The organism is Brucella haematophila (assembly GCF_005938105.1).
Classification (GTDB): Bacteria; Pseudomonadota; Alphaproteobacteria; order Rhizobiales; family Rhizobiaceae; genus Brucella; species Brucella haematophila.
Genome location: NZ_VCPE01000007.1, coordinates 1 through 57671, shown reverse-complemented (window position 1 = coordinate 57671; position 57671 = coordinate 1). Strand labels below are relative to the sequence as shown.

Here is a 57671-nt window from a genome sequence, read left to right as displayed (position 1 = left end):
CAGCCGCCATGCTGGCACGCCGTTTTTCGATTGAGGCGGAAGGCGGCACCAAATGAGGGTTCTGTTTCGTCTCATCGTTTACGGCCTGCTTCTGACGACCCGATTTCTCGTCAGCAACGCCGCGGCGCAGGAACCCATTATACGCGCCAAGATTGAAGAAACCGGCACAATTGTGCCGGGCCAGCAAGTTCATCTCGTTCTAAATGTGCTTGCCCCGGGTTTCTTCATCTCGCCCCCACAATTTCCCCTGTTCGCGCTGCCGCACGCTCTGGTAACATTGCCTGACGAACGATCCCAGAACGTCACGGATACCATAAATGGCGTTCAGTTCAGCGGCATTCAAAAGCGCTATTCCATCATACCGCAAGTCAGCGGAAGCTATAGCATTCCCGCAATCGCGATTTCGTTCGACTATCTTGAGGATGGAAATCGCAAGCACGCAACCGCGACGAGCGCACCGCTGTCTTTTGGCGTCAGTGCCGCTCAACACGACGGACAACCTGAATTCGCTGCCGGGTCGCTGGAACTGACGCAAAGCTTCGACCGACCACCGGAGAAATTACAGACCGGAGACGCTCTGGTCAGAATGCTTACCATTACCGCAACAGATACGGTGGCGATCACCATACCGCCGGTCAATGTTGGAACATCACAAGGCCTGAACCAGTATGTAAAACCAGCAACTGTGGCCGACAATGTTCCGGTGGGGCGACAAACAGCAAGTCGACGCGTCGAAACCATCGTCTACACGGCTTCCAAGCCTGGCACGTTCACGCTACCTGCGGTTTCCTATCGCTGGTTTGATGTGCAATCACAGCAGGCTCAATTCGCAACTTTACCGGCGACAACCGTTACGGTCGCTCCAGGTACAGCGAAATCTGCGACATCCGTTGAACCCGCTCGCAAAAACATGCCAAGTCGGCAGGTGCTTTGGATATTGGCGTTAGCCTTGCTTCTGTTCGCAGTCGTTCTTGCCCTCGCTATGCGATATCGGGCGCGGCTTTCGAAACTTCTGCACGAATGGAACGAGCGGCAGCGAAGCTCGGCAGGCAGGCAAAAACGACAGACACTTCGTATTATCAGAACAGGCGACTACGCACAGATCAATGCCGCGCTGGAAGTCTGGTCCCGACGCAATGGATACTCGTCAGTTGAGGATTGGGCCGCAGTAGCAGGTGACGTTTCACTGACGGCGCAAGTCGAAATTCTGCAACGACAGCTTTATGGAAATAGCGCCCCGGAAGAGATTGATCGCCGTGTCTTCGCTCACGGCGTTGAGAACCGCATTTCGCGTCAAAGCGCCTTAAAGCCACCCGCGCTTGTATCGCTGAACCCCTGATACACTTGCCTGATTTACCGTAACGTACTTCCCGCCAGAGGGCCACAAAGGCAACCTTTGTACAATTTCGCGGAGGATGACGATGGGTATGAACGCTTCGAGCAAACGTTATTCCGAGCAGGCTTCAGACGAAATGGCCTGGATACCGGGGGGTACGTTTCAGATGGGGTCGGACAGCCACTATCCCGAAGAAGCACCGCGACATCCGGTTAAGGTTGACGGATTTTGGATCAGCACGACACCCGTCACCAACCGTCAGTTTTCCCGCTTCGTTGAAGAAACGGGTTATATGACGATGGCGGAGAAAGCACCCAATCCCGATGACTATCCCGGCGCCCTTCCCGAAATGCTGCGCGCAGGCTCGCTTGTGTTCACGCCACCAAAAAGGGTGGAGGGCCGCGATATCGGTCAATGGTGGAAATTCAAATTCGGAGCAAACTGGCGCAAGCCATTGGGTGGGCTCAGCGATTTACGCGGTAAGCTCGATCATCCCGTCGTTCACGTCGCCCATTGCGATGCGCTTGCCTATGCGCAGTGGGCGGGTCTCGATTTGCCAACCGAGGCAGAATTCGAGTTCGCAGCCAAAGGCGGACACGAGGACATGGAATATGCGTGGGGCAATGACCTGATGCCGGATGGCGTTGCCATGGCCAACACGTGGCAAGGCGTATTTCCCGTGAAGAGCACGAAACCCGCAGGGCGTGAGCGAACATCTCCAGTCCGGTCATTCCCCGCGAATGGTTATGGCGTCTACGACATGATCGGCAATGTCTGGGAATGGACCAATGATTACTGGACAACGCGACATGCGGAACCGGCTGCAAGTCCCTGCTGCATACCCAGTAACCCCCGTGGGGGCGAAGCATTGGCGAGTTTGGACCCACAGCAACCCGATATCCGCATCGCCAGACGTGTGCTGAAAGGCGGCTCTCACCTCTGCTCGCCGGATTATTGCCGTCGCTATCGTCCGGCTGCGCGCCATGCAGAACCCGAAGACACATCCACAAGCCATGTCGGATTTCGGTGCGTGAAAAGGCCAACAAACTAGGGGGAAGTTCATGCGTTCGCTTGCGCGGTTAGTGCTGATCGTCACGTTGCAGATTTCAACATCGGCATGGGCCGCAGAGCTTTCCAACTGGAATGACAGTAAATCCAGGCAGCAGATCGTCGACTTCGTCGAAAAGGTAACCAAGCAAGGCAGCAGAGATTATGTTGCGCCTGCCGACCGAATTGCCGTGTTCGACAATGACGGTACACTCTGGACGGAGCAACCCTATTACTTTCAATTGGCTTTCATGCTGGACCGGGTCAAGGCACTGGCTCCCGATCACCCTGAATGGAACACCACGGAACCGTTCAAATCCATCCTCAACGATGATCTGGCAGGTATTGCAAAAAGCGGCGAGAAGGGCGTGGTAGAGCTTGGCATGGCGACCCATGCCGGTATGACGACCGACGAGTTCAACAAGATCGTCACGGATTGGTACGCAACCGCGAAGCATCCAAAGACGGGTAAGCCCTTTACGGAAATGACATTCCTGCCCATGCGTGAGCTGCTTGATTATTTGCGCGCTCATGACTTCAAAACATTCATCGTGTCTGGCGGTGGCGTGGAGTTCATGCGCCCCATGACCGAAAAGGCCTATGGCATTCCCGCTGAGCAGGTGATCGGCAGCAGTATCAAAACCCAATATGCCGTAGAGAATGACCAACCCGTCCTGAAACGCTTGCCGGAGGTTGATTTCATCGATGATGGTCCCGGCAAACCCGTTGGCATCAATCGCGCTATTGGTAAGAAGCCGATTTTCATCGCGGGCAACTCGGATGGTGATTACGAAATGCTGCGCTGGGGCACCGCATCTCCCAACAGCCTCGGCATCATCATCCACCACACCGATGGAGACCGGGAATATGCCTATGACCGGCAGTCGTCATTCGGCAAGCTGGACAAAGCTCTGACCGAAGCACCGAAAAGAAACTGGGTCATCGTCGACATGAAGAATGATTGGAAGAAGGTCTATGCCTTCGAATGACCTTTCATTTCACATGCCATAATCCGCAGTCCATAAACACTCAAGGAGGACTCCAATGCCGATCAACAGGCGCATTCTCCGATGTACAGTCAGCGGGCTATTCTTGCTCGGCATGATTACAATATCTGCCGCTCAAGACAGCAAGGCCGCTTCCGACAGGATCGAACCCGCTTCGATCCAGGCCTTAGAGAATATGGGGAAGCATCTGCAATCCTTGCAGAAATTTACCCTGAATTCACAAACGAGCGTGGACGCTGTTCTGGATACCGACCAGAAACTGGAGATCGGCGGCGAGATAACTTATGAGGTCGAAAGACCGAACAAACTCCGTATCGATCTGAAAACGGATGTTGTGCAGGGTGAGTTCATTTATAACGGAACAACATTCACCTATGTCTCGCCAAACAACAATACCTATGCTCAGGCTCCAGCGCCTGCGACAATCAAGGAAACACTTGAGGAAGCCGCTCAGAAGTATCATCTGACTTTCCCTCTGGCGGATTTGTTCGCCTGGGGCACACCAGACGCGCCAATCAACGAAGTTGTTGAGGGATTCCATGCTGGTAATGCAACGGTGAACGGCAAAGCAACGGATCATTGGGCCTACCGAACCGGGGATCAGGATTTCGAAGTCTGGATTGCTTCGGATGGTCCACCCTTACCCCTCAAGGTTTCGCTTGTTGATCGCGACGATCAGACCCGCCCACGCATGACGGCCGTTCTCAATTGGAACGAAACGCCCGATATTCAGGCGAGCGCTTTTGAATTCACGCCGCCGCCCAATGCGCAAAAGCTCCGCTTCCTGGAAGAGGGGAATCCGCAATGAAACTCTTTCGCGTCACGATAGGAATTTTGTTCGCCACGGCCATGATTGCTCCACAGATCGCAGAGGCTCGCGGAGCCTTTGGCGGTCGCATGCCACGCATGAATTTGGGCGGCGGCGGAATGCACGGGTTTGGTGGTGGCGGTGGCTTTCATGGTCCCCGTATGGGCGGTTTTAACGGGCCAGCGCATTTCGAACCGCGGTTCAATCCATCTATGCCACGTCCTCGCGGCGGTAATGTTCCCCACGCTAGAACGGGGCCGAGCCTGCATCCCGCGCATCATCCGGAGCCGGGTCCGCACCCTACGCCTCATCCAGCTCCCCATCCGGCACCGAAGCCACATCCCGGGCCGGGTCCTGCTCCACATCCGGGGCCAGGGCCGGTTCCTCCAGGACCGGGACCGCATCCTTTGCCGCCACCTCCTCCGCCTCCGCCGGGGCCATACTGGCCGGGCTATTGGAATGGAGGTTGGGATCCGGCAGCCGCAGCCATAGTTGGCACCGCCGCAGCCGTTGCTATTGGTACGGTCATCGCCAACGTCCCACCAGACTGCACCAATGTTGCTGTCAACGGCATAAACTACAAGGACTGCAACGGAAATTGGTTCGAGCCGAAGTATAACGGACATTCCGTCGTCTATGTTGCGGTCGCTCCGCCAAAGTAGCGAGAACTGGTTACCCGCTTCGTCATTACAGACGAAGCGGGTAACCTGCCGATGCCATTAATCCTTTCGTCAGAGATGTGGAAAGACAACCTTACCGCAGAAAACTCCTCGTGGATTGCCTATGCATTTGTGGTAGAATGCTGGGAATTGAGGTCCGATGCAGATTTGTGACGGCTTGGCGTAAGGAGTTTCAGGCCGATGAGGCAGATCAATCGTTGTGTGTACAGAGGGGCAGCATTAGCCTGCCTGTTTGTGACCTCCAATGTCATGGCTGCCGATCAATCGACCACCTCCGCACCGCAGGAACCGCGCGGCTGGATCATTACGCTCGGGGCTGGCACCGAATATGGACCGTCTTATGAAGGCGCGCACGATAAATCGTTCAGCTTTGTGCCCTCTTTCGACATTCGACGCTTTGGTGAAGCAGCAGACCTCAGTGCTCCCGACGACAATATCGACTATTCGCTGTTTGAATTGGGTGGCGTCGAGATCGGACCGGTTGTCAGTCTTCGCGGCAACCGCAAGCCCTCTGACGACCCAAGCCTGCAAGGGCTGCACGAGATCCGCTGGAGCGTGGATGCCGGCGCGTTCGCACAATATTGGGCTATCCAGGACAAACTTCGCTTTCGCGTCGAAGCCCGGCAAGGTTTGCGGCATGATGACGGCTTTGTAGCCGATCTAGGCGCCGACTGGTTTCAAAGCGCAGGCAAGGATTTGATTTTCTCGGTTGGCCCTCGCCTCTCCTTCGCCAACGCAACCTATATGCAGAACAATTTCGGCGTCAGCGCCAATGAAGTGGCAAATGGGGCCGTTCTGCCCGCCTATGATGCACGCGGAGGTTTGAAATCGGTTGGCGTTGTGGCGAGCGTCACTTACCAGCTCACCGATACAATGAGCATTCAGGCTTATGACAAGTTTGAACGACTGGTGAGCGATGCCGCCGACAGTCCAATTGTCACGCAAGGCGGCTCACCCAATCAAAATTCCATCGGCATCATATTGAGCCGGTCATTTGAGCTCCGGTTCTGACAATTCTGCGTCAACCTGTTCGGCGGTGGATACCAGCCAGACACCTGACAGAATGAGAACGCTTCCAGTTATCTGCAAAAGATTGGTCGGTTCCTGAAACCAGAACCAGCTGGCGGCCAGAACCGCCACATAGCTGATGGCCGAAATCGGAAAAGCCTTGCTGAGATCGAAATCGGCGAGCACTTTCATCCAGAAGAAGAAGCAGGCAATCTCCACCGCCACGGCAGCCAGCATCCATGGTGAGGTCGCCGCTGCTATTGCCCAGCCGAGGCCTGTCGTTGTGATCTGATCCAGCTGTTCAGCCGCAAACTTCACAAAAATCTGCGCCAGTGTGTTGAAGACTGGAATGGCAATCCAGAGGGAAACGTGACTTTTCACAACTTCGTCTCCGGTGTTTCATCAACGGCGAACATGGGTGAAACCAGTTTCAAAGCAGCCTGAATGATGGGATTGCGATGGCGGAAAAACATCGTATTGCGCGTCAGGCGACTGCCGAGCCGTACCTTGTTTTCATAATAAGCTTGTCCGCTTTGATAGCGGCACATACCGTGATTGAGGCAGTATTCGAGATTGTTGAACCAACTCAGATAATAGAGATTGTATTTGCGCCCAGCTTCCGCATCCATGCAGAAGAATTTATCAATCAGCACCTGTTCATCGCAAACGAATATGTTTGCTGCAAGAATTTGATCGTCCGCCTTGTAGATTGTACAGAAAGCTCGCCCCCGCATCTGCCGTAATATGCCTGTGAAATAGGCGCTGGTGAGCGCTTCGAATTGCCATTCGCTTCGTTCACGCGTGTGATTATAAAGCTCCATGAAACGGGGCAAGAAATCGGCGATTTCCGAATGATATTCTAAAGTCACCGCGTTACGACTGCGCAATTTGCGGCGCATATCTTTGCGTGTTGCCGGTGAAAGCCGGGCGAGATAGTCGTCGATGGAAGCGAAGTCAATATCCAGCCACGCAGTTGCCAGACCGGGCATGGCGGCATAGCCACCGGCAGCAAAGACATCGCACAAGGCGGCTGGCAATGTCTCAGGCACATCCTTGATGCCGCGCAAAGAACATCCCTCCGCGTCCGCCATGCGGTTGAAGCCTTCGAGGAGTTGTTTTAACAAAACCGGCTGCATCTCCGGCGCAACGGACATATGAAATCCGGGTGTTCCATTCTCGGTACAGGGCGAGCCAAGACAGGCGAGACGCAACGTGAGAAAGCTCGACCAATATTGCCGGAAACCGCGTACCAGCCTGCGTACTCGCCCTTCTTCCAATGTCGTATCGAGTTGATACTCCGTCAGAAAAGCTGGCATTGCAGCAACGATACGCTCATTTTGAACAATCGTCACATAGCGCCAGTGGAAACCTTCAATCCCTGCTTGTTCGACCGCTAGCAGATAATCATAATTTTCGATTTCGTTGTGAAAACAATCGTTCCACGCTTCCCGACCGATATGGGTTATGGAGGCGACAACCCGCGTTTCAGCAAGTGCTGTCTTGCCGATGAGTACCGGGGTGCATGCAGGCAATCCGTCAAACAAGCTCGCAAGCATTATGCCCCTCGAAATAGCTGGCCGTGAAATCTGCGACTGAACGATGCTGCCGATCCACATGAATCATGTGATAGCTATCCTCAATCCAGTGCAGGCTGTTGGGTGCGCCCAGATTTCGGGCGATATATTCTGCCTGACGTGGATTGCTGAGATCGTCTTCACGCGCGTGCAGTATGAGCGTTGGCGTGCGAATGGCGGGCAGCTGCTTTCGAAACGCCCGCCCCAAACGGTACATTTCAATAATCCCGGTTCCGGGGAAATGTTCCAGCACGCCCTCCGCCGACATGCCGGTCATAAGCCGCCGCAACCGATCATCCTTGATGCCCATTGCTGGTGTTTCAGAAAAATTGAGCCGATCAAGAAATGGCACATGCGCGAACCAACCGATCTGCCGGGACAGGAAAGGATAAAAGAAAGGCACGCCCCAGCCATCATAATGAAAGCATGGAGAATAAAGTGCGACGGCCTTTATGGAACCGGGATTGCGATGCGCCGACAAAAGCGCCAGCTTTCCCCCCACGCAGATACCAGCTGCATAGGTCGTGTCCGCATAGGCCTTCAGCTTCTCTGTCGCTTCATCGACACTATCAAGCCAGTCGCGCCAATGGCTTTTGCGAAATGACGCTTCGCTTTCTCCGTGTCCAGCGAGAAGAGGCGCGTAGACCGTAAAGCCCCGTCGATTGAGAAGTCGCCCGACCAGGCGCATCTCCGCCGGGGCGCCGGTCATGCCATGAACCAGCAGAACAGCTTGTCCGTTTGTGCCTGGCATAAAGAATGAAAACGGATCGGAAAGGTTCATGAATTCTGCTTTCTTAAAGCCCAGTCAGGCCGACGCAAACGACGCCAATTGTGATCAGAGAGACCCCGAAGGCGTGACGCTGATTGATCTTCTCGGAAAAGAACAAGGCCCCGGCGGCAACCATCGCAGCGTAACTCAACGCCATCAAAGGAAAGGCTATGGACAACGGCACCTGCTCAAGCACCAGCATCCAGCAAAACAGTTCCACCGCCCAGAGCACGACACCCAGCCACGTGACCGGCAGCAATAGAGTGCGCCACATATTCGGCGCGCGATCCGCCGCAAATTTGAAGCAGACTTCCCGGCCCACTTCCGTAAGGATGCAGAAAATCACCAGTGCCAGCATCGACAAAGAGAGCGTTCCAGTCATTGCACCATCATCCCGCTCAGCATGTGCAAAAGCTGATGATTGACCGCACTGTTGACCGCTATTGTTCGTTCCGTGACCGCCGGCCCTGCTGGCTGATCGAGCAAGATCTCGATGCGTTTTGCCATCGTCCGCGCAAAAGTCCCTCGATAAACAGGGCGGGAGTAATCACCGATCACGTCGGCTCCCACGATCCGGTGACGTCCACTGATTGCGCGGAGCGCCTCCGTTAAAAATGGCATCCGCATCCGCCCTTGATCCCAGTTCGTGATGGCCTCATCACGGGCAAGAACATCCTTGTCTATGGTGATATAAACAGCTTCGGTACCGATACGGGAGGTCAGACGCGATAAGAAATCCGCCTCTCCACAATCGGCAATCGTTCGCCAATTGATGTAACCCCTTCTGTGAGAATGACTCGCTCCAACGCCGTAACTGTACCAGACACGGCTGGGTGCATGGTCATAGGGATAAAGTTCGAGCCGCTCGTCCCGCAAAAGTGAAAGATTGGCGCCTTTCCATTCCGGCAAGTTCAGGTCGCTACTGCACACACCGATGGTAATAATCTTCTTCACCAGGGGATTTGCCGCAGCGCGATTGATCCAGGACCCGCAATGCACACCATTTTTGAAATGGACCCAATCAGGGTGATTGTCGAAATGGATCAGCGTGATCGGTTGATGCGATTGTTCCAGTGCGAGTTCAAGCAACAGGGATGTGATGTGATGAAAATCCCCCGAGCCCATGAAGAACAGGGAAGCCTCTCCAACCCTCTTTGAAAAAGCAACCGATAGCTGTTTCTTCAACTTGGTCAATTCATCCGGGCGGGCCCAGAGGCGAAGCAAGTCACCTTCAGCCTTGGCCATGATTTCGGACGCGCCGGCATCGCGGCACGTCCTCATGAAGTCGGACTGCAGCTCCAGCGCATCATCAAGATGAAGAAGATGGAGCTGCATCACCTCACCGCTTTGCTGCGCGTATGAAGAGCTGATCGAGCAGCGTCAGAGCCAGATCAATCTCCTCATGGGAAATAAGCAGATTGGGGGCCAGCGTTATGACATTCTTGTGGTAGCCACCAACATCGAGCACCAAACCATAGTTCTTGCCATTGACAGCAAGGTCGCCCTTCATGCCTTCATCACACATCCAGTCAAGCGTAGCTTTATCCGGAGTGTAGCTGTCTTCCTGGCAGACCTCTAGCCGAAGCGCGAGGCCGAGACCATCGACTTCACCAATGGTCTTGTGCTTGGCCTGCAACTGTTTCAACCCATTGAGGAAGTAAGCGCCCTTCTCCATTATGGTCGCGCCGTAGTCTTTCTCTTCTTCCAGCATTCGCAGTGTCTCAAGAGCAACAGACGTACCCATAGGATTGCTGGCAAATGTTGAATGGGTTGAGCCTGGGGGGAAAACGCCCGGATGGATCATGTCTTCGCGCGCCCAGACACCCGACAACGGGTTGAGGCCGTTGGTGATTGCCTTGCCGAACACCAACACATCCGGGTTGACGCCGAAATGCTCAATCGACCAAAGCTTTCCGGTGCGATAGACCCCCATCTGAATCTCATCGACCACCAGCAAGATGCCGTGTTCATCGAGAACCTTCTTGAGCTCTTTGAAGAAATTCATCGGCGGAATAACATAACCGCCCGTGCCTTGAATTGGCTCTACATAGAAGGCAGCGAATTCAGACTTTCCAGCCTTTGGATCCCAGACGCCGTTATATTCGCTTTCGAACAAACGCGCGAATTTCTGAACGCAATAATGCCCGTATTCTTCCTTGCTCATGCCCTTGGGGCCGCGGAAATGATAAGGAAATTCAATGAACTGCGCACGATCGGAGAAATGGCCGTAGCGGCGGCGATAACGATAGCTCGATGTAATCGACGATGCACCCAACGTACGACCATGATAGCCACCTTCAAAGGCAAACATCAGGCTCTTGCCACTGCTGAAATTGCGCACCAACTTGAGTGAATCCTCGACAGCCTGCGATCCGCCGACATTGAAATGAACGCGGCCCTTTGTGCCGAACTTGCGTTGCGCGTCCTGCGCAATCAGGGCCGCGAGTTCCACCTTCTCGCGGTGCAGATACTGTGAGGCGACCTGCGGCAGCGTATCCAGCTGGCGATGAGCCGCTGCATTCAAGCGCGGATTGCGATAGCCGAAATTGACCGCCGAATACCACATCTGCAAATCGAGAAATGGCGTCTCCTGTTCGTTGAACAGAAAGGACCCTTCGCAACCGGTGAAAAACGCGGGATTTTCCGAGTAATGGACCGTGTCACCATGCGAGCAATAAAGCTCTTCAAGCAGACGCAGATCGCTTTCAGTTTCGGCGACAACCGAATAGGGTTGGGATGAATTGGAAGTCACAGTCTTGTTCATGGATGTGCTTTCTGGGAATGATTAAATCTTTACGACAGGCGCAATTCCAGCGCCCGCTTGCGACGTCTGGGTACCCAGCCGTGTTAGAGGTTAGGTATTCAGAGGTCTGGGAACTTAACGATACTGACGATTATTCAGGCAGCTACGAAGCGCTGCGGCAGTCCCTCTTCCCGCAACGCGGGTAGTAAGGCCCGCAGACTTCGCGTGACATCCCGAAATCCCTCATAGGCTATGAAAGGGATATTCTGGTTGCGGCAATGATCCGCCAAGGCATGCTTGGCGAAGATAAGTTCTGGCCGATCGGACACGCAGAAGTCCGACCGGCCATCGCCAACATAGACGCGAGGGACGGCAACATCGAGAACTCTGCATTTGCAGACGCCCGATGCAGCCCGACATCCACTGTCGGCGTAAGGAGACAGGAGCGCGTAAGTCACGCGTCCGGCATTTTCAGTTATGAGCAAGCGATTGGCGATGACTGGCAATGGGCCAAGATCAAATCGCGAGAGTATGCGCCTGATAAAATAGTCCACACCGTCGCTGACAATGGTGACAGGCAGCCTTTCCGACTGGCAGAAGGTCATGAATGAGACAAAGCCAGCGTCAATCTCGATTTCATCGAGCACCTTGTCGAGTTCGTCGCGACGCGCATCAATCAAGGCGACCTGCTGGCGCATGCAGGTGCCGGAGTCGATCTCGCCCGCAGCCCACTGCGCTTCGATTTCTTCCCACACTGGATCGGCAAGACGAGACAGAACATAATCCGTTGCATCATGCGTAGAGATCGTTCCGTCAAAGTCACAATATATATGCATCTTATCGGCCTCTGCTAATTGACAGGGCTTCTAGCAGCCGTAACTGAGGCGATGCTGATGGGAAAATGAAGCGAAACTGAAATTGGGCTTGTTATTGAAGGATTATATGTCTTTTAAGCAAAAATATCAGCGATGTGACAATGCGATTACGGCTTTGCTAGCCACCAGTACGGCGCACAAACCTGTGCCATTTGCGGGCGCATCCAGCGAAACATTCACGGCGAGGCGCGTCGCAATATCCGCGACGATGGCAAGCCCCAATCCCGTTCCTTCCTCTTGCGGCGAGCCAACACGATAAAACCGCTGGAACACGGCTTCTCGTTGTTCCGATGGAATACCGGGACCGCTATCGCAGATCGTCAGCCGCCATTCCGTTTCATTCGCCTCATGGAGCGAAACGTGAATATCACCCTCCTCCGGCGTATATTTGATGGCGTTTTCAATCAGGTTCTCAATAAGCAAACGCAATAAGGGCTCGTCGGTGTCGACCCATGCGTCTTCCACGCCATCCAGGGTTATATCCAAACGCTTCTGCCGGATGACAGGACCAAGTTCGGCCAGGACGGAGGCCGCCGTATCATAGAGATTGAAACGGCTATATTGGACCTGTTGGTAGCTGACCCGTCCGGCCTGCAAAAGCTGTTCGATCAGACGCATAGCTTTCTCGTTGCTTTGCACGAGACTGGCAACGATGGCTTTCCGCTCATCCTCATTGTCCGATTGTTCCAGCATCTGGAGCAACAGTTTCAAACCGGCATGGGGCGTACGCAACTGGTGTGCGGCGTGATCGGCAAAACGTCGTTCGGCGGTCAGCGAGCGATCCAGCTTGCTCATCAATTGATTGACGGAGCGCCCTAGCGGCGTGAGATCGCGCGGCAATCCATCCGTCGGAATGAACGAAAGGTCATCTGATGAACGACTGCGTATCTGATTGATGAGTCCATAAATCGTCCGCAAGCCGCGTCGGATACCGAACCACATCAGTAATCCGATCAAAGGAATGAGGATCAACAGCGGAATAACCAGATTAAGCAGAATGTTGGAGACCAGTGTATTGCGCAGTGCTGTTTTCTCACCGACCTCGACGACAAACTGGTCGCCCGGTATCTGGAGCGTGTAAATTCGCCAAAGCTCACCATCATAAACAACATCGGACAAACCGCCGCCTGACAAGGGCTGTTCCGGGCGAAAGGCAGTTGTGGAATAGACCGCAATCCCTCCGTTTTTCCAGACGCGAAACATGTGCGCATCGGCGTAGTCGTCAACGTCTTCGTTCAGCGCCAACTGATCGCCCATGGCAAAGTCGAGATCCTTGAACTGCCGCGCTTCGTTGAAGTTGTGCTTTTGCAGAGGCTTTTGCAGCAGGTTCCACAGCACATTGGCATCATTGATCAGCTGCGCATCATAGATATGATTGATTTCGCGCAGCGCGCTTTGGAAAGCGAACACACCGATAATCACCAATGCGATCAGAATTGTCGGGGCAACGCGGATGAAAAGGCTCCACGTCAAAGTGGGCTGTTTCATCTTTCAACCATATATCCGACACCGCGCATTGAGGTTATAAAATCTGAACCCAGTTTCTTGCGCAGATTGTAGATAATCACCTCGGTGGTGTTGCTTTCAATGGCGCTTTCCGTGCTGTAGAGCGCATATTCGATATCGCGCTTGGTCACATACTTGCCTGCACGCTCCATCAGCAGCTTCAAGAGCTGAAACTCTTTCGCCGTAACAGGAATTGGGCCGTCGCTTCCACGCACAACCATTGCCGCCGGATCAACTTCAATCGGGCCGCTTTTCAGGATACTGTCTGCCCGACCATCACGCCGCCGCAACACAGCACGCAAACGGGCGAGCAGTTCTTCCAGATCAAATGGTTTGGTGAGATAGTCATCGGCGCCGCCGTCCAGACCCTCGACCCGTTGCTGTGGCAGATCGCGCGCCGTCAGCAACAGGATAGGTATGCTGTTGCCGGTTTGCCGGACTTTGCGCAGGACATCGATGCCGCTCAGTTTCGGCAAGTTAACATCGAGCACCACGATGCTGTATTCGAGCGTCGTCAACGCCTCGACCGCCGCCTCGCCGTCCTGAACCCAATCGACGCCATAAGCATGTTTCTCAAGCGCCTGAGAGAGAGAACGCCCTAATATAATGTCATCTTCAACAAGTAAGACGCGCAATTGTTTAACCTTCAGCCATGAAGAATTTGAATTCTTAGCCCGGCCATTCCGGCAATTTTACGACAGTCTTTGGCGCTGCAGTATAAATCAGGGCGCAGTCTTTTTCTTATGCACTCTCCATAACGCGAATGTGCTGTCCACCGCCGATATCGATGAACTGCGTGGGTGGTGGTATCTGGTGCACGTCATGCGTGCCAAAACTCTGCGGATAGAAAGCATAGCCCTCCGGCGCTTCCGGCGCAGTTCTGTCGTCGAGAAGACGCCCACCGGCTAGCTCGGTCATGGGGTCGGGTATGGCCGCGATCAATCGCCTTGTATAAGGATGGGTTGGATTCGAGAAAATCCGGTCCCAAGGTCCGCTTTCGACAATCTGCCCGAAATACATGACAGCCACGCGGTCACTCATATGTTCCACGACACTCAGATCATGGCTGATCATGATATAGGACAGGCCTAGCCTTTCCTTCAGCTCCAGCAATAGATTGATGATCTGCGCACGAATGGAGACGTCGAGCGCCGAGACCGGCTCGTCGAGAACAATCACCTTCGGATTAAGCAACAGCGCCCGTGCAATCCCGATGCGTTGACGCTGACCGCCAGAAAATTCATGCGGAAAACGTTTCGCATGCTCGGGCTTTAGCCCGACGAGGCGCAAGATTTCCTCGATCCGCCCATCCACCTCGCTGCGCGATGCCACGCCATGAAGTCGCAACGGGGCGGCAAGCGACGTATAAACCGTCTGGCGCGGGTTGAGCGAGGCGAACGGATCCTGAAACACCATTTGCGCCATTTGCGCGCGTTCAAGCCGTGATGGTTCATTTCTGCCCGTGATCGGGCGGTCTTCAAAGTAAATCTCGCCACTTGTCGGTTTCTGTAATCCTACAATCGAAAGCGCGAGGGTGGATTTACCACAGCCGGATTCACCCACAATCGACAGGCATTCGCCCTTGTTGAGCGTCAGGCTGAGATTGTTGACAGCGCGCAGCAGCTGTCTGGAACGGCTGAATACACCGCCAGAAACAGGAAAATAAACGCATATATCGTCAATGGTGACGAGCGGTTCCGTTGTTCGCGTTGAATGCATATCATTCATGATGAAAACACCTCACCACACCCGCATCTTGCAGCGGCGTCCATCCTGGTTTTTCCGCGCGGCATATTTCGGTTGCGCGTGTGCAACGCGGTTCAAACCGGCATCCTTTTGGAAAAGCGGAAATAGATGGCACGACGCCTTCGATTTCCTGTAACTGGCGCTGTCCTTCCTTCTGACGTGAACCGAGCTGAGGCAGCGATGCCAGAAGACCATGCGCGTAAGGGTGCGACGGATGCTGGAACAAGCCAGCCGTTATGCGCTCCTCCACCAGATGTCCAGCATACATGACACCAACGCGGCGGCACATTTTGGCAATGACACCGAGGTCATGGCTGATCATCAGCACAGACGTGCCCCGCTGGGCGCAAAGCTCCTGCATCAGGCGCAAGATTTCCGCCTGCACGGTCACGTCAAGCGCAGTCGTCGGCTCGTCTGCAATCAAAAGATCAGGATTGCACGCCAGTGCAATCGCAATCATGACGCGCTGGCGCATGCCGCCCGACATTTGGTGCGGATAATTCTTCACTCGTTGATCGGGCGCCGGAACCTGCACATTTGCAAGCGCTTCAACCGCCTTGCGCTCGGCTTCATGCCAGGTCGCGCCCTGATGCAGCACAAACATTTCCGCAATCTGCCGCCCGACAGGCGACAGAGGATTGAGCGCGGTCATCGGCTCCTGGAAAATCATGGCAATACGACTGCCGCGCAGCTTGCGCATTTCACGCGATGACAGACTGTTCAAATCCTGTCCGTTGAAGCGGATGGCGCCGCCAGTGATCGACAAAGGTTTGCGCAGCAGACCGATCATCGACAACGCGGTGATGCTCTTACCGCAACCAGATTCACCCACGAGACCGAAAGTTTCTCCCGCGCCAATGGTGAAGGATACATCTTCAACCACGTTGTGCCTGGAAGAGCCGGACACGATATCGATGCGAAGGTTTTCCACCTCCAGAAGTGCTTTTTCGCTCATACCTTGCGTGTCCTCATATGCGGGTCGAGCCAGTCGCGCAGGCCATCACCGAACAGATTGAGGCCAAGCACGGTGAGGAAGATCGCCACGCCGGGAAAAATCGCTGCCCATGGCGCATTGACGATAAGTTCGCGCGCGTCGGTCAGCATATTACCCCAGCTTGGATCAGGCGGGCTGATACCAAGCCCGAGATAGGAAAGTGCGGCCTCAGCCAGAATGGCGTCACCCATGCCAAGCGTACCAATGACAAGGATCGGGCCGATCATATTGGGCACGATTTGCGTGATCATGATGCGAATATCGCTATAGCCCAGCATTTTCGCAGCCTGCACGTAACCCTGCTTCTTGAGTGAGAGCGTTGAGCTGCGAGCGATGCGACATGTCCAGGACCAGTTCGTCAGACCAAGCGCCAGCAAGAGGCTGGGCAGGCCGGGGCCGAGAACCGCCATGATGGCCAGCGCAAAGATCAGTGACGGGATTGCCAGCATCAGATTGGTCAACCCGTTGACGAAATCATCCCACCAGCCGCCGAAATAGCCCGCCGATATTCCAAAGCCAAGACCGATCACTGTGTTGATGCATTGTGAGACGATGCCGACCGTCAGCGACACCTGCGCACCGTAGAGGATACGCGAGTAGACGTCACGTCCTTGCGCGTCTGTCCCGAACCAGAACTGGGCATCGGGCGGCAATTCGGCATTCATGAGATCGGCATCAAGGACCGGATGATAATGGGCCAGCAGCGGCGCGAAGACTGCCGCTGTCAGGATGATGATGCAAACGAGCCCGCCGAATAGGAGATTAAAACGCAGCTTCATTGGCTTACTCGTGGCTGATGCGCGGGTCGATGACCGCGTAAAGAATGTCAACGATCGTGTTGATGACCAGGAACCATAAGACGATCACGAGAATTGCGCCTTGGACAACGGGAATATCGCGCAGCGAGACGCTATCGATCAGCAATGAGCCAAGACCGGGCCATGAGAAGAGCTTTTCGACGACGACGGCCTGCCCCATCATCGAGCCGAATTGCAGGCCGATTGTTGTTATGATCAGCACAAGCGCGTTGCGCATGACGTGCCATTTCACGAGCCTGAAGCTGTTCATGCCCTTTGAACGGGCCGTGCGGATAAAATCAGCGCCCATCACTTCCAGCACTGCGGCGCGTGTCGTTCGCGCCAGCAAGGCCAAAGGTGCTACACCCAAAGTCAGGGCGGGCAGAATGATATTGCGTATGCCGCCGTCGCCATAACCGAAACTGGGCAACCAGCCGAGTGTTAGTGCAAACAGGTACATTGCCAGCAGGCCAAGCCAGAATTGCGGCATTGAAAGCCCGGAAACCGCGCCGATCATCGTCGTGCTGTCAAGAATGCTCCCCGGCTTGAGCGCCGCCACAAACCCCAGCGGCACGCCGATCAAAATTGCAAATCCCATTGCTGCGAAAGCAAGCTTCAAGGTCGGCCACATGCGCTCCTGAATGAGCGTAACGACCGGCTGTCTTGAGCGATAGGACGTGCCGAGATCGAATTTAGCCAGCTGAACGAGATAGTTGCCAAACCGCACGTGAACGGGTTTGTCGAGGCCGAATTCCTGCGTGATTTTTTCGACCAGTTTCGGGTCGCTCATGCCTTTGCCACTGGCAACAAGACCGGTCGCGATGCTGCCGGGAACAACGCTGAATATGACGAAAACCAGCAACGACACCGCCAGAACTGTCGGTATCATCTGCAAGACGCGGCGCACAATGAAATAGAGCACGCAGTCCTCCTTTCGGATCAGCGACGAAACGCTGGAGCAAAGGGGATAAGTGGCCCGCTCGTTTGCGAGCGGGCCGATCCATGTGAACCGGGATTAGCGACCGGACGGAACCGTGTCGTCGACCCACAGCTTTTCATAGGACTGAACAGCAATTTCCGCCGCATTCGGCTGCAGACCATGCAACCACGGCTGATGCGCAAGGACGGCCTTGTTGTAGTTGAAGAACCAGACCGGCGCTTCTTCCTGCAACAGATTGTTGGCCTTCTTCAGAAGTTCGTTCTTCTCTTCTTCGCTCTTGGCGGCCTTCGCAGCATCGACAATCTTGTCGAATTCCGCATTGGAGAACTTCTGATAGTTACAGGCCGACTGCGGTGTCTTGGAATAGAAGCACTGCATCGCGGTCAGCGCATCCGGTCCGCTTTCCAGTGACCACATATAGGCCTGGAAATTGCCAGCCGGAACGACATCAGCAAGCACCGACGCTTCGACAGGCTTTGCCTTCACCTTGATGCCGACTTTTGCCAACATCGGGATGATTGCCTGAACAATGGTCAAACCCCAGCTTTCATTCTGCGTTGCAGTCAGTTCGAACTCAAAACCATCCGGATAACCGGCCTCTGCGAGCAGGGCCTTGGCTTTTTCAGGGTCATAAGGGTACGGCTTCGCATCCTTGTCGAATGCAGGCGACGAGTTCGGAAGCCAGCCGACCGCACGATAAGCCTTGTCCTTGACGAGACGCTTGATGATCAAATCGCTATCGATAGCGTAGTTGATCGCCTGACGAACGCGCTTGTCCTGAAACGGCTTGAAATCGGGATTGAAGCCGACTGCGCGCGTATAGGCCTCGGCCACTTCCAGCATGTTCTTCGCGAGTTCCGGGTCCGCGCGATAGGTGCTGTATTGTGCTGGTCCGAGCACCGCCACATCGATTTCCTTGTTGCGGAAAGCAACGTCACGTGCGGCGGCATCACCCATGATCATAATATTGATTTTGTCGGCATAGGGTTTGCCCTTGTCGTAGTACTTATCCCACTTCTCAACCGTCAGACGGGATCCCGGGACATATTCGGCGAATTTGTAAGGTCCAAGCCCGATCGGGTGACGCTGAAACTCCTCACTATCGCCCTGCCCGGCCGGATAAATCGCCGTGTTGTTGTACATAAACTGATAGCCGGGATCGATTGGCTGCTTGAGCGTGATTTCCAGCGTATGATCGTCGATCTTCTTCAGGCCGGAGATTTCCTTGGCCTTGCCCTGCGCATATTCGTCCGCGCCCTTGATTTCGGCAATGTAACGCGCCGGAGGCATGGCCTTCTTCGGGTCCATCATCCGGGTATAGCTCCAGATAATATCGTCTGCTATCAGCGGCTTGCCATCATGAAAAAATGCATCCTGACGCAGCTTATAGGTATAGACGAGCTTATCGTCAGATACGCTTACATCCGTTGCGAGACCCAATACGGGTTTACTCTGATTGGCATCCCAATCATAAAGCGAACGATGAATAGCCTTGGCGTAGAATTCGTCCTGGGTTGCAGGCGAGGACTGAATATCCAGTGTCGAAAAACTGTCACCATATGGCGCGACAAAGTTGATGACACCGCCAGAACGCGGCGCGTCATCGGCAAAAGCCGCAGTTCCCGCCAGCAATGCGACGGACATCGCCGCAAGCAACGCAAATTTCCTCATGATCTTCCCCTTTTGATTTTTGTAGATCCGATGAATGAACGTATTCAGGCAGCGTAACCGAAGCTTCGCTGCCTGTTCTCCCTATGAACGTTCGAACACCACTTCGCCTTCGCGAATGGTGAGCATGCAATGCGTATCGTTGAGAATTTCCTCCGGCTTTGCCGTGAGCATATTGCGCGAGAAAACCGCAATATCCGCCGCCTGTCCCGCGACCAGCTTGCCCTTGACGTTTTCAAGCTTCTGCGAAAAGGCGCCATATTCGGTGTAGACCTGAAGAGCCTCTTCAATGGTCACACGTTCGCGTGCATCCATGACCGTGCCCTTGCCCGTTTCGCGCGTCAGCATCGAATAGATGTTGGGATAAGGATTTGGATGGCAGACCGGCGCATCGCTTCCCGTCGCAGGTTTGAAGCCGAGGTCTTTCCACGTCTTGAGCGGGTAGCTTGAAAGCGCCCTCTTCTCGCCCAGAACGGAAATATAGGCATCACCAAAATCATAGATGAAGACTTGCTGCGGGCATGGATAAATACCGGCCTTCTTCATACGTTCGTGCTGTTCCAGCGTCGAGAACCCGCAATGTTCAATGCGATGACGCCGGTTCGGATCCGGATAGGCGGCAAGCGCCTTCTCATAGGCGGTGATGAGCTGCCCGATGGCCGCATCGCCGATGGCATGGCAGGCCAGCTGATATCCCTTCTTATGGGTATCCAGCACCAGTGCTTCCAATTCCGCAGTCGGCAAAATCTGCACGCCAATATTGTTGTCGTCGCCGAGATATGGCTTGCTCATCCAGGCGGTGCGACCACCAGCAGAACCATCGAGGAATATCTTGACCGCGCCAACGGTCAACATGTCATCGCCGACACCAGAGACCAGCCCGGCCTCGTAGCATTTTTCAACGATTGAAGGGCCCGGGTCGCCCAGCAGAACCAGCCATGTGCGTACCGGCAACCGCTTTTGCAGCTTTGCAATGTTGTAGGCGCGAATTTCGTCAAAGCCTGCAACCTGACCGACAGCCGCATCCATGACGCTTGTAATGCCATAGGAAAGCAGCAGATTGCCCGCAGCCTCAATGGCTTCGATCATTTCTTCCGTGGTCGCGGTCGGGATCGCCTTGCGAACTGCGCCCTGTGCATTTTCGGCGACCATACCGGTCAGGACACCGTTCTGCTGCTCGATCAATCCGCCATCGGGAACAGGCGAGTTCTCGTCAATACCGGCCAATTCAAAGGCCTTCGAATTGAAGATAGACACGTGACCGCAGGCACGTACAAGCATGACAGGATGGTCTGGCGCAACCGCATCGAGTTCCGATTTATGCGGGTGGCGACCAACATCAAGCTTGGTCTGATCGTAGCCACGCGCCTTGATCCAGGTACCAGGGGGAACCGTTGCCGCCTTTTCACGGATTGCGCTGAGCAGGCTTTCAAGCGTGGGCGCTGCATGGGCGGTTGCGTCGAGCCACTTGAGCGTAAGCCCGACCGATATGAGGTGAAGATGGGAATCGTTCAGTCCCGGTGTGGCGAAACGGCCTTTCAGATCGATCAGCTGCGTCTTGTCGCCTTTTAGGCCCCAGAGCTGATCTTTGGTACCAGTAGCAAGCACTTTACCTTGCCAGATTGCCAGGGCTTCGACTGTGCCCTCTTCATATCCACACCAGATCGTGCCGTTATAAATTATGGTATCAGCACGCATTTCGGGCATTACAGACATTCAGCGATCCCCTCCCTAAGTTACCGCTTTCATAGAACTATTGAGCAGAGTTCCACTGATGTATCAACCGTTCAAGCCGTGGATTTGACAAATTTTTTGGGAGCAACTTGAGCAAAGTGACGAACTTGCCGACGGTTTGCCGAAACAGGCAACAACCGCAATTGCTCAGCCGGGCAGGACTGAAAGCCGGCTAAGAGCGACATACAATTTGAACGGGAATAAGAAGCCGCACTTCAACAGCACTAGCGGCCGAGGATCACAAGACGTGCTGAAAAAATGAAGGCGGAGCCATATGACCCCGCCCTCTTTTGTAGAGATCAAATGATGCCGAGAGCATCCATGGCTTCTGCCACCCGTACGAAACCAGCAACATTGGCGCCAAGGACATAATCGCCCGGCGTGCCATATTCTTCCGCCGTTTCAGCACAAAGATCATGGATATTGCGCATGATCTCGGCAAGACGCGCTTCCGTCTGTTCGAAAGTCCAGCTGTCACGCGATGCGTTCTGCTGCATTTCGAGAGCCGAGGTTGCCACACCGCCAGCATTGGCAGCCTTGCCGGGAGCGAAGAGAACTTTCGCATCCTGGAATATCTTCACAGCTTCCGGTGTGGAAGGCATGTTCGCACCCTCACCGACGGCGATAACGCCATTTTTCACGAGCGTCTTGGCGTCTTTGCCCGTCAGTTCGTTCTGCGTTGCCGATGGCATCGCCACGTCGCAAGGCACATTCCAGATCGAGCCGCCCTCGATGTAATGGACCGACTGGCCCTTCTGGCGCGCATATTCGGAAATACGCTCCCTGCGCACCTCCTTGATTTCCTTGACGAGATCGAGGTCGATGCCGTTTTCGTCAACGATGTAGCCGTTGGAATCCGAACAGGCGACGATCTTACCGCCAAACTCGATCACCTTTTCCATCGTGTAGATGGCGACATTGCCCGAACCGGAAACGACGACGCGCTTGCCATCGAAGTCCTGCTTGCGGGCCTGAAGCATGCGCTGCACGAAATAGGTCGCGCCATAACCAGTTGCTTCCTTGCGCGCTCTCGAACCACCATAGAACAGCGCCTTGCCGGTTAGCACGCCAGCCTCATAGCGGTTGGTCAGGCGCTTGTACTGGCCGAACATATAGCCGATCTCACGTCCACCAACGCCGATATCGCCTGCCGGCACGTCGACATATTCGCCAATATGGCGGTGAAGCTCGGTCATGAAGGACTGGCAGAATCGCATGATTTCGGCATCGGAACGACCGCGCGGGTTAAAATCCGATCCACCCTTGCCGCCACCGATCGGCATACCGGTCAGCGCATTCTTGAACGTCTGCTCGAAACCGAGGAACTTGATGATTCCGACATTGACAGACGGATGGAAGCGAATGCCACCCTTATAAGGTCCCAGCGCCGAATTGAATTGAACGCGGAAACCGCGATTGATCTGGACGCGGCCCTGATCATCGACCCACGGCACACGGAAAATAATCTGACGTTCTGGCTCACAAATGCGCTCAATCAGGGCATTGTCGGCATAATATGGTCGTTTCGCGATGACGCGCCCAACACTTTCCAGCACCTCTCGAACAGCTTGGTGAAACTCAATTTCACCTGCGTTGCGATGGAGGACATCTTCGAGAATGGGCTCGAGCTTTTCATGGACGTTGACCAAAATTTCATCTCCAGAGTCGGTATGTAATCTCATAACGGTCACTCTCTAGAATAAAATTTGACCAATTTGAATAAGTATTAAGCATTAATTGTGCGAATGGAACGAAATCGCTCACTTTTAATGCACGAACGCCCTGAACTGGTATCGCCAGACAACGTATAGCGCGCTGCCGATCAAGATCACGACACCTAAAAGTGTAATATTGTCTGGGGCTTGATTAAAAAATAGCCAGATGAATAATGCCGAAGAGATTTTTTCGATATCGTGGAAGCGAGACCATGTTCCCTCCATCAGCAGGATCCATGACTGGGCCTAGCGTCCACCGCCGAAACTGGTCGTGATATGATGCATGAATGCCTGCGTTGCGGCTGACACTTCTGAACTTGGGAGAGCCAGTTTCATTCCCAGTAAGGGCAGCGTTGGCATCGGCTCGTGCACAATATGCAAATCCGGTGGCACCGCATTCTTGGTCATCACGCTGATGGCAAGCCCCGAGCGCGTCACCGCGATCAGGCCGGCAATGCTGTTACTGGCGTAAGAGATACTATATTGCAGTCCAGCTTTGGTCATGGCGTCACAGGCAGCACGGTGATCCATCGCGTTGGAAGCTGGCAGCGCAAGCGGTATCCTGTCACCGAACTCGTGCTCTTCAAGTGTCGCCTTTGCGCCGACCCAGACCATCGCCTCGGTTCGGATGATATCTTTGGCATCGCTCGGATTGAGCGTCGAGATCAAGGCAAGATCGACTTGCCCTGAATGCAGCAGCCCGCGCAATTCGACTGTCGGGGCAGCGACAACCTTGATGTCGACATTGCCGTGATTGGTACCAAAACTCCTGAAAATCTTAGGAAAGAAAGCCAGCAGATAGTCTTCCGGGCAGCCGAAAACGATGGACCCCTTCAGACCATGATCTGAGAAAGCCGCAAGCGCTTCGTCGTGCGCTTTCAGGATACGCTCGGCATAGGTGAGAAATTTTTCGCCCGCGCTCGTCAACCGAACACCGCTTCCGCTGCGATGCATAAGCGTTTGCCCAAGCGCCTCTTCAAGCCGCTGCATCTGCATGGTCACAGCCGATTGTGTACGCCCAACCTGCAATGCTGCCGTGCTGAGTGAACCGGTTTGTGCGGCGCGAACAAATGTCTGCAACAAGCGGGGGTCCAAGGATGCCTGCATATCAATTTTCCTGATAATTTAACGACATTATTATCAAATTTACTTCGAAGTATCCAGCTGCAATGGTTGATCAAAATCTGGCCGGAGAACCGTCATGTCAAACAACCTCGAGCCCGAGTTCTGGGCCAATGTCGACAAGCACTTGATCCGATATGGAGGTGTCTTCGACCCAGCGATCATCGAGCGTGCAGATGGTTGCTTCGTTTACGATGCCGACGACAGAGCCATTCTGGACTTCACCTCCGGGCAAATGAGCGCTCTGCTCGGCCATTCTCACCCGGCAATCGTTGAGAGAGTAAAAGGACAGGTCGAGACCGTTGCACATTTGTTCAGCGGCATGCTTTCGCGACCCGTCGTCGAGCTTGCAAAAAGGCTAGCACTTCTGGCACCCGGTCTCGACAAAGTGCTGCTCCTCTCCACCGGTGCGGAATCGAACGAAGCTGCCATTCGCATGGCAAAGCTGGTAACTGGCAAACATGAAATTGTAGCGTTTTCCAAGAGCTGGCATGGCATGACGGGTGCCGCCGCATCTGCGACCTACTCCGCCGGGCGTAAAGGCTACGGCCCCGCAATGGCCGGATCGATCACGGTTCCGGCACCCAACGCATTCCGCCCACGCTTCAAAAAGGCCGATGGCACCATTGATTGGCATGCTGAACTTGATGATGCTTTCGCCCTGGTCGACGCCCAGTCCATCGGAAGCCTGGCCGCGTTTATCGCAGAGCCGATCCTCTCTAGCGGCGGCATGCTGGAACTGCCGGAAGGGTATCTCCGCGCACTCAGAGATAAATGCCACGAACGCGGTATGCTTCTCATCCTTGACGAGGCGCAGACCGGCATTGGCCGTACTGGCGAAATGTTTGCCTATCAGCGCGATGGTGTGACACCAGATGTGCTGACCATTTCGAAGACGATCGGTGCGGGGTTGCCGCTGTCAGCCGTGCTTACAACCACCAAGATTGAACAGGAGGCCTTTGAGCGCGGCTTCCTCTTCTATACGACCCACGTCTCGGACCCACTGCCAGCGGCAGTCGGTCTGGCGGTACTGGATGTTGTCGCCGAACAGGATTTGGTCGAGCGCGCACGTCACCTCGGCAAGAGGCTGATCGATGGTCTCAATGCCATCATGCAGCGTTACGAGTGTGTCGGCGATGTGCGCGGTCGCGGCCTCTTTGTGGGCATGGAGATTGTCAAGGACCGCACGAGCCGGCAACCGGACCATGAACTTGGCGCACGCATCGCAAAAGAAGCGTTCAATCGCGGCTTGAACATGAACATCGTCAAGTTGCCGGGCATGGGCGCCGTCTTCCGCATCGCACCGCCATTGATCATCACCGAAGAAGAAATCGACCTCGGCCTCGATATCATCGCCCAATCCATCGAACACGAACTCACGACAGATCAAAAGGCAGCAGCAGAATGATGAACGCGGCGACACCAGTTCCTGCGGAACAAGAACAGCCGCAGACAATCCGCGTGTTGGTAGCAAAACTTGGCCTCGACGGCCATGATCGCGGCGCGAAAGTCGTTGCGCGTGTTCTGCGCGATGCCGGTATGGAAGTGATCTATACCGGGCTCTATAAGACGCCGCTTCAGGTCGTTCAGGCTGCCATTCAGGAGGACGTTGACGTCATCGGCGTCAGCCTGCTCTCAGGCTCGCACGTGCCATTGTTTCGCGAACTCGGACGCTGCCTGAAAGAACAGGGCGCGGGACACATCTTTGTCGTTGCTGGCGGCGTGATCCCAGAGCAGGACTATGCCGCTTTGATCGATGGTGGTGTGGATGCCATTGTGCCACAGGAAGCGCGTGTGGAGACAATCGTTACAACCATCACCGATCTTGTAACGTCCCGTGGCCGCATATGACAGCAGTTGCTCAAGCCACCACACGAACGAAACCCACCTACAGACCATCGCAGGATTTCGTTGTCGATGTGCTTGCCGGAGACATTCTGGCTATCGCCCGGATGATTTCGCGGGCTGAGACAGGAATTGCCGAAGCAAGTGCAGCATTGGCCGATATCTACCGGCATGCGGGCAAGGCCCATATCATCGGCATCACCGGTGTACCGGGTGCTGGAAAATCGACTCTCGTTTCGGCACTCATCAAGGCATTTGCCGCTGACGGTCACAAAGTCGGCGTGGTTGCCGTTGATCCCAGCAGTCCCTATTCGGGTGGCGCGATCCTTGGTGATCGCGTGCGCATGAGCGACAATGCGCAGGCGAACAAAGCGTTCGTCCGCAGCATGGCGACACGCGGCCATCTGGGCGGTCTTGCACCCGCCACCTTGCAGGCTGTCGATGTGCTCGACGCCGCAGGCTATTCACCGATCATCATCGAGACCGTCGGTGTCGGTCAGGATGAAGTCGAGGTCGTTTCAGCGGCGCATACGGTTGTAGTGCTTTCCGCACCGGGTCTTGGCGATGACGTTCAGGCGATCAAGGCTGGCATTCTGGAAATTGCCGATATCCATACGGTCAGCAAGGCCGACAAGCCTGAGGCAGCTGCAACACTTGCCGCACTGAAAGCCATGATGACCCTGGGGGGACCGGCGGAACAGACATCCTGGACGGTTCCCGTTTTCGCGGTCAGCCCGGTGACGGGTGACAAGGTGAACAAACTCAAAGATCTGATCCAGCAACATTGGGTTCATCTCAACGATACTGGCGAGCTTGCGGCCCGCCAACGAAAAATCTGCATGACACGCATACTGGGTGCCGCACGCCGCCTGTTTCACAAGCGTTTCGTAACCGGCGCGGCCGAAATCGAAACTCTGCTGCAATCGGTATTGGAGCGGCGAGACGATCCGGAGACGGCTGCACGCATTCTTCTCAGCCGCAGAGAGGCTTTGAAATGACAAAACTATATCGCGAAGAAGCCATCGGAAGCATCAGTGCGGCACAGGCCACATGGGAAGCCAATGAACTTGCCGCCACGCTTGCCACCCGACCGGAGGAAAAAGCCGAATATGAAACCGAATGCGGCATTCCGCTGAAGCGCGTCTATACGGCAGCAGATGTTGCCGATATTCCTGCCGATGCGCTCGGTTTTCCCGGAGCCTATCCGTTCACTCGGGGACCCTATCCCACCATGTATCGGGGACGTCCATGGACGATCCGGCAAGTTGCGGGTTTCGGAAACCCTGAAGCGACCAATCAGCGCTATAAATATATGGTTCAGACGGGGCAGACAGGTCTCTCCACCGATTTCGACCTACCCACATTGCTAGGCCTCGATTCAGACGATCCAATGGCATTTGGCGAAGTGGGCCGATGCGGGGTTGCCATTGATACGATCGACGACGTTGACCGCCTGTTCGACGGGATCGATCTCGAACAAATCTCGGTATCCCTGACAATCAACCCGTCGGCTTGGGTCATCTATGCCATGTATGTAGCGGTTGCCGAAAGCCGTGGTTACGACCTGACAAAGCTTGCAGGTACTTTGCAGGCTGACCCGCTGAAGGAATATGTCGCGCAGAAGGAATGGATTTATCCCGTTCGCCCCGCTGTGCGGCTGCTGCGCGACCTGATCATGTATAGTGCCAAGGTCACGCCGAAGCTCAATCCGATCAGTCTCAGTGGCTATCACCTTTCCGACGTCGGCGGCAACGCGATCCAGGAGATCGCCTTCATCATGGCCTTCACCACAGCCTATTGCGAAGAAGTGATTGCCGCCGGCATGGACATCGACGACTTTGCGCCACGCCTCTCATTCTTCTTCATCAGCCAGCAGGATTTCTTCGAACAAATCTGCAAGTTTCGTGCGGCAAGGCGGGTCTATGCGAAGCTGATGGCTGAACGTTTCGGTGCGAAGAAGGCGGAGTCGATGCGGTTGCGTGTGCATGTGCAGACCGCCGCCATGAGCCTGACCAAGGTCGAACACCAGAACAATCTGGTGCGCACGGCAATCCAGGCACTCGGCGCCGTTCTGGGTGGATGTCAGAGCATGCATACCAACGGGCTGGATGAAGCTTTTGCTATTCCGACCGAAGAAGCCATGAAACTCGCCATCCGCACCCAGCAGATCATTCGTGACGAGATAAATGTAACGGCCGTGGTTGATCCGCTTGGCGGTTCCTTTTTCGTCGAGCGCCTGACGCACGATATGGAAGAGGAAATCTGGAAGGTCCTGAACAAGGTCGACGAGCGCGGCGGTGCAATCAAGCTTGTCGAGGAAGGCTGGTTCCAGCAGCAGCTGGCCGACTCCGCTTATGCGACATTCAAGAAGATCGAAACTGGTGAAAAGGTTTCCGTCGGCGTCAATCGTTATGTCGATGAGACAGCTACGAGCGCCGATGTCGACATCCATCCCTATGACGAGGAATGTACCCAGGTCCAGATCGACCGCCTCAACGCCGTGCGCTCGAGCCGCGATAACGCACATATCAAGACCTTGATGGCGGAACTGGTTGCGCAAGCCCGGACCGACGACGTGAACCTTTTGCCGAAAACCATAGAACTCGTGAAAGCCAAGGCGTCGCTCGGCGAGATATGCCGCGCATTGCGCGACACCTGGGGCGCTTATGACGAACCAATGATCGTATGAGACATAAAATGGGAAATACTGTTGTCGTTCATGTGGATGGCGTCATCGCCTGGGTCAAGCTCAACCGACCTGACCGGTTGAATGCCATGAACCAGGCTCTGGTGAATGATCTTGCCGCTGCACTGGATCAAATCGAGGCTGACGAGGCAATCCGTGCGGTTATCTTGCATGGCGAAGGTCGTGCATTCTGCTCTGGCGATGACCTGCAAGATCTCGATAATCAGACCACGTCGGCTGATGCCACGCAGGCGTGGGTTGAATCCATTCAGGCGATCACTTTGAAGATCATGGGATCAAAAAAGATCGTCATTGCCGCCATTCACGGCTGGTGCGTCGGCGGTGCGCTCGAATGGGCGATCAATTGCGACTTCCGGATCTTTGCAAAAACGGCGCGCTGGTTTTTTCCTGAAGTCAGTTATGGGTTCTTTGTCACCGGCGGCGTCACCGCCCTGCTGACAAAACACATCGGCCCGCAGGCTGCGAAGGAACTCATTATTCTGGGTGAGCGTCATGATGCCGCCAAGGCACTTCAAGTCGGCATCGCCTGGAAAGTTGTCCCAGACGAAGAGCTGCTCAAGGAAGCGCGAGCGCTCGCGCTAAAAATCGCCGACCGTCCGGCAGCGTCAGTAACTGCAATCAAAGAAGCAATCAACGAAGGTTTCCATTCGTCGCTCGAACAGGCCATGGCGCGCGAAACACGTGCTACCGTCTCCGGCTTTCTGTCCCCTGACGCGCAGATGCGCGCGAAGCACTATTAATCAGATGGGGCTGGCGATGGATCAAATCCCCCTGCAAACGGTCATTCCCGGACAGAGCGACAGTGCTATCGATATGCGGGTACTGCCCAAAATTCTTGCGCATCAGGCAGAGATGCTGGGCGACAGGCCTTTTATCGACATTTGTGGTCGCAAAGCCAGCTTCCGGGATACGCACCACATTTCGAACCGGCTCGCCAACGGCCTGCGCGCGCTTGGCGTCGAAAGATCGGACCGCGTGGCACTTTTGCTGCCCAATTGTTTCGAGTTTGTCGCGATCTGGTTTGCGGTTGCAAAACTGGGTGCCATCGAAGCACCGAACAATCCGGATCTCAAAGGCGAGCTTTTAAGCCACAATCTGAACAATTGCGGCGCGAAGGTGCTGGTTGCCGATGCGAGAAGGCTGAGCGACCTTGCCAATATTCAGGACCAGTTACCGCTTATCGAAACGCTCATCCTGATCGATACGACTGCCACTGCCGCGCGAGCGGCCGGTGTGACCATCAAGCAGATCGTCACTTTTGACGAATGCATGACCCAACCGGATGAGTTCGAACCGGTCGATGTCCACTATTCCGATCCAATGGCAATTCTCTATACGTCTGGCACCACCGGCCCTGCCAAAGGCGTTTTGATGTCGCATCATCATTGCTATTGCTGGACCATGGCGATGGCGCTCAATCTCGGCTACACCGCTGCCGACAGCTATTTCTGCACATTGCCCCTTTTCCACACCGACGCGCAGATGTTTGGTGTCTATCTGCCGCTCATCTTTGGAACGCAAACCACTCTGGTCGAAAGTTTCAGCGCATCGCGCTTCTGGGAACAGGTACGAACCAGCGGAGCGACAGCCACGAACCTGCTCGGTGCCATGGGCGTCATCCTGGCCCGGGCAGAACCAAAAGCGGACGATAGCAACAATCCTCTTCGGGTCTGTCAGTGCATTCCGATGGTTCCTGATAAAGCCGCGTTTGAACACCGCTTTGCCATGAAACTCGTTACCGGCTATGGCCAGACCGAAACCAGTTTCGTGACCCTTGATACGCCCGGCACTACCCGCGACGGTTCATGCGGAAAGCCTCACCCGGATTGGGAGGTAGCAATCGTTGACGAGCACGACCGACCCGTTGCACCCGGCGTGGTAGGGGAAATCGTCTCACGCCCGAAAAAGAACTGGTACATGTTCTCCGGCTACTATCGGGCCGAAGCCAGAACCGTCCAGACGCTGCGCAATCTCTGGTATCATTCGGGGGATGCCGGCTATCAGGATGAAGACGGCTGGTTTTATTTCAAGCACCGCTTGAACGAAGCAATTCGGCGACGAGGGGAAAATATCTCCGCCTTCGAGGTCGAGACGATTGCCGAAGCGCATACCGACATTGTTGAAAGCGCCGCCTTTGGTGTTCCCTCGGAATTTACCGAAGAAGACATCATGCTGGTGGCCATGCGTCGACCGGGATCGTCCCTCACACCAGCCGAACTGGTGGAGCATTTTCGCGCTCAGGCACCGCGTCATATGACCCCGCGTTACATCGAACTCATCGATGGGCCGCTGCCGCGGACCCCAACAGAAAAGATTGCCCGCAGTGAGCTTAAAAAAAGGGGAGTGACTGCGGAAGTGTTTGACCGGGGGACGCGCTGACGCGCGCTGCCCGGCCCAAAGGTCCTGAAAACAAGGGAAATCTGCGCGTGTGGGCAGCGCAGGCAGGGACATTGTTTGTGCCCGCGAATAAAATGGGAGACTTTCATGAAACGGATACTGCTTCCGGCAATCAGTTTGTCAGTCATGCTCGCCCTCGGTGGCGCTGCCTCTGCGGATATCGTGGTTGGCGTAGCTGGCCCAATCACCGGCCCCAATGCTGCTTTCGGCGCCCAGTTTCAAAAGGGCGCGGAGCAGGCGGCGAATGACATCAATGCAAAAGGCGGCATACTCGGCCAGAAAATCAAGGTTGAGATCGGCGACGATGTTTCCGATCCCAAGCAGGGTATCTCGGTCGCCAACAAATTCGCTGCTGATGGCGTCAAATACGTCATCGGCCACTACAATTCCGGCGTTTCAATTCCTGCCTCTGAAGTCTATGCCGAAAACGGGGTGCTGGAATTTTCACCGGCATCCACCAATCCGCAATATACCGAGCGTGAGCTTTGGAACACTTTCCGCACCTGCGGTCGCGATGACCAGCAGGGCAGAGTGGCCGGCGACTATATTGTCGAGCATTTCAAAGACGCCAAAATCGCCATCGTTCATGACAAGACGCCTTATGGTGTCGGGCTGGTCGATGTCGCCAAGAAGGTGCTGAACGACGCTGGCGTCAAGGAAGTCCTCTATGAGGGCATCAATCAGGGCGACAAGGACTTTTCAGCACTCATCAGCAAGATGAAAGAGTCAGGTGTTTCACTGATCTATTTCGGTGGTCTCCATACGGAAGCCGGGCTGATCATGCGCCAGTCTGCCGATCAGGGGCTGAAGGCTACGCTCTTTTCCGGTGACGGCATGGTCTCCAATGAGCTTGCCTCGATCGCGGGCGATGCGGTTATCGGCACGTTGAACACATTCGCGCCCGATCCACGAAAGAACCCGGCTGCGAAAGAACTCGTCGAAAAGTATCGCGCGCAAGGCTTTGAGCCTGAAGCCTATACGCTTTACTCCTATGCCGCGATGCAGATCATTACGCAGGCCATCGAAAAGCTTGGCTCTGCGGACGATGCGCAGAAAGTTGCCGAGACCATCAAATCGGGCGGAGCGTGGCCAACAGTCATCGGTCAGATCAGCTATGACGCAAAGGGAGACATTACCCGGCCAGACTATGTTGTCTATGAGTGGACGAGAGGCGAGAACGGCAAGCCTACTTACGGCGAGAAATAAGCGCAGCTTTCGATCCATCAACCAAAGTGCTTAGTCAAAGCGGCGCGGGTTCTAAACCGCGCCTCTTTATTTTCCTACGTCTAAACGGTCTTAGCTCTCTGAGAATTCCAGAACTGTACCGCTAGCGCTTTCAGGACGCACAGCCACACCCACCGACGTCGACACAAAGGAAACGCCATGTGCGGACAATGCTGTACGCGTTTTATCCAGTGAGCTGACACGAATGCGCAGCGCTGCAAATGCGCTGGCGGGTGTCTTGCTCAGGTCAACTTCTGGATAAAGCGATGCGGCTTTCTCACTATCCACAACCAGTATATCGGCGGACTCTGGTCCCGTCAGAACCTTCCAACCACCATCATACTCAACCGCTTCCCCCGCTTCGAAAAGACGGGCAAAGCCCTTCGCAGCCTCTGCGGGTTCATCCGAGATGGTTACGATGGCAGATAGTCCGATTGCCCCATTTTCATGTTCGATCAATTCCGGCAACCAGACGGTTTCGCGGGTCTTGTGCTGGCACATGAACACCATGCCTTGCGGGACTTCGCTGTTCGCGAAGGATACGGTTTCAAACGCTGCAACGCCTCCGCCACCACCCGGCAATTGCACGGGACGCTGAAAGGCGCCGACTTCGCCCGTCGCTATATCGAGCGCTGCAAGCTCCGCCTTTGCCTCGCGTGCATTATCGATCCGGCAGGCAATTGCATGCAACCCTTCCCCCTGCGCGGCCAGTTTCTCACGCTGGTGCAAATTGCCCGGCGTTTCGGCAACAATGCCCAGAAGTTCGAAATAGTCCTCCGGGAACATGATCGTATAGTTGCCGGTGCCTTTCTCCTTGCTGTGCAGCCCGCGTGGGCTCAGTGTAAAACCGAAGCGACGGTACTGCTCGGCACTTTTCTCCAGATCGTTAACCAGCAGAAAAACGTGATCGACGCCTTTTACCGGATGAGACATGCGGAGTTTCCTTTTTTCATAAAATCAGATGCTAGGAATTGAGGCTTATTTCTTTGTCGGCGCCAATACAATCTCATGGATTGTGACGCGCGGGTTCATAGTGGCAACATAGAGTGCAGTTTCAGCCATGTCTTCCGGCTGGATGACGTCATCCATGCGTGCAGGATCAAAACCCGGGCGACGCGCCAGAAGCGGCGTCGCCACTTCGCCGGGGCAAAGAACCGTGGAACGAATACCGTTTTGCCCCTCCTGCGCGTTCAGGCTCGCGCTCAAATCGTTGAGTGCATGCTTGGATGCGCCATAGGGCACGCCACCAGCCGGTGATGAAAAACGTCCCGCCCACGAAGATGTATGGATCATCAGGCCAGCGCCCTGCTTGCGCATCGGGGTCAGTGCGGCTGCGATCACATTGATCGCCCCCTTGATATTGATATCGATGACATCATCCCATGAATCGAAATCGATATCAGACCAGCTGCGGCGCGGGATATTAAGACCAGCATTGTTGCAGAGTATATCAAGACGTCCGGCCCAGCCGACGATGGCTTCCGCAGTATCTGCCATCGCTTTGCGGTCAAGCACGTCAGCAGGAAACGTCCGAACCTCACCGCCAGCGGACGTGATCTCATCAGCGATAGACGCCAGCGCATCCGCTTTCCGGCCGGTCAGAGCGACAGGCCAGCCCTGGCTTGCAAACCGTCGCGCCATTGCAGCCCCGATGCCGGACCCGGCACCCGTGATCCACACCGCACCTGGCTTGGTTTTGCCCGCATTTTCGCTCTGTTCGGGAGAAATCTGGCTCATCAACAAACTCCAATATAGAAAATCGACATTTATTAACGCATGGTTATCGAGAAATTATACTAATTTTATCATTTAAATTAGTTTATCTTGACAAAATCATAGCGGATTCTAGCATAACCGTGCTTGCATAAGAAAAAGGCCCTTGAGAGCTGCTTTAAAGAGCGTTTTCAGGGGGTTGAACAATATCGGGACGTGCGGGAAAAGAGGCCGGAAAGCCCTCCTCAACGTCCTTCAGGGGAACATAGAATGCATATCAGAAAAGCTGGCCTTGGCCTGTTTCTCGCGGCCTTTTCGCTTGCGACGGCGTCGTCCCACGCCGAAGAAGTGAAGCGCGGCGGTACGGTTATTGTCCATATGAATACCGAGCAGGGCGTCCTCAACCCTGCGCTGCGCGCCTCCACCGGCGTTTACCAGATCACTGGCCGTATCATGGAGCCTCTGATCGACCGTACCTATGAGGGCTATGTGCCGGTTCTGGCAACGAGCTGGTCTTCATCGGAAGACGGCAAGGCCATCACCTTCAAGCTGCGCGAGAATGTACGCTGGCATGATGGCCAGCCTTTCACCTGCGATGACGTTTCATTCAGCGCGATGAACCTCTGGAAGAAGCTGCTCAACTATTCGACCACGCTTCAGGCCAATCTCGAAGCTGTCGACTGCACAGATCCGCATACGGCCGTGTTCCGCTATTCCAAGCCGATGCCTCTGGAATTGCTGGTCGCCGCCATGCCAGATCTCGGCCATCCGGTGCCGAAGCATCTTTATGAAGGCACCGATATTCTGAAGAACAAGTACAATTCCGCGCCGGTCGGCACGGGTCCGTTCAAGTTCGTCGAATATGAGCGCGGCCAGCACATTATTGCCGAACGCAATGATGATTACTGGCGCGGCAAGGAATATCCTTATCTCGACCGTATCATCTGGCGTTTCATGCCGGACAAGGCCGCGGCTGCCGCAGCGCTTGAAGCTGGCGAAATGATGGAAACCGCCTTCAACGGCATTTCCATGTCGGATACCGAGCGCCTCCAGAAGGATGGCCGCTTCGACACCGGCACCAAGGGTTTCGAAAACAACGTCGCCCATTCGACCATCGAGTTCAACCTGCGCAATCCGATCCTTGCCAATCTGAAGGTTCGTCAGGCGATCTATCACGCGCTCGATATCGACTTTGCGATCAAGACGATCATGCGCGGCTACGCCAAGCCGGGCCGTGGTCCAATCCCGAGCGCTGGCGGCGCAAATTATACCGATCAGGTCCAGACCTATCCATATGACGTGGAAAAGGCCAAGAAGCTACTCGACGAAGCCGGCTATCCGGCAGGCCCTGATGGCATCCGCTTCAAGCTGCGCCATCGTCCGGCACCATGGGGTGAATATACGCAGCTTTGGGCTGAATATTATGCGCAGGCCATGAAGGAAGTCGGCATCGACGTCGAAATCCTGACCAATGATGCGCCTGGCTTCCTGAATGGCGTGTATCGCGATCACGACTTCGACACGGCGAGCGGCTGGCACCAGTTCCGTTCTGATCCGGCTGTTTCGACCACCGTGTGGCTGCGTTCCGGCGCTCCGGTCGGCACGGCATGGTCCAACCAGTTCGGCTACAAGTCTGACGAAATGGACAGCCTGATCGACAAGGCCGCAAGCGAGCTGGACCCTGCCAAGCGCGCCGATCTCTATCACCAGATCCAGCAGCTTGAAATGAAGGACCTGCCGGTCATCTTCGCCATCGAACATCCCTTCGTCGGCGTGACCAACAAGGTTCTCAAGAACCACCACAACACACCGCGGTGGGATTCGTCGAGCTGGTACGATCTCTGGATCGATCAATAAGCCATACGAGACCGCTGCCGGGCTTCCCGGCAGCGGTTCCTCTCTTTTATGAATGCTGACTATGAATATCTTGCAGGATAATCCGCAATGTCCCTGCCCCCAATCCTGACCTTTGCGCTGCGCCGCATCTTGCAGGCAATCCCCGTCATCCTCCTCATCATGATCGGGGCGTTTCTGCTGATCAAGCTTGCGCCCGGCGACACGGTTGATGCGCTTGTTGGTGACATGGGCGGCGCTGACCCGCAATTCGTTGCCAATCTGCGCACCGAATATGGTCTCGACCAACCGGTCTGGGTACAGCTGTGGATTTACATGACCAAGCTGGCTCGGTTCGATTTCGGCTGGTCCTATGTCTATGAACTGCCCGTGCTGGATGTGCTCAAGGCTCGTCTTGTGCCGACGCTCCTGCTTATGCTCTCTTCCCTGTCGGTCGCCTTTATTTTCGGCATAGCGCTTGGCGCTTTTGCGGCGCGCAAGGCCTATTCGCTGACCGACAATGTCATCTCCACGCTTGGCCTCGTGTTCTACGCCATGCCAAGTTTCTTCCTCAGCCTCATCTTGATGTTCATCTTTTCCGTCAAGCTGGGCTGGCTGCCCGTCGGCGGTTACAAGACGCTGGGCGGCTTTTATACCGGTTGGAAGAACGTTTGGGATATTGTCGTGCACCTCGTCATGCCGACGACGGCGCTTTCACTTATCTACCTCGCTTTCTACATGCGCCTGATGCGCACGAGCGTGCTGGAAGTGGCCGATCTCGATTATGTCCGAACGGCCCGCGCCAAGGGCGCCAGCGGCGCAAGGCTGATGTTCCATCACATCATGCGCAACGCTTTCCTGCCAGTCGTGACGTTGCTTGGTCTCCAGTTTTCCACCGTGCTTGGCGGATCGGTTGTGATCGAAACAATCTTCTCGCTGCCCGGCCTTGGCCAGCTTGCCTATACCTCGGTGATCAAGCGCGACCTCAACACGCTGATGGGCATTATTTTCCTGTGCTCGGTGCTGGTGGTGATCGTGAACTTCATCACCGATCTCATCTATGCGCGGCTTGATTCCAGGATCGAACTGTCATGACATCCCAGGACCTCTCCCTCACTCGCCCGCCTGTGTCCCGCGCGAAAGTTCTGTGGCAGCGTTTCAGCCGCAACCGCGCCGCTGTGCTGGGCCTCGTCCTTTTCATCGCTGTGGTCCTGATCGCGCTTCTGGCCGATTTCATTGTCCCCGGCGACCCGCTGCGCCGCGCTGGCGATCCACTTGTCTGGCCTTTCATCAATGGAGCCACACCGCTCGGCACCGACCAGCTCGGTCGCGATATCATGGCTGGCATTTTCCATGGTGCACGCATTTCGTTGCTGATTGGCGTCGTCGCGACCCTGATCTCGATCATCATCGGCATCGTGATTGGCGCGCTTGCCGGTTATTATGGTGGCTGGGTGGATGACGTTCTGATGCGCGTGACCGAAGCTTTCCAGACCGTACCCAGCTTCGTACTGCTTCTGACGCTGGTGGCCATTTTCGGCTCATCCATCGAGAACATCATTATCTGCATCGGCATCGTGTCATGGACAGCGTCTGCCCGTATGGTGCGGGCCGAGTTTCTGGCGTTGCGCAAGCGCGAATTCATTGACGCTGCACGCAATCTCGGTGTCGGCAACATGTCGATCATCTTCCGCGAAATCCTGCCAAACGCTTTGCCGCCAGTGATCGTGTTCGCGTCCGTGGTTATGGCCACGTCCATCCTGATGGAAAGCGCACTTGCATTTCTTGGCCTCGGTGATCCCAATTATGCAAGCTGGGGTAACATGATCGGCCAGGGCCGCGCTGTGCTGCGTACCGACTGGTTCTGCTCGGTTATTCCCGGCATTGCCATTCTGCTCACCGTTCTTTCCTTCAGCCTGCTCGGCGAAGGCCTGAATGACGCGCTTAATCCGAGGCAGAAGAAATAATGACCGCCGCACCTGTTCTAGAAATCAGCAACCTGCAAATCGCGCTGCCGAAGGGCGCCGACCGTCCCTATGCCTTGCAGGACCTGACGCTGACCATCAATCCCGGCGAAATCGTCTGCCTCGTTGGCGAAAGCGGCTCCGGTAAATCGCTTTCGGCAGGCGCGATCATGCGCCTTCTGCCGGAACCACACGTCCGCGTAACCCACGGCACGATCAAGCTTGAAGGTACCGATCTTTATTCGCTCAGCGAAGCCGACATGAAAAAGCTGCGCGGCAATCGCATCGGCATGATCTTTCAGGAGCCAATGACTGCACTCAACCCGCAGAAAACGGTTGGCTGGCAGATCGATGAAGTGTTGCGCCTGCACACCAAGCTAAGCCGCAAGGAGCGTCGCGCTGCCGTGCTTGATATGCTGGCAGAAGTGAAAATCCCCGACCCGGATTCTGCCTATAACGCCTATCCGCACCAGATTTCGGGCGGACAGCGCCAGCGCGTCATGATCGCCATGGCGCTGATCCTTAAGCCGCGTCTCATCATTGCCGATGAGCCGACCACGGCGCTCGACGTTACAACACAGGCCCAAATCCTGAAACTGATCCGTGATCTGCAACGCGAACACGACACAGGCATCCTCTTCATCACACATGACTTTGGCGTGGTTGCAGAAATTGCCGACCGCGTCGCTGTGTTGCGGCTTGGCGAGCTGGTTGAGCAAGGCCCGGCAAGTGAGGTGCTGAACCGTCCCCAGCACCCTTACACAAAGGCACTGATCACATCAGTTCCAGCACTCACGCCGCCCGAGCCGAAGCCATCCGTTGAAGCGCAGCCAATTATTCTCAAGGCGAGCGCTTTGCGCAAAACATTCAAGGCGCGGGGCGGATTGCTTACCGGCAAACGCAGCGCTGTACCCGCCGTGAAAGATCTTTCGTTCGAATTGAGGCAGGGCGAAACGCTTGGCGTCGTAGGCGAAAGCGGGTCGGGTAAGACGACTGTTTCGCGCATTGTCACGCGTCTGCTGGAAGCAGATAGCGGCAAGGTCGACGTAAACGGCAAGGATTTTCTGAGCGCAAGCCCGCGCGAGGTGCGCGCCATGCGCAAGAATATCCAGATGGTCTTTCAGGACCCGATGGCTTCTCTCAATCCGCGCCGCCGCGTGGTTGACCTGATTGCACAAGGCCCTATCGTCCATGGCGTGCCAAAAGCACAAGCCCACGCGAAAGCACGGGAATTGCTGGAACTGGTCGAGCTTTCGCCCGCTGCCGCCGACAGATTTCCGCACGAATTTTCCGGCGGACAGCGTCAGCGTATTGGTATTGCTCGCGCCTTGGCGCTTGAACCACGCATCATTGTGGCAGATGAGCCGGTCTCGGCGCTGGACGTCTCGGTGCAGGCGCAGGTGCTGCGGCTTCTTGCCGATCTGCGTGAACGGCTGAACCTGTCGCTGCTCTTCGTCACCCATGATCTGCGTGTTGCAGCCCAGCTTTGCGACCGCATCATCGTCATGTCCAAGGGTGAAATCGCCGAAACCGGCCCAACGGCTGAGGTCTTCGCCAACCCTCGCCACGAATACACACAGCGCCTGCTTGCCTCGATCCCTGGCAAGAACTGGACGCCACCCCGTTCGGAAAACGCGTGAAGCCATGCAAAAAGTAGAATTCCCACCCTCCATCTGGGCCGCCACTGCGCCTCCCCGTACACCGGCCAAGCCGCTGACAAGTGACGCTGAAGCCGATGTCGTTATCGTCGGCGGTGGTTTTACGGGTCTGTCGGCGGCACTTCATCTGGCGAAACGCGGTAAGCGCGTCATCCTGCTGGAAGGCAATGCCGTGGGTTGGGGCGCATCAGGACGCAATAATGGTCAGGTCATCCCGACGATGACGTCCGCCGAACCGGATGCCATCGCCAAGCGTTATGGTGCTTCGGGCGAACGCTTTGCAAGGCTCATTGGCAACAGCGCCGACATTCTCTTTTCAATCGTGCGCGATGAAAACATCGAGGCCGAAGCCGAACAGAAGGGCTGGTTCCAGCCTGCCCACTCGCCCGGCCGCGTGAAGCTCTCGCAATCGCGTGTGGAAGCATGGAAGCGGTTCGGCTTTCCGGCAGAATTTCTTGACCGAGCGGCCACATCGCAATTGCTCGGCACCGATTTCTGGTATGGCGGCATGTTCAACCCGACCGGTGGCCATATCAATCCGCTGGCCTTCGCGCGCGGCCTTGCCGCAGCGGCGGAACGTCATGGAGCGATCATACACGAGCAAAGCCCGGTTAGGTCCTATCGACAGATCGGCGATCACTGGGAAGTGCGTACCGACAACGCCACCGTACGCGCCAAGGGCTTTCTTCTTGCCACCAATGCCTATACCGGCGAGCTGCGCGAAAGGCTTGCCCCACGTCTGGCCCGTACAATCGTGCCGGTACTCTCGTGGCAGATGGCGACTGCACCTGTGAGTGACAATCTGCGCGCGACAATTTTGCCCGGAAGACAGGCCGTTTCCGATACGCGCGGCGACCTGCGCTTCTTCCGCTATGATGCCCGCAACAGGCTGATCACCGGCGGCATCGTGATGGGCGATTTCAATGTCGCGGAACGCGTCAAGCGCAAGACTGCGCGTAACATGGCTGAATCTTTTCCGGCATTGGGCGAACCAGAAATCACCCATGTGTGGAGCGGCTATATCGGCATGACGTGGGACCGTTTTCCACGCGTTCATCAACTTGGCGCCAATGGCTGGGCATGGATCGGCTGCAACGGGCGCGGCGTAGCGCTTGGCACTTCGCTTGGCCGCGAATTTGCACGCGCGCTTGATGGAGAGCCGGTACAAGAACTCGCCTTGCCGGTTTCAGAACCAGTGCCGCTACCCTTTCATAAAGTCGCGCGAAAGATCGCGCCCTTCTATCTCGCCTGGCTTCGACGCAAGGACCTCTCCGAGCCCAATCTCTAAGCCAGCTCATTCAACGTTCATGTGAAAGGTCAGATCCATGAATCAATTGCCAATTCTCGAACGCCGCCGCATTGAGGCGATGGTCATCAAGAACATCTACGATGTCGTGCGCGAACGCTCCGGTGAAGAAGAAGCGCAGACTGTCGTGGGCGAAGCCGTCAGCCGCTCCGCTATTGAACAGGGCAAGAGCTTTGCCGAGGATCTCGGCCGCACGCCGACGCTTCAGGATTTTGCCGATATCCAGCCGCTCTGGACAAAGGAAAACGCACTCGAAATCGACGTGATTTCGCGAGACGAAAGCCATTTCGATTTCAACGTTACGCGTTGCCGCTATTCGGAAATGTATCGCGAGATGGGCCTTGGTCATATCGGCCATCTTTTATCCTGCAATCGCGATGGTGATTTCTGCATCGGCTATAATCCTGCAATGAAGCTGGAACGCACGCAGACCATCATGAAGGGCGCAAGCCACTGCGATTTCCGCTATACCCTCGACGCCACCGAAGAAACGACAAAGGAAGCCTGATATGCCGGTTGAAAACTGGACGTCGAACCAGCTTGACGAACTCGTCGCGTTCCGTCGCGACCTGCACGAAAACCCTGAGCTGCTTTACGATGTGAACCGGACAGCGGACAAGGTTGCCGAAGCGCTGCGCGCAGCTGGCGTCGATGAAGTCGCAACAGGCATCGGGCGCACCGGTGTCGTAGGCGTCATTCGTGGTCAGACCAATAATTCCGGTCGCACTGTCGCCTTGCGCGCCGACATGGATGCACTGCCTATTCTGGAAGAAACCGGCGCAGAATGGTCATCGAAAGTGCCGGGCAAGATGCATGCCTGCGGCCATGACGGTCATACGACGATGCTTTTGGGCGCTGCCCGCGAACTGGCGCAAAGCCGGGCCTTCGATGGTACCGTCGTCGTTATTTTCCAGCCTGCAGAAGAAGGCGGTGCTGGCGCCAAGGCAATGATCGACGACGGCCTGTTCAAGCGCTGGCCGGTCAACGAAGTTTACGGCATGCACAACCGCCCAAACCTTGAGGTCGGACATTTTACCATTAATTCCGGCCCGATCATGGGTTCGGTTGACGTGCTCGACATCACCATCGAGGGCGTTGGTGGCCATGCAGCCTCACCGCACCAGACCATTGATCCTATTCCGGTGACGGCGGCACTCATTCAGGCTATCCAGACACTGACTGCCCGCACGCTCGACCCGTTGGACTCCGCGGTGATTTCGATCACCACCATTCAGGGCGGCGATGCATTCAATGTCATTCCGCAGAAAATCCGGATGACCGGCACGGTCCGCACGCTTCGCGAGGAAGTGCGTGATCATATCGAGAAAAAGCTTGCCCGTGCAGTACAGGGCATCGCCGACGCATTTGAGGCCAAGGCGACACTCGATTATCAGCGCAACTATCCCGTAACCGTCAATCACGAGCAGGAAACTGAACTCGCAGCCCTAGCAGCCGAAGCGGTCTCAGGCGCCGAGCGTGTCACGCGCGACATGCCCGCAACGCTGGGCGGCGAGGATTTTGCGTTCATGCTGAACGAGGTCCCGGGCGCGATGATCAATATCGGCAATGGCCCAAGCGCCAATCTGCATCACCCTAAATATGACTTCAACGATGATGTCATTGCCTGGGGCTGTTCCTATTGGACGACTTTGGTGCGCCAAAGATTGCCGATTTAGCAGCTCTGAAACGCTTGCATTTCATGAAGCGTTCGGTGAGGCGGTCTTCCACCTCACCGAACATTTTTAAGCAGCGCTTTTCAACGACCTATGGGCGGAAATTGGGAACAACCAGTCATATGCGATATTGAAAAGAAACGCATAGGCCAGGTAGAAAAGCACAATCACCACGTCCATCATCAGGGCTGCGATAATTGAAATACCCAGATACCAGGCAATGAACGGTATCAGCAGAACAACGAGTCCTGCTTCAAACAGGATGGCATGCACAACGCGCAGAGGCATGGTTTTACGCACCGTTCCTCTCAGTCGCAACATGGCCCGATCAAATCCAAGATTGAAGAGAAAATTCCAGATGGTTGCGGTTGTCGCGGATATGATCCCGATAACACCCATGGCTTCTACCGGCTTGTTAAAGAGAATGGCCGAGCCCGGGATGAAGATTGCCAGTCCAATAATTTCAAACAACGCCGCGTGGCGAACACGATCCATAAAACTACGCACTTTGATTAATTCCTTGATATTGGTGCGGCCTTTCTATCTAATATTATAGATTTGAAAAGTTAGATACTATCTGGATTTGCGATAGATGAATGTCGAACTGGACCAACTGGAAGCATTCGTCGCAGCCGCAGAACACGGCTCCTTTTCGGCAGCAGCACGTCATTTGCGCAAAGCACAATCAGCGGTCAGCGTGTTGATTTCGTCTCTGGAAGATGACCTCAATGTCAAACTCTTCAGCAGGGCGACACGCAGCCCTGCGCTCACCGAAGCAGGCGCAAGGCTGTTACCCGAAGCCCGCCTGATGCTGGACAGACGTGAGCATCTGATTTCAGTCGCACGAAACTTCGACGCACATGTTGAATCAAGGCTGGTGGTCGCTTTGGATGAACTTTATCCAGAACCGGCGGTCGCCGCGCTTTTTGCTGCGTTTGCGCAGCACTATCCCCATGTTGAACTCGAATTGCAGTTTCCACATTCATCCGTGATCGCCGGACTTTTGAAAGACGGCAAAGTTGATCTAGGCGTCATGTGGCGTCTCGATCAGATACCGCCTGAGCTTGGATTCCAGACCATTGGCTGGGTGCCGCTTGTTCTCGTATGCGGACACAACCACCCGCTCGCCAGCATGCCCGTCAGCTGGGAAGATTTGAAAACCCATCGACAGATCATGGTTCGCAAACGTAGCGATGAAGATGAAAAACACCGGCTGAGGGTGGCCGCAGAAGTCTGGTGGGTGGAAAGCCACTGGGTCATCCTGCAAATCCTGAAACAGGGCATCGGCTGGGCTTATATCCCAGAACATATCCTGCGGGATTCACCTTTGGCTGGCGAGCTTGTCATTCCAAAATTACAGTTTGATGGTGGAGCCCATCCCGTGGCGCTTGAACTCGTCTGGAACAAGCATCGTCCGCATGGCCCCGCCGCAAAGTGGCTCAGACAGCAATTTGCTTCAAACAAATTTTGATCTGGTCCAAGCAAACGATCTCGGGCTCTGCCGGGAAATCGAAAATGCCACTGTCCCTCACTGGTCTGGGATCATGGTGGCAACAATCCTGTCTTCAATGTCTGTGCTTTCGGCCAGCCCATTGCGGACGCCGATACGATCAGCCAGCGATCTGTTCTGGCTCATCTTGTTTTTGCCCTCCAGCTTTTGGATTGGCATGCGTAGACCGACGATACCGCGCAACTGGCCGGCGATGTAAGCCTCCGGTGCATCACTGACAGCCCACGGGTGGCTTCTACCCTTCTCATGGAAATTGGTAAGCCTGTTGACGACCTCCAGCAGCCGATCAGGATCTTCGAAAAACTCAACAGGACCCGAAGCATGGACGGCAGAGTAATTCCACGTTGGCACCACTTTGCCGTGCTCCGCCTTGGTCGCATACCAGGACGGTGTGATATAGGCTTCCGCCCCAGTGAAGACCGCGAGGCCCTTGCCCAGCACCGGGACTTTCCACTGCGTGTTGGCGCGTGCAAGGTGGCCGTAGAGAGTGCCGTATTCGCCTTCGCTCGCTTCTAGAAACATAGGCAACAGCGTGACCATTGGGCCTTCGGTTGTCGCCGTTACGAAGTTAGCCGTACGGCATTCGCGCATCATGTTGTGTAACGCGGCGAGATCATCCACGTGGAACGCGGGCGGATTGTACATCGACATTCTCCTTATATCGAAGTCGCTCTACGCCTTAACTGGCTTTATAAAAATGACCATTTGCGAACATTTCAAGCATACCAATCCGAATGAAACGAGAGCAAACTGTCCTCTGCTACGGTTCTATCAAAGCAGACATCCGCACCAGATCGGCCAGGGATCCCGCCTGCATTTTTTGCATCACATGGGCGCGGCGAACCTTCACCGTAATTTCTTTCACGTCGAGTTCTGCCGCGATCTGCTTGTTCAAGAGACCTTGTACGACAAGCGCGAACACATCGCGTTCACCGGCAGTCAGGCTTGACCAACGAACGCGGACCTCTGAACGGGCTTGTTCATCCTGAAGGCGCTTTTTCTCGCCTTCAATTGCCCGGTAGACAGCATCCAACAGGTCGTGATCACGGAATGGCTTTGGCAGAAAATCCACCGCACCGTTTTTGATAGCTCTGACGCCCATGGCAATATCGCCGTGACCGGTAATAAAGATTACCGGCAGGTGAATACCAAGCCCCGCCATCTGCGCGAAAAAATCCGTGCCCGTCTGCTCTGGCATTCGCACATCCAATATCATACACGCCGGACCGGCTTGCCGTTCATGATCAAGAAAACCACGCACGGACGCAAAGCTCATCGCCTTCATGTCAATGGAGGCGAACAAATCTTCCAGCGCCTGACGAACTGAAAGATCGTCATCAATAATATAGACGACTGTAGCGTTTTCATGTGTTGCCGTCATACTTGCCCGTCCTGACTGCTGGTACTTCCAAAAGAAATGTCACGCCGCTCGACCCGGCTCCCAATGCGCCTTGGGCATCGGTCCAGATGCGACCGCCATTCGCCTCAACAATTGTACGGCTGATCGTAAGCCCCAGCCCAAAGCCGCCCTCTTTTGTCGTCCAGAAAGCATCAAAAAGGCGTTCTCTCGCGGTATTCGTCAGTCCCGGTCCGGTATCAGCTACCGTGAACTGCAAGCTGGCGTTTTCCCCGGATGAGGATGTGATCAAGAGATTGCGCGCGCCCTTCTCCACTTGTGCCATGGCTTCGACGCCATTGAGGATCAGGTTTCCGAAGACCTGCTGTATCTGTACACGGTCCGCGAAAGCGGGCTGTAGATCACTAGCCAGGTCAAGCTCAAAATGGACATCATTGCGATAAAGCTCGGCGGCAGCCAGATCGACCATTTCGCGGATCGCCATGTTGAAATCGAAGCTCCCGACCTTCGGCTTTTCTCCTTTCGACAGGCGGCGGACGCGGTCGAGTATCTCGCTCGCGCGATGAGAATCCGCAGATATCCGCTCGAACGCGGATAGCGCACGCGACGCGTTTGGCGGCTCCTGTGTCAGCCAGCGCCGCCCCGCCCCAGCACTCGTTTCGATAGCGACCAAGGGTTGACTGACTTCGTGGGTGATCGAACCGGTCAACTGGCCAAGCGTAGTCAGGCGCGCGAGACGCAGCAGGCGTTCTCGCGTCTCATGAGCTTCAGCTTCAGCATCCACCAGCTTCAGGCCAAGATAGGCCGTGCATGCGATAGCAAGAATGCTGATCAATGTGTTGATGAACCCGACATTATAGGCGCCGGAGCGCGTCAGACCAAAGCTCACGATGGTCAGAAGAATGCACCCAGCAGCAACGCCAATAACGGTGCAGTGGGTGAACATTCTGGCCGAAACCAGCACGACCGCCGTATAGAACACAGCCGCCGCAATCGCGTAGTCGGTAAATGTGTCGAAGGCGAAAATCGCGGCACTTACAAGTGCCAGCCCCAGAGATGTTACAACGTCCCGTGGAGACATACGGCGAAAGCCTTTCATTCGCATTGAATGTCTCCTTTTTGATTTGGGGTCAGGCGGCTCACCGAAGCCTTATACCGCTAATCGTCAGGCTTGATCTACCATGATCCGCCGACAAGCAAACGGACGGATTTCGCATGAACTTGCGTCGACCGTCGTAAGAGCCAGCATGTTTGCCGCTGACTGAGCAAACCCATCCGGGATAATCGGTATGTCGCATTCGCCAAGCCGATAGCGACTGAAACCAATATCCAGCAGGAGAGGCGCTGCCCCAGATTTCTAAGCCGCGTCCAGAAGTCTGGCTGACGCTGGCGCAATGGTGCGTTCTGGAGGATATATTTTCGCCTTTCTGGCCGGTTGCGTTTACGACGCGGTCTCCGCTTCGATGCGGGTGGAGCGAAAGCGCAAATGCGTTCAGCGGTCATGCTTGTCTCCTCAAACAGCCGGTTCAAAAAACGGATGAAAAAGCGACCAGCAGCAGAACTGCTGGTCACTTCCTTCGATGTGGCGTTGCGAGGCACCGACAACGTCACATCAGAACCACTGGCCAAAGCGGCGAATGTAGAAGGTCTTCATGGTCTGGGCGACGACGCAATAGGCAAACAGCGTCGCAACAAGCCAAGGGAAATAGGCCCATGGGAGCGGCTGCAAGCCAACCATTGCGCCCAAAGGCGAGAATGGAATGTAGATCCCAAGCGCCATGATCAAGCCCGTCATCAACATCACGGGCAAAGCTGCTGTGCTTTGGATGAACGGTATTTTCTGCGTGCGCAGCATATGCACCACAAGTGTCTGCGACAGCAGTCCTTCAATGAACCAGCCCGACTGAAACAGCGACTGCATTTCCGGCGTATTGGCGGAAAAAACATACCACATCAGCGCGAAAGTCGTGATGTCGAAGATCGACGATGTCGGGCCAATCCAGAGCATGAAGCGACCTATATTTCTGGCGTCCCATTTGCGTGGCTTGGCTAGAAATTCCTTGTCCATGCGATCCCATGGCAAGGAAAGCTGCGAGATATCGTACATCAGGTTCTGGATCAGAAGATGAATGGCCAACATCGGCAGGAACGGGATGAAGGCGCTTGCCACGAGAACCGAGAATACGTTGCCGAAGTTCGAGCTGGCGGTCATGTTGAGATACTTGATGATATTACCGAAGGTTTCACGCCCTTTGATAACACCCTCTTCCAGCACCATAAGGCTCTTTTCGAGGAGAATGATATCAGCAGATTCCTTGGCGATATCAGTACCGCTATCGACCGAAATGCCCACGTCCGCGTCCCGCAGTGCCGGGGCATCGTTGATACCATCACCGAGAAAACCAACCGTATGACCATTTGCCTGCAATGCCTTGAGAACACGCGACTTTTGCAAGGGGGTGAGCTTTGCAAAAACGGTGGCCTGCTCGACCGTCAAGCGCAACGTCTCATCGCTCATCTTCTCGATTTCACGACCGAGGATTGGCGTGCCGGGCTCCAGCCCAACCTCGCGGCAGATCTTGGTGGTGACGACTTCATTGTCGCCAGTGAGAACTTTGACAGCAACACCATGATCGGCCAAAGCCGCAATCGCTGGACGAGCAGTCTCCTTTGGCGGGTCGAGGAAGGTCAACAAACCCTGTACCACCAGCTCCTTCTCATCCGGGATACCATAACGCGTCATGGTCATGGCTGGCGCGATCTCGCGCGTGGCAATCACCAGCACACGGAATCCATCGCGATTATAGCCGCGTGCCAGTTCAACAAGTGCATCCCGGCGAATATCATCAAGCGGCTTGATCTCGTCGCCATCGCGGATTGCGGTCGAGATTGCCAGCATCTCTTCGACTGCACCCTTGCAGATCAACAGATGTTCGCCGCTGAGACCTTCAACCACGACCGACAAACGGCGGCGCACGAAGTCGAAGGGCAGTTCGTCGACCTTGTTGTAAATTCGGGCGGGTGCAGTGAGTGAAGGCAAATCTTCGGAAAAGCGGATAACCGCCTGATCCATAAGGTTCTTCACACCACTCTGATGGTAGCTGTTGAGCCAGGCCAGACGCAATACGCTGGGGTCAACCTGACCATGAACGTCAAGGTGATGTTCAAGAATGATCTTGTCCTGGGTCAGCGTGCCGGTCTTATCCGTGCAAAGCACATCCATTGCGCCAAAATTCTGGATGGCGTTGAGACGCTTCACCACCACCTTACGGCGCGCCATGGCAACAGCACCTTTGGCCAGATTTGATGAAACGATCATTGGTAGCATTTCGGGCGTCAGGCCTACAGCCACAGCAAGCGCAAACATGAATGCGTCCGGCCAGTCTCCTTTGGTGAAGCCGTTGATCAGCAGGACGACTGGCACCATAACCAGCATGAAGCGGATCAGCAGCCAGCTCACGCTGTTCACACCGCGATCAAAGGCGGTTTCTGCACGCGAGCCCACAATCGCTTTGGCGAGAGAACCAAAATATGTCCGCGCACCTGTAGCGACCACCACGGCAGTCGCCGTGCCACTGACGACATTCGTGCCCATAAAGCAGACCGTCGGCAGATCGAGCATATCTTGCTGACCACCTGACGACGCGGTAGCCTCGGCAGACTTTTCAGCAATAGCGCCAAGCGTGTCATATTTTTCAACCGGCAGGGCTTCGCCCGTCAAGGCAGCCTGACTGACAAAGAGATCGCGTGATTCAAGGAGGCGTACGTCGGCCGGAATCATATCGCCAGCGGATAGCTTGACGATATCACCGGTAACGAGTTCTGCCATTGGCACTTCGATCAGCTTCGCCTCGGCGCTTTGCCCCGCCCCAAGGCCCTGCCGGCGCGACACTGTTGCCGTCGTGCGGACCATTGCCTTGAGCGCTTCCGCGGCTTTACCAGAGCGAAACTCCTGCCAGAAACGCAGCAGCGCACTGAGGAACACCATCGTAAGAATAATTGTCACGCCGGTATATTCCGGCTCCTCGCCACTGCGCAGCGGCAAGATGATATCGGTGACAGACGAAATGGCCGCCAGCGCAACCAGCACGGCAATGAACGGGTTCTTGAACGCGAGGAGAAACTGCACAAAAGCATGCGGGCGTTTTTCATGCGCCACATGGTTGGGGCCGTCTTTGAGAAGGCGCTCCCTGGCTTCGGCCTCAGTCAGTCCGTTGAGGTTTGTTCTAAAATTGGCAAGTGTCGTGTCGACACTATTCTGCGCCTCGCGCACGGCACGCATCGACAGCTTCCTGTCGTCCTTGCGCGCCGTCGCTGCTACAGGCTGTTTTACGATGGCATTCATGTCTTTATCCTCATGCCGCGATACTCGGCACGAGCACAGACATGCCCATCCCGTTACAGGATGTGCAAAGCCATGCCGCACCGTCGAAGCGACGTCCGGTTTGTTTGTCGATAGAAATCCTGAGATGCCCGCCCGGATAGTGCTACACGCACCGACCGAGCGGACCTACTCGGGTCGTCGTCCATGGTCGAGTTTCCTTGTCTTAAATGGCAGCCGATGGAACAGGACTGCCGATCAATGCACCCAGTTTGATGTCCGGTTCTGCTGACCGGCAGCGAGGAGTAGGCCAAAGCGCTCCAACACCGGCAAAGACCGATAACGCGCGATTTCCTCGGGATCCTTGGTCCAGCGGCATTCCACGCGACCATTTTCCGGGTTCACATACCAGATCGTTGTCAGCCGCGAAGTCTTCCCGGAAATCCTGTCACCGCTTGCCTCTGCTTTGTAAATGGGACGATACGTGGTCTGTTCGCTGGAAGCGGTTGCGTAGCTGGGGTTACGCATATGCACGCCGAAGCGCGCGCCAAAATTGGCGATTGCTGCTGCAATATTCATCTCTTACCTCATGACGCGCCACTGCAAGCGTCCGGGTAAGAGCATGAAATCAGCTCTCTCCGAACAACCCCAGTGGCGACAGCTTTCGACTACTGTCGCTGGGCATTGTGGTTTCCTGTGTTAAGGAGCTGAATTCTTTCGCTCCGACGGCATCTCAATAACAGATGAACCAGTCATGAGCTACGAAAATGCATGCCTTCTACAAGGTGCATTATGGTACTTAAGATATACCAAAGTATACGGTTTGCGCCGAGCACATCATTGATCGCGGCGTTTTGCCAATCGCTCCGTTATCCACTGCACAATGAAATATAGGCCAGGCGTGAGCAACAGACCGATCGTCGTTGCCGCCACCATACCGCCAAAGATTGTCACGCCCACTGCCCGACGCGCGCCGGCGCCAGCCCCCGAAGACAGGATCAAGGGGAGAATGCCCAGAATAAACGACACAGCCGTCATCATCACAGCCCGGAAACGTTGCTCGGCTCCGGCCCGCGCCGCTTCGCCCGCAGTCAATCCCGCTTCTCGCTGTTCCTTTGCAAATTCGACAATCAAAATTGCATTCTTCGCGGCAAGGCCGATCAACAGCACCATCGCGATCTGAACATAGAGACTATTTTGAAGCCCGAAGGCCTTCAGAGCGGCAACCGCACCAAGCAAGGCTGCCCCCAATGAAACGATAACCACTGCTGGCAAAGCCCAGCTTTCATATTGCGCGACCAGGAAGAGATAAGCGAAGAGGAACGCAAGGGCAAAGACCAAACCTTCCTGACCGCTGCTTCTGCTTTCCTGAAAGGACAAGCCCGACCACTCATAGCCATAACCATCCGGCAATTTTTGCGACGCTACGGTTTCCATCGCTGCCATGGCCTGACCGCTACTCGCGCCCGGAGCCGGAACAGCATTGACCTGCGCGGAGACCGCGAGATTGTAGCGTGTGATCACAAAGGGAGCGAGAACGGTGGTCAAGGACACCACACTGCGCAACGGAACCATGGTGCCGTTGCGGTTTCTCACATGGAGTTTCAAAATGTCTTCGCTGTGAGCGCGAAAATCAGAATCTGCTTGCAGGTTGACCTGAAAGACACGACCGTTAAGCGTAAAGTCGTTGACATAGCGCGAACCAAAATTAGCACCAATCACGGCGTAAATATCAGATACGCTGAGCCCGAGCGCCTCGGCGCGGGAACGGTCCACATCGACATAGATTTGCGGCACATTCGCATTGAATGTCGTGGCTGCGCCGCCGATTTCCTTGCTCTGATTGAAATAGCCCAGAAGCGCGTTTGTCACCTGCGCGATTTCCTCGGTCGATTGCCCCTGCAAGGCTTGCAGACGGAAGTCCAGCCCGCCGACAGATCCGATACCGGCTATTGCAGGTGGTGCAAACACCGAAACAATCGCACCGGGGATTTGCGCAAATTGGGACCGCAGGGAACCGATGATATTATTAAGTCGCAGCTCTTCCTTCTCGCGGTCCTCCCACGGCAAGAGTGCGGCGACGGCCATGGCCCCATTTGGTGTGCTGGTCGCTTGCAAAATACTGAAGCCCGCAACCGTTATCACGTCCTGAACCCCGGGCGTCTCGGCAAGAACCTTTCTGACATTTTCGACGATGCGATTGGTGCGGTCGAGCGAAGCTGCACTTGGCAACTGGATATCAACGAACAGCGCGCCCTGATCCTCATCAGGCAGGAAAGTAGCCGGTAGATTGACAAAAATGAGATATGCACCGGCAAAGCAGGCCGCAATGGCCGCAAGCGGCACATACCAGTATTGAACGAGAACGCCCACACACCGGCCATAGGCATTGCGGGTGCGTTCCATGAAGCCCGAAAACCACGCCAGAGGGCCTCTTCGAAAACCGCTCTGCCCTCGCCTCAGCAACAGCGCTGCCAAAGCCGGACTGAGCGTCAGGCCGACGAATGAGGATATGACGAGAGCCGACGAAATCGTGACCGCGAACTGGCGATAGAGCTGTCCCCCAATGCCTGCCAGAAACGCTGTTGGTGTGACCACAGCAAGAAGTACCAGCGTTGTCGAGATGATCGGCCCGGTGATCTGATGCATCGCCTTGCGCGTTGCCTCAACAACTGTAATGTCCGGCGTATCATCCAGTACGTGTTTGACGTTCTCGACAACAAGAATAGCATCATCGACAACGAGGCCAATGGCGAGAACCAAGGCCAGCAACGAAATCATGTTCAGCGAATAGCCAACCGCTAACAGAACTGCGACTGCGCCAAGCATTGAGACCGGTATGGCAAGAGCAGAAATCAGCGTCGCGCGCCAATCCTGCAAGAAGATGAACGTCACCGCCAGTACGATGACGAATGCTTCAAACAATGTGCGCGTGGTCAATTGCAGGCTGGCATCGACAAACCGCGTTGCATCATACACGACATGATACTGCAGCCCTGCCGGAAACCGCGATGACAACCGCTTGAGTTCAGCCTGAACGGCTGTCGCGGTCTGTATCGCATTGGCGCCGGGGGACTGGTTGATCTGCAGCATAGCAGATTCATGACCGGCGAAACTTGCTCGTGATGCATAGTTACGCGCACCGAGTTCGAGACGAGCGATATCCCGCAAGAACACCTTTGCACCATCGGCTCCGGTGCGGATGACGATAGCTCCAAATTCGTCCGCATCACGCAACCGCCCCTGAGCTACCAGTGTATATTGAAGCTCAGTCCCCACCCGCATAGGAGGCGCACCTGACTGCCCGAGCGTAGCCTGGATATTCTGCCGCTGAATAGCGGCTGAAACCTCATCAATGGTTATCCCAAGCGCATCCATTCGTTGCGGATTGAGCCAGACGCGCATCGAATATTCTGACGCGCCGGTAACGCTCGCCTCACCGACACCGGCCACACGCGAAATCGCGTCGACAATCGTCGTCGTTGTAAAGTTGGTGATCTCCAGCGCGCTCAAGCTGTCATCAGGGGAATAGAATGCTATGCCCAACACGAAATCGGGCGAGCGTGATCGAACAGAAACGCCTTGCTGCGCCACGGCTGCAGGCAACCGCGAAATCGCCAGCTGCGCGCGATTTTGTACATTGATCTGTGCAAGCTCCGGGTCCGTGCCCACTTCAAAGGTAACCGACAATGAATACTGCCCGGCATTGGAACTCGTGGACGACATATACATCATGTCATCGACGCCATTGATGGCTGTCTCCAGCGGACCACCAACAACGTCAGCAATTACCTCTGCACTGGCACCCGGATATGTTGCCGACACCGTGACTGTTGGTGGCGTAATCTGCGGATATTGCTGGATGGGCAAAGAGAAAACGGCGATTGCACCGGCAATGGAAATGAGAAGGGAGATAACGATTGCAAGACGCGTTCGCCTTATGAAGGTTTCAGAAATCATTGAGCGGCCCCCGGTTCTTCCGGCGACGCTTCCTGCGGCGAAACAGCTTGTCCGTCCGCAATTCTTTGCAGACCTTCGACGACTATCGTTTCACCCTCTTTGATCCCTTCTCTCACAGACCAGTCATTGCCGATGCGCACGCCGGTTACAACCTGTCGTCGCGTAACGGTATTATTGTCATTCAAAACAAAGACAAACTTGCCCTCCCGGTCCTGCAAAACGGATGCCATGGGAACAATCGGCAATATCTTCGCCGCTTCATCCGCCAGACTGACAGCAACGGTCTGGCCAGGGAGAAGAATGTGATCCGGATTTGCAAACAGGGCGCGCACGGTGATTGTGCCCGTTTGCGCATTGACCTCGTTATCGATGAACTGGACGGTACCGGCAGGCCCATATGATTTGCCATTGGCAAGGGTGAGTGTGGGCTGGAAACTGTTCAGATCGACTGTCCCACCGCGCGCTTCCTTCTGACGAATGGCGATGAGCGTCCGGTCTGTAATGGAGAAAACAACCCGAACGGGGTCGAGCTGAACAATGCGCGCCAACGGTCCAGCATTGGGACCGACGAGATTACCAACGGTAAAAAGCGACCTGCCAATGGTGCCATTGATCGGGGAACGGATCTGTGTGTAGGAGAGATTGAGCTTGGCCGTATTGAGTGCAGCCGCCGCACTTTGCACATCCGCCGACGCGATATCGAACGCGGCCTGAGCATCATCCAGCGACGCTTGAGAAGCGGTATTCCGATTTGCCAATGTTCGCGTTCGCGTCAAGGTCTGCCTGGCAGCATTCTGGGACGCTTGCGCACGCGCCACCTGCGCTTCGGCTGATGCAGCCGCCGCCTGCATTTGATCCGGTTCAATCTCGAAAAGCGGATCGCCTGCTTTTACCGCACTGCCCTGTTCGAAGCTCTTCCCTTTGAGAAAGCCGGTGATCCGGGCCTGTATATCAACTGCTTCTATCGCTTCGACCTGGCCATTGAATTGCAGCGGAGCGGTGGACGGTGCGGAGCCAACCTTTCTCACGACCACCGATGGCGCGGTGGGAGATTGCTGGGCAAGGCCCGGATACATGAACAGAAACGAAAGCACCCCGGAAAGGGCAATATTCAAGGAGATATAACCGAGGGTTTTCATCAACTGTGCGTCCTCCTGCGGCCAGATATCGACCAATCATTCATGCATTTCGTGTGCTAAAGGCTATTCCCACATAGGCTAAACCGGCAATCAGCAAGGCAATTCCAGCGATCGATCCCGATGCGAGTTCGCGTGTCAAAGGCCATTTCAGGAAAAGTGCGGCGCTGGCCATCCAGGCGATAAGCCCTGAGATTGCGAACCAGTACCAGCCCTTGGTAGGATGAATCTTGATCGATAATGCGATCTGAAGAAATCCGTGTACGAAAACGACAATTGCAATCAGCAAAGTTATTGCCAGCGCGCCTTTGAGTGGATTGAGATAAATCATTATTCCACCAACCAGTTCCACCACACCCGCCAACTCTTGCCAGACAAAGCCCGCCCAACTCTTAACCCTGAGCGACTGGATAATCTTGACGACACCGATTGCCATCAGGACCACACCGAAGATGGTACTTGCTGCAAACTCCGAGAAAACAGGCAGAAACAGGCAGAGTGCTCCTCCTGCTAACAACAAGACACCGATGCCAAGAAAGCCTTTCCACTTCTTCTGCTCAATCGTCTTGCGCTCCAGATGCGGTAAATCATGAACGTCCATACATAAGCCCTTTCAGCCACGATCATGATCTTCAGCGCGCCCTCTACTGAACGAGAGACGAATAGAAAATGGCGCCCATCAGCGGCGCCATCTCACAGTGCGAACATTGGTTATGCGACCATCACGGGCACGGATTGTTACGTCGTAGGTTCGTCTCAACCGATCCCCCCGATAGAGGAAGTGACTTCCCCTGCAATCTATCGCACGCACATTTCGGAAGCCACGCATCCTCAAAAGCCTGGTACCATCGGAACAACGAATTCTATGGCCGTTATTTATCCTTGTACCAACTAAAGCGGTTTGATTTTGGCTGAATGCCTGAACAGGTTCCGCAATCGTGCCCACCACAGTTAGGGCCAACAAAGCGAGTATAGCGGCAATGGATCGAAACATTATCCCCTCCTCCTCGATCCCTCATCGAAGAATGTCTTCTACGAATGTGCTCAACGACAAGGCGCTTCAAAAACGCGCCCGTGCTGATCCCGATAACGGCAGTACTGAACACCATTCCGGGTCTGCGCGACCCCAACCAGCGTTCCAGCTGCGGCACCGATTGCAGCACCTGTAAGCGCTCCGCGCGTATTGCCGCCAATCGCAGCCCCGGCGAGACCACCGATTGCTGCACCGCCGACGCCATATCCAGCGGTTCTCTGTTCTGAAGACGTACAAGCACTCGCGCCGAAGCCGACAGCGGCAACAACCAACAAGCTAAACATGTATCTGTTCATGGCATCCTCCCTCCGAGGCAGTGAGCGTCAGAAATAGTTCCACGTTAGTCAGGATCGAAATGCAGTACTCATCACCAAAGCATACACTGCTTTGGCTCTTCGTTCAGTCGGGATGTGGTTCTAGGGTATTGAATTTACTTCAGATTTAAGAGCAGGTTCAGGAAGATTTATCTGCGGCCTGGCCTATGCCACCGGTCAACGCGCACGACCCGTCCATCCCGCGCTCTAACCTCAACCCTTAATGCCTGCTGATTGCGCGTTCCGCGGATGACATAGTGCGGTCTCCTGCAGTCGATTTCACGAACATTCGTCAAACCGCGCATTGCAAGACGCCGGGAGGCTTCCCTGCAGGTTAAAGATCGACCGTTGTTCAATTCCGTACCGACAACGACGCTTCGATGAAGTGGACGCGCATTAGCGTCAATAGCGAAAAAAAGCGTAGATAACGCTGCCAGAAGGATTACGGCTTTCGATGCAGGAGCAATTGCATACATCTGTGACCCTCCACTTTGCTATGGATTATTTGAATATAACTACATTTAAAACTTAACAGCAATCCCTTTTATTTAAGGGCGCACAGCTAACCAATAAGCCAATCTTTCGCTTAACAGATTGGCTTATTGCTGGACATCGGGCAGTTGATACTATGGAGTGGCGCTGCTCCAGCCAAGAAATTGCAGATCCGTTTGTTTCGCAACGTCTTCGCATTCATCATGAAGAAGAGCTCATCATCCTTCAATAATGGTTCGGTCAGGCAAGCGACATGCGGCAACGACGGATTTGATAACCGAGCTATTCGAGGTGCAGATAGCGCCGTTATGTGTACGGCCCGACAATTGTTCGAGACCGCACTTTAATCGTAACGGCTACCCCGAGCGGGGTGATGAATTTAAGACAATAGGTCGTTTAAGATTTTCTTTGTAAGCCCATAGGACGCGCTAGCCAGTCCGATTTGATGGCCGTTTTGGAAAGCTCGAGATCGGCCAATAGTCTCTGTTGCGCCAATTCCGGCATGTCGGATGCGCGCGGCGCTCCGCTCGTCCGACTGACATGCATCAGCACCTGTTCGCAAAGCGCCGTTTCTTGACCAGCTTCGTTCAGCATACGCATGAAGAGATGCATCCGCTTGCGATCAGCGTCCAGAACAGACAACACCACATTCAATGTTTCATCCACGTGGCATTCTTTCAGGTATCCGATGCGGCTATCGAGCGTGTAAAGCGTGGCATTGTTCGCCTCGCGATAAGGGGTGTCGACCCCTATCCGATCCATATACGCGGTCGCCGCATCCGAAAAGACGATGCCATAGGCATAGTCACCCATATGCCCATTATAGTCGATCCAGCTCGGTGAGACGGTCGTGCGATAGATGAAAAAAGCATCACTCAAACTCACTTCCTCCGTTCAAACCAGGCATAGAACTCCCCGACGATACCTTTACGGAAGAGTATGACGCATGCCATGAAGATGAGGCCCGTGACGATTGTGACCGGGAAGTCGGATGTTGCGAGATAGTTCTGGAGGGCGACGACGAAGGCGGCGCCGACGATGGGTCCGATCAGCGTGCCGATGCCGTCAAGCAGCGTCATCAGGATGACCTCGCCCGACATCTGCCAGCCGACATCGGTCAGCGTTGCAAACTGGAAGACGAGTGCCTTCATGCCGCCTG

General features: G+C 55.2%; 52 protein-coding genes and 1 pseudogene (1 of these 53 running past the window's edge). 22 read left to right on the top strand and 31 right to left on the bottom strand.

Translation table 11 applies throughout. The annotated features are described in order from the left end of the window. The 7 genes from FGI60_RS12770 to FGI60_RS12740 form a co-directional block, all read left to right on the top strand. A protein-coding gene (locus tag FGI60_RS12770) for a vWA domain-containing protein (RefSeq protein ID WP_328592652.1) crosses the window boundary here: on the top strand, window positions 1-56 show its 3' portion. It extends 1615 nt beyond the left edge of the window; the window shows 56 of its 1671 coding nt (coding positions 1616-1671); its start codon lies off the left edge, out of view; its stop codon occupies window positions 54-56. Further along, the gene (locus FGI60_RS12765; RefSeq protein ID WP_138785509.1) at window positions 53-1339 is read left to right on the top strand and encodes a BatD family protein; all 1287 of its coding nucleotides are present in this window, start codon (window positions 53-55) and stop codon (window positions 1337-1339) included. The genes FGI60_RS12770 and FGI60_RS12765 overlap by 4 nt, the downstream gene beginning before the upstream one ends. An 82-nt stretch (window positions 1340-1421) precedes the next feature. Further along, window positions 1422-2387, top strand: coding sequence for a formylglycine-generating enzyme family protein (locus tag FGI60_RS12760; protein ID WP_138785508.1), 966 nt, complete (start codon window positions 1422-1424; stop codon window positions 2385-2387). 10 nt (window positions 2388-2397) lie between these two features. Next, window positions 2398-3372: an HAD family hydrolase gene (locus FGI60_RS12755; RefSeq protein ID WP_138785507.1), complete on the top strand. Its 975-nt coding sequence runs from the start codon at window positions 2398-2400 to the stop codon at window positions 3370-3372. Between the two features lie 55 nt (window positions 3373-3427). After that, window positions 3428-4198, top strand: coding sequence for a DUF2092 domain-containing protein (locus tag FGI60_RS12750; protein ID WP_235889799.1), 771 nt, complete (start codon window positions 3428-3430; stop codon window positions 4196-4198). After that, window positions 4195-4860 (top strand): hypothetical protein, encoded by a 666-nt coding sequence (locus tag FGI60_RS12745; protein WP_138785506.1) that lies wholly within the window; start codon window positions 4195-4197, stop codon window positions 4858-4860. Before FGI60_RS12750 ends, FGI60_RS12745 begins: the two co-directional genes overlap by 4 nt. Before the next feature lie 198 nt (window positions 4861-5058). Next, on the top strand, window positions 5059-5889 hold the full coding sequence (locus FGI60_RS12740) for a MipA/OmpV family protein (RefSeq protein WP_138785505.1): 831 nt from the start codon (window positions 5059-5061) through the stop codon (window positions 5887-5889). Here the strand turns inward: FGI60_RS12740 and FGI60_RS12735 are convergent. The 17 genes from FGI60_RS12735 to FGI60_RS12655 all read right to left on the bottom strand — a co-directional run bounded on the left by FGI60_RS12735 (window position 5869) and on the right by FGI60_RS12655 (window position 24054). Beyond that, window positions 5869-6267 (bottom strand): EamA family transporter, encoded by a 399-nt coding sequence (locus tag FGI60_RS12735; RefSeq protein ID WP_138785504.1) that lies wholly within the window; start codon window positions 6265-6267, stop codon window positions 5869-5871. The two genes, FGI60_RS12740 and FGI60_RS12735, sit on opposite strands and share 21 nt — an antisense overlap. Then, window positions 6264-7442 carry a GNAT family N-acetyltransferase gene (locus FGI60_RS12730; RefSeq protein ID WP_138785503.1) on the bottom strand — a complete coding sequence of 393 codons (1179 nt, stop codon included), beginning with the start codon at window positions 7440-7442 and terminating at the stop codon, window positions 6264-6266. Before FGI60_RS12730 ends, FGI60_RS12735 begins: the two co-directional genes overlap by 4 nt. Beyond that, window positions 7423-8241 carry an alpha/beta hydrolase gene (locus tag FGI60_RS12725; RefSeq protein ID WP_138785502.1) on the bottom strand — a complete coding sequence of 273 codons (819 nt, stop codon included), beginning with the start codon at window positions 8239-8241 and terminating at the stop codon, window positions 7423-7425. Before FGI60_RS12725 ends, FGI60_RS12730 begins: the two co-directional genes overlap by 20 nt. A 13-nt stretch (window positions 8242-8254) precedes the next feature. Then, window positions 8255-8611, bottom strand: coding sequence for a DMT family transporter (locus FGI60_RS12720; protein WP_138785501.1), 357 nt, complete (start codon window positions 8609-8611; stop codon window positions 8255-8257). Further along, window positions 8608-9564 carry an arginase family protein gene (locus FGI60_RS12715; RefSeq protein WP_138785500.1) on the bottom strand — a complete coding sequence of 319 codons (957 nt, stop codon included), beginning with the start codon at window positions 9562-9564 and terminating at the stop codon, window positions 8608-8610. Before FGI60_RS12715 ends, FGI60_RS12720 begins: the two co-directional genes overlap by 4 nt. 4 nt (window positions 9565-9568) lie before the next feature. Then, on the bottom strand, window positions 9569-10993 hold the full coding sequence (locus tag FGI60_RS12710; protein WP_138785499.1) for an aspartate aminotransferase family protein: 1425 nt from the start codon (window positions 10991-10993) through the stop codon (window positions 9569-9571). Window positions 10994-11127: 134 nt separating this feature from the next. Next, a complete protein-coding gene (locus tag FGI60_RS12705) occupies window positions 11128-11808 on the bottom strand; it encodes an MtnX-like HAD-IB family phosphatase (protein ID WP_138785498.1) in 681 nt (226 codons plus the stop codon). 126 nt (window positions 11809-11934) lie between these two features. Next, on the bottom strand, window positions 11935-13335 hold the full coding sequence (locus FGI60_RS12700; protein WP_138785497.1) for a sensor histidine kinase: 1401 nt from the start codon (window positions 13333-13335) through the stop codon (window positions 11935-11937). Further along, window positions 13332-13988, bottom strand: a complete 657-nt coding sequence (locus tag FGI60_RS12695) for a response regulator transcription factor (RefSeq protein ID WP_138785496.1) — start codon at window positions 13986-13988, stop codon at window positions 13332-13334. Before FGI60_RS12695 ends, FGI60_RS12700 begins: the two co-directional genes overlap by 4 nt. 106 nt (window positions 13989-14094) lie before the next feature. Next, the gene (locus FGI60_RS12690; RefSeq protein WP_138785495.1) at window positions 14095-15081 is read right to left on the bottom strand and encodes an ABC transporter ATP-binding protein; all 987 of its coding nucleotides are present in this window, start codon (window positions 15079-15081) and stop codon (window positions 14095-14097) included. Beyond that, window positions 15074-16054, bottom strand: coding sequence for an ABC transporter ATP-binding protein (locus tag FGI60_RS12685; RefSeq protein ID WP_138785494.1), 981 nt, complete (start codon window positions 16052-16054; stop codon window positions 15074-15076). The genes FGI60_RS12690 and FGI60_RS12685 overlap by 8 nt, the downstream gene beginning before the upstream one ends. Beyond that, a complete protein-coding gene (locus tag FGI60_RS12680) occupies window positions 16051-16872 on the bottom strand; it encodes an ABC transporter permease (protein ID WP_138785493.1) in 822 nt (273 codons plus the stop codon). The genes FGI60_RS12685 and FGI60_RS12680 overlap by 4 nt, the downstream gene beginning before the upstream one ends. Before the next feature lie 4 nt (window positions 16873-16876). Further along, window positions 16877-17812 carry an ABC transporter permease gene (locus tag FGI60_RS12675; protein WP_138785492.1) on the bottom strand — a complete coding sequence of 312 codons (936 nt, stop codon included), beginning with the start codon at window positions 17810-17812 and terminating at the stop codon, window positions 16877-16879. A 93-nt stretch (window positions 17813-17905) separates the two neighbouring features. Continuing rightward, window positions 17906-19501, bottom strand: a complete 1596-nt coding sequence (locus FGI60_RS12670) for an ABC transporter substrate-binding protein (RefSeq protein ID WP_138785491.1) — start codon at window positions 19499-19501, stop codon at window positions 17906-17908. Between the two features lie 81 nt (window positions 19502-19582). Further along, window positions 19583-21205 (bottom strand): amidohydrolase, encoded by a 1623-nt coding sequence (locus FGI60_RS12665; RefSeq protein WP_374843363.1) that lies wholly within the window; start codon window positions 21203-21205, stop codon window positions 19583-19585. A gap of 326 nt (window positions 21206-21531) precedes the next feature. Continuing rightward, window positions 21532-22914: an NADP-specific glutamate dehydrogenase gene (gene gdhA, locus FGI60_RS12660; protein ID WP_138785489.1), complete on the bottom strand. Its 1383-nt coding sequence runs from the start codon at window positions 22912-22914 to the stop codon at window positions 21532-21534. Window positions 22915-23193: 279 nt separating this feature from the next. Beyond that, window positions 23194-24054: a LysR family transcriptional regulator gene (locus FGI60_RS12655; RefSeq protein ID WP_138785488.1), complete on the bottom strand. Its 861-nt coding sequence runs from the start codon at window positions 24052-24054 to the stop codon at window positions 23194-23196. 94 nt (window positions 24055-24148) lie between these two features. On the opposite strand from FGI60_RS12655, the gene FGI60_RS12650 reads away from it, so the two are divergent. The 7 genes from FGI60_RS12650 (at window position 24149) to FGI60_RS12620 (ending at window position 32224) form a co-directional block, all read left to right on the top strand. Continuing rightward, window positions 24149-25477: an aspartate aminotransferase family protein gene (locus FGI60_RS12650; RefSeq protein WP_138785487.1), complete on the top strand. Its 1329-nt coding sequence runs from the start codon at window positions 24149-24151 to the stop codon at window positions 25475-25477. Next, complete coding sequence (locus tag FGI60_RS12645; RefSeq protein ID WP_138785486.1) at window positions 25474-25920, top strand: cobalamin B12-binding domain-containing protein; 447 nt, start codon at window positions 25474-25476, stop codon at window positions 25918-25920. The genes FGI60_RS12650 and FGI60_RS12645 overlap by 4 nt, the downstream gene beginning before the upstream one ends. Then, window positions 25917-26912, top strand: coding sequence for a methylmalonyl Co-A mutase-associated GTPase MeaB (gene meaB, locus FGI60_RS12640; RefSeq protein WP_138785485.1), 996 nt, complete (start codon window positions 25917-25919; stop codon window positions 26910-26912). The genes FGI60_RS12645 and meaB overlap by 4 nt, the downstream gene beginning before the upstream one ends. After that, window positions 26909-28603: a methylmalonyl-CoA mutase family protein gene (locus FGI60_RS12635; RefSeq protein ID WP_138785484.1), complete on the top strand. Its 1695-nt coding sequence runs from the start codon at window positions 26909-26911 to the stop codon at window positions 28601-28603. The genes meaB and FGI60_RS12635 overlap by 4 nt, the downstream gene beginning before the upstream one ends. An 8-nt stretch (window positions 28604-28611) precedes the next feature. Beyond that, window positions 28612-29361, top strand: a complete 750-nt coding sequence (locus tag FGI60_RS12630) for an enoyl-CoA hydratase/isomerase family protein (RefSeq protein WP_138785483.1) — start codon at window positions 28612-28614, stop codon at window positions 29359-29361. 16 nt (window positions 29362-29377) lie between these two features. Beyond that, window positions 29378-31000, top strand: a complete 1623-nt coding sequence (locus tag FGI60_RS12625; RefSeq protein WP_235889798.1) for an AMP-binding protein — start codon at window positions 29378-29380, stop codon at window positions 30998-31000. A 105-nt stretch (window positions 31001-31105) separates the two neighbouring features. Next, window positions 31106-32224: a branched-chain amino acid ABC transporter substrate-binding protein gene (locus FGI60_RS12620; RefSeq protein WP_138785481.1), complete on the top strand. Its 1119-nt coding sequence runs from the start codon at window positions 31106-31108 to the stop codon at window positions 32222-32224. Window positions 32225-32314: 90 nt separating this feature from the next. On the opposite strand, the gene FGI60_RS12615 is transcribed toward FGI60_RS12620, so the two are convergent. Both FGI60_RS12615 and FGI60_RS12610 read right to left on the bottom strand, forming a co-directional pair. Then, window positions 32315-33175, bottom strand: coding sequence for a VOC family protein (locus FGI60_RS12615; RefSeq protein WP_138785480.1), 861 nt, complete (start codon window positions 33173-33175; stop codon window positions 32315-32317). A gap of 45 nt (window positions 33176-33220) precedes the next feature. Continuing rightward, window positions 33221-33979, bottom strand: coding sequence for an SDR family oxidoreductase (locus tag FGI60_RS12610; RefSeq protein WP_138785479.1), 759 nt, complete (start codon window positions 33977-33979; stop codon window positions 33221-33223). A 246-nt stretch (window positions 33980-34225) separates the two neighbouring features. Between FGI60_RS12610 and FGI60_RS12605 the strand changes: the two genes are divergently transcribed. The 7 genes from FGI60_RS12605 (at window position 34226) to FGI60_RS12575 (ending at window position 42392) form a co-directional block, all read left to right on the top strand. Then, entirely contained in the window at window positions 34226-35812 is a 1587-nt protein-coding gene (locus FGI60_RS12605) for an ABC transporter substrate-binding protein (protein WP_138785478.1), read from the top strand. Between the two features lie 87 nt (window positions 35813-35899). Next, window positions 35900-36883, top strand: a complete 984-nt coding sequence (locus tag FGI60_RS12600) for an ABC transporter permease (protein ID WP_138785477.1) — start codon at window positions 35900-35902, stop codon at window positions 36881-36883. Further along, window positions 36880-37755 carry an ABC transporter permease gene (locus FGI60_RS12595; RefSeq protein WP_138785476.1) on the top strand — a complete coding sequence of 292 codons (876 nt, stop codon included), beginning with the start codon at window positions 36880-36882 and terminating at the stop codon, window positions 37753-37755. The genes FGI60_RS12600 and FGI60_RS12595 overlap by 4 nt, the downstream gene beginning before the upstream one ends. Further along, window positions 37755-39392, top strand: a complete 1638-nt coding sequence (locus FGI60_RS12590; protein WP_138785475.1) for an ABC transporter ATP-binding protein — start codon at window positions 37755-37757, stop codon at window positions 39390-39392. The genes FGI60_RS12595 and FGI60_RS12590 overlap by 1 nt, the downstream gene beginning before the upstream one ends. 4 nt (window positions 39393-39396) lie before the next feature. Continuing rightward, window positions 39397-40698: an NAD(P)/FAD-dependent oxidoreductase gene (locus FGI60_RS12585; protein WP_138785474.1), complete on the top strand. Its 1302-nt coding sequence runs from the start codon at window positions 39397-39399 to the stop codon at window positions 40696-40698. A 37-nt stretch (window positions 40699-40735) separates the two neighbouring features. After that, entirely contained in the window at window positions 40736-41224 is a 489-nt protein-coding gene (locus FGI60_RS12580; protein WP_138785473.1) for an L-2-amino-thiazoline-4-carboxylic acid hydrolase, read from the top strand. A gap of 1 nt (window position 41225) precedes the next feature. Next, entirely contained in the window at window positions 41226-42392 is a 1167-nt protein-coding gene (locus FGI60_RS12575) for a M20 aminoacylase family protein (protein WP_138785472.1), read from the top strand. Between the two features lie 66 nt (window positions 42393-42458). Here the strand turns inward: FGI60_RS12575 and FGI60_RS12570 are convergent, their stop codons facing one another. Next, window positions 42459-42896 carry a PACE efflux transporter gene (locus FGI60_RS12570; protein ID WP_138785471.1) on the bottom strand — a complete coding sequence of 146 codons (438 nt, stop codon included), beginning with the start codon at window positions 42894-42896 and terminating at the stop codon, window positions 42459-42461. Window positions 42897-42981: 85 nt separating this feature from the next. On the opposite strand from FGI60_RS12570, the gene FGI60_RS12565 reads away from it, so the two are divergent. Beyond that, on the top strand, window positions 42982-43860 hold the full coding sequence (locus FGI60_RS12565) for a LysR family transcriptional regulator (RefSeq protein ID WP_138785470.1): 879 nt from the start codon (window positions 42982-42984) through the stop codon (window positions 43858-43860). 57 nt (window positions 43861-43917) lie between these two features. On the opposite strand, the gene FGI60_RS12560 is transcribed toward FGI60_RS12565, so the two are convergent. The 11 genes and pseudogenes from FGI60_RS12560 to FGI60_RS12505 form a co-directional block, all read right to left on the bottom strand. After that, a complete protein-coding gene (locus FGI60_RS12560) occupies window positions 43918-44544 on the bottom strand; it encodes an FMN-binding negative transcriptional regulator (RefSeq protein WP_138785469.1) in 627 nt (208 codons plus the stop codon). Window positions 44545-44659: 115 nt separating this feature from the next. After that, window positions 44660-45280, bottom strand: coding sequence for a response regulator transcription factor (locus FGI60_RS12555; RefSeq protein ID WP_138785468.1), 621 nt, complete (start codon window positions 45278-45280; stop codon window positions 44660-44662). Then, entirely contained in the window at window positions 45264-46361 is a 1098-nt protein-coding gene (locus FGI60_RS12550; protein ID WP_138785467.1) for a sensor histidine kinase, read from the bottom strand. The genes FGI60_RS12555 and FGI60_RS12550 overlap by 17 nt, the downstream gene beginning before the upstream one ends. A 507-nt stretch (window positions 46362-46868) precedes the next feature. Continuing rightward, on the bottom strand, window positions 46869-49601 hold the full coding sequence (mgtA, locus tag FGI60_RS12545; protein WP_138785466.1) for a magnesium-translocating P-type ATPase: 2733 nt from the start codon (window positions 49599-49601) through the stop codon (window positions 46869-46871). A gap of 234 nt (window positions 49602-49835) precedes the next feature. Beyond that, window positions 49836-50156, bottom strand: a complete 321-nt coding sequence (locus FGI60_RS12540; protein ID WP_138785465.1) for a hypothetical protein — start codon at window positions 50154-50156, stop codon at window positions 49836-49838. Between the two features lie 258 nt (window positions 50157-50414). Continuing rightward, window positions 50415-53537, bottom strand: a complete 3123-nt coding sequence (locus FGI60_RS12535) for an efflux RND transporter permease subunit (RefSeq protein ID WP_138785464.1) — start codon at window positions 53535-53537, stop codon at window positions 50415-50417. Further along, complete coding sequence (locus FGI60_RS12530) at window positions 53534-54676, bottom strand: efflux RND transporter periplasmic adaptor subunit (RefSeq protein ID WP_235889797.1); 1143 nt, start codon at window positions 54674-54676, stop codon at window positions 53534-53536. The genes FGI60_RS12535 and FGI60_RS12530 overlap by 4 nt, the downstream gene beginning before the upstream one ends. Window positions 54677-54716: 40 nt before the next feature. Beyond that, entirely contained in the window at window positions 54717-55274 is a 558-nt protein-coding gene (locus FGI60_RS12525) for an HdeD family acid-resistance protein (RefSeq protein ID WP_138785462.1), read from the bottom strand. Between the two features lie 443 nt (window positions 55275-55717). Further along, window positions 55718-56002, bottom strand: coding sequence for a glycine zipper 2TM domain-containing protein (locus FGI60_RS12515; protein WP_138785460.1), 285 nt, complete (start codon window positions 56000-56002; stop codon window positions 55718-55720). A 906-nt stretch (window positions 56003-56908) separates the two neighbouring features. Continuing rightward, window positions 56909-57391, bottom strand: coding sequence for a thioesterase family protein (locus tag FGI60_RS12510; protein ID WP_138785459.1), 483 nt, complete (start codon window positions 57389-57391; stop codon window positions 56909-56911). A 2-nt stretch (window positions 57392-57393) separates the two neighbouring features. After that, window positions 57394-57671, bottom strand: a pseudogene (locus tag FGI60_RS12505) (branched-chain amino acid ABC transporter permease); the annotation flags it as partial.

Coding starts and splice junctions, on each gene's coding strand:
- FGI60_RS12765 (WP_138785509.1), top strand. CDS start 53: ATGAGGGTTCTGTTTCGTCTCATCGTTTACGGCCTGCTTCTGACGACC.
- FGI60_RS12760 (WP_138785508.1), top strand. CDS start 1,422: ATGGGTATGAACGCTTCGAGCAAACGTTATTCCGAGCAGGCTTCAGAC.
- FGI60_RS12755 (WP_138785507.1), top strand. CDS start 2,398: ATGCGTTCGCTTGCGCGGTTAGTGCTGATCGTCACGTTGCAGATTTCA.
- FGI60_RS12750 (WP_235889799.1), top strand. CDS start 3,428: ATGCCGATCAACAGGCGCATTCTCCGATGTACAGTCAGCGGGCTATTC.
- FGI60_RS12745 (WP_138785506.1), top strand. CDS start 4,195: ATGAAACTCTTTCGCGTCACGATAGGAATTTTGTTCGCCACGGCCATG.
- FGI60_RS12740 (WP_138785505.1), top strand. CDS start 5,059: ATGAGGCAGATCAATCGTTGTGTGTACAGAGGGGCAGCATTAGCCTGC.
- FGI60_RS12730 (WP_138785503.1), bottom strand. CDS start 7,442: ATGCTTGCGAGCTTGTTTGACGGATTGCCTGCATGCACCCCGGTACTC.
- FGI60_RS12725 (WP_138785502.1), bottom strand. CDS start 8,241: ATGAACCTTTCCGATCCGTTTTCATTCTTTATGCCAGGCACAAACGGA.
- FGI60_RS12720 (WP_138785501.1), bottom strand. CDS start 8,611: ATGACTGGAACGCTCTCTTTGTCGATGCTGGCACTGGTGATTTTCTGC.
- FGI60_RS12715 (WP_138785500.1), bottom strand. CDS start 9,564: ATGCAGCTCCATCTTCTTCATCTTGATGATGCGCTGGAGCTGCAGTCC.
- FGI60_RS12710 (WP_138785499.1), bottom strand. CDS start 10,993: ATGAACAAGACTGTGACTTCCAATTCATCCCAACCCTATTCGGTTGTC.
- FGI60_RS12705 (WP_138785498.1), bottom strand. CDS start 11,808: ATGCATATATATTGTGACTTTGACGGAACGATCTCTACGCATGATGCA.
- FGI60_RS12700 (WP_138785497.1), bottom strand. CDS start 13,335: ATGAAACAGCCCACTTTGACGTGGAGCCTTTTCATCCGCGTTGCCCCG.
- FGI60_RS12690 (WP_138785495.1), bottom strand. CDS start 15,081: ATGAATGATATGCATTCAACGCGAACAACGGAACCGCTCGTCACCATT.
- FGI60_RS12685 (WP_138785494.1), bottom strand. CDS start 16,054: ATGAGCGAAAAAGCACTTCTGGAGGTGGAAAACCTTCGCATCGATATC.
- FGI60_RS12680 (WP_138785493.1), bottom strand. CDS start 16,872: ATGAAGCTGCGTTTTAATCTCCTATTCGGCGGGCTCGTTTGCATCATC.
- FGI60_RS12670 (WP_138785491.1), bottom strand. CDS start 19,501: ATGAGGAAATTTGCGTTGCTTGCGGCGATGTCCGTCGCATTGCTGGCG.
- FGI60_RS12665 (WP_374843363.1), bottom strand. CDS start 21,205: ATGCCCGAAATGCGTGCTGATACCATAATTTATAACGGCACGATCTGG.
- gdhA (WP_138785489.1), bottom strand. CDS start 22,914: ATGAGATTACATACCGACTCTGGAGATGAAATTTTGGTCAACGTCCAT.
- FGI60_RS12655 (WP_138785488.1), bottom strand. CDS start 24,054: ATGCAGGCATCCTTGGACCCCCGCTTGTTGCAGACATTTGTTCGCGCC.
- FGI60_RS12650 (WP_138785487.1), top strand. CDS start 24,149: ATGTCAAACAACCTCGAGCCCGAGTTCTGGGCCAATGTCGACAAGCAC.
- FGI60_RS12645 (WP_138785486.1), top strand. CDS start 25,474: ATGATGAACGCGGCGACACCAGTTCCTGCGGAACAAGAACAGCCGCAG.
- meaB (WP_138785485.1), top strand. CDS start 25,917: ATGACAGCAGTTGCTCAAGCCACCACACGAACGAAACCCACCTACAGA.
- FGI60_RS12635 (WP_138785484.1), top strand. CDS start 26,909: ATGACAAAACTATATCGCGAAGAAGCCATCGGAAGCATCAGTGCGGCA.
- FGI60_RS12630 (WP_138785483.1), top strand. CDS start 28,612: ATGGGAAATACTGTTGTCGTTCATGTGGATGGCGTCATCGCCTGGGTC.
- FGI60_RS12625 (WP_235889798.1), top strand. CDS start 29,378: ATGGATCAAATCCCCCTGCAAACGGTCATTCCCGGACAGAGCGACAGT.
- FGI60_RS12620 (WP_138785481.1), top strand. CDS start 31,106: ATGAAACGGATACTGCTTCCGGCAATCAGTTTGTCAGTCATGCTCGCC.
- FGI60_RS12615 (WP_138785480.1), bottom strand. CDS start 33,175: ATGTCTCATCCGGTAAAAGGCGTCGATCACGTTTTTCTGCTGGTTAAC.
- FGI60_RS12610 (WP_138785479.1), bottom strand. CDS start 33,979: ATGAGCCAGATTTCTCCCGAACAGAGCGAAAATGCGGGCAAAACCAAG.
- FGI60_RS12605 (WP_138785478.1), top strand. CDS start 34,226: ATGCATATCAGAAAAGCTGGCCTTGGCCTGTTTCTCGCGGCCTTTTCG.
- FGI60_RS12600 (WP_138785477.1), top strand. CDS start 35,900: ATGTCCCTGCCCCCAATCCTGACCTTTGCGCTGCGCCGCATCTTGCAG.
- FGI60_RS12595 (WP_138785476.1), top strand. CDS start 36,880: ATGACATCCCAGGACCTCTCCCTCACTCGCCCGCCTGTGTCCCGCGCG.
- FGI60_RS12590 (WP_138785475.1), top strand. CDS start 37,755: ATGACCGCCGCACCTGTTCTAGAAATCAGCAACCTGCAAATCGCGCTG.
- FGI60_RS12585 (WP_138785474.1), top strand. CDS start 39,397: ATGCAAAAAGTAGAATTCCCACCCTCCATCTGGGCCGCCACTGCGCCT.
- FGI60_RS12580 (WP_138785473.1), top strand. CDS start 40,736: ATGAATCAATTGCCAATTCTCGAACGCCGCCGCATTGAGGCGATGGTC.
- FGI60_RS12575 (WP_138785472.1), top strand. CDS start 41,226: ATGCCGGTTGAAAACTGGACGTCGAACCAGCTTGACGAACTCGTCGCG.
- FGI60_RS12565 (WP_138785470.1), top strand. CDS start 42,982: ATGAATGTCGAACTGGACCAACTGGAAGCATTCGTCGCAGCCGCAGAA.
- FGI60_RS12560 (WP_138785469.1), bottom strand. CDS start 44,544: ATGTACAATCCGCCCGCGTTCCACGTGGATGATCTCGCCGCGTTACAC.
- FGI60_RS12555 (WP_138785468.1), bottom strand. CDS start 45,280: ATGACGGCAACACATGAAAACGCTACAGTCGTCTATATTATTGATGAC.
- FGI60_RS12550 (WP_138785467.1), bottom strand. CDS start 46,361: ATGCGAATGAAAGGCTTTCGCCGTATGTCTCCACGGGACGTTGTAACA.
- mgtA (WP_138785466.1), bottom strand. CDS start 49,601: ATGAATGCCATCGTAAAACAGCCTGTAGCAGCGACGGCGCGCAAGGAC.
- FGI60_RS12540 (WP_138785465.1), bottom strand. CDS start 50,156: ATGAATATTGCAGCAGCAATCGCCAATTTTGGCGCGCGCTTCGGCGTG.
- FGI60_RS12535 (WP_138785464.1), bottom strand. CDS start 53,537: ATGATTTCTGAAACCTTCATAAGGCGAACGCGTCTTGCAATCGTTATC.
- FGI60_RS12530 (WP_235889797.1), bottom strand. CDS start 54,676: ATGAAAACCCTCGGTTATATCTCCTTGAATATTGCCCTTTCCGGGGTG.
- FGI60_RS12525 (WP_138785462.1), bottom strand. CDS start 55,274: ATGGACGTTCATGATTTACCGCATCTGGAGCGCAAGACGATTGAGCAG.
- FGI60_RS12515 (WP_138785460.1), bottom strand. CDS start 56,002: ATGAACAGATACATGTTTAGCTTGTTGGTTGTTGCCGCTGTCGGCTTC.